Origin of the sequence: Sodalis sp. (in: enterobacteria), assembly GCF_051710625.1 — a bacterium.
Classification (GTDB): Bacteria; Pseudomonadota; Gammaproteobacteria; order Enterobacterales; family Enterobacteriaceae; genus JBPESN01.
Window position 1 is genome coordinate 1 of record NZ_JBPESN010000004.1, and the last position, 54,829, is coordinate 54,829.

Here is a 54,829-nt window from a genome sequence, read left to right on the forward strand (position 1 = left end):
GCAAAAACGCACGGGGTGGTTTTAAGCAAGGGGTATTCATGAAAGGTGGATGCAAGGTTATTTGGTCAGCATCATTATATTGAGGTCACCATGACAATTGAAATGAACATTATTGTTCAGCAAACCCCCATCGGCATTGATGTAAATATCAGTGCCAGCGGTACAGGCAGTGAAGTTGAAAAGAAAGAAGCCCAGTTTATTCACGATGCACTTGCCACCGTATTATCGTGCCGGGCTGATTTCGAGGCCATCAATAAAGGCTTTATTGCCAATAAATTTAACAGGAGAGCTCATCATGTCCACTAACTTACATGACAATACGGTGCCCGCCGGTTACTGGCAGGATGCCAAGGGTACATTGATACCTGACGCCATGGTAAAGCCCATTGATAAGAATCGCGACGCGCTGATCAAAGCTATTATGGCACGCGCTCGGCCGCTGCATGAGGCATTGAGAGATTTTAAACACCGCGTGTTTGCCGATATCCAGGCATTAATTGAGCTGTCGGTTGAGCAATACGGGGTGAAACGTGGCAGCAGAAAGGCAATGTGACGTTGTATTCCTTTGATAGCCGCTACAAGGTCATTCGCGCGCTGCAAGACCGCATTACCTTTGATGAGCGTATCCAGGCCGCCAAGGCGTTAATTGATGATTGCATGGCGGAATGGACACAGAATGCGCGACCGGCGCTGCTGGCCATTATTGACCAAGCGTTTTCCACCGATAAGAACGGTGATATTAATCCGGCCCGTATTCTGCAGTTACGTCGCCATGATATTACCGACCCGCGCTGGTTGCGGGCGATAGATGCGCTGGCGGAAGCGGTGCAGGTGGTCAGCAGCAAGAGCTATATCCGCCTTTATAAGCGCATCGACAAGACCGGGCAATATCGGCGCTGTCGCTGGATATCGTCGAGGTATGAATCATGAAGGCAGAACAGTTTAATCAATGCTATCCAGCCGGCGCGTACTTTATTTATCAACCTAACCGGATTTTAAAAGAGGGCACATTAATAAGAACACTGAACAGGGCAACGGATTTAATCACCTGCACGGAGGTTGAAATTAATGTAGCGCCTTATTTTGCGAAAATTCTGTGGCTGACGTCGAAATGCTGAATAAATGATGTATTAATACTCTATTTTAGAATGGCGTCAATCCGCCGGTGCTGGCTTGTGCCAAATAAACGTCATGTTTGTTTTTCTCAACCCGCCCGGGGGGACGTAAATATGTTATATCGCGTGATTAAATGTGAATATGGGGATAACGGCAATTGCTGTCTTTATTATTTTAATGACCGCAGTCTGGTGCAGGAGTCACGCCTCGTCCCGGTGCCCTTCAGCCTGCGTTTTTATGATGCCCGGCAACGCATGATTTATTCAGACGCTATTCGCCAGCAAATGAAATAGGCGGTAATGCGCTATAAAAAACAGCATTGAGTACAAGTAATGAACAGACCCATGAATAATGTGATGCTCGATATCGAAACGCTGGGTAAAAAAGCTGGTTGCCCTATATTGTCGGTGGCGGCGGTGATGTTTGAGCCAGCAATGGAGCGGGTTGGACCGACGTTTTATGCGCGTATCGATTATCAGGCCGCACTCAAATACGGTGAGCCAGAGGACAAGACTCTGCAATGGTGGCAAAAACAGAGTGATGAGGCACGTCACGAGGCTTTTGGCGGTAAAGCGCGCCCCGACGTTGTGGCGCGCGCCTTGCGGACTTTTATCGCCACCACTGCGCTAAACCTCGCGTGCCCTGGGGTAACGGCGCGGTATTCGATATTACCCTGCTGGAGAGCTGGTTCGACCGCGTTGACCCGCAAAAAGACGACCAGGGCAATGACCGTTACCCCTGGTCATTCTGGGATGTCGCCGACCTGCGCGCACTGGTGCGGCTGTCGGGGATAGATGTGCGCACCATTCCGTTTGATGGTGAAAAGCGTCAGGCACTGGCGGATGCCCTGCATCAGGTCAAGATAGCGCAGGCCGCGTGGCAACGATTATTTCCTGATGAGAGCCAGTCTTATGCGTCAGTAATCGAATACCCGCTTGCCGAGTGCGAGTACGCCTTGACCGCACTGGGGTTGTTACCCCCAGTGTCTTTCTTCGATGAGAGGGAGATGCCTTCGCCGGGACGACACTTTCATGCGGTGACCCTTCGGAGTAATGCTCATGAAAAATCTGATTAAAGTGGTGCATGCGGGTAAAAATAAACTCGACTGGGATGAGGAGACTTGCCGGGGCGTCCTGTTGCGCGAGGCCGGTGAAAATAGCGCCAGGGACTGCACTGCCGCCGAGCTGGCGCGCGTGCTGCGCTATATGCGCAGCCAGGGCTTTACCACGTTACCCAAACAGGGCCTCAAGCCCCGTGCGGCAGCGGGACGTCAGGGGATGCTCAGCAAGATTGGGGCATTGCTTGTCCTCGCCAGCACCGGGCGGCCCTGGGGGTACCTCAATGGCATGATTGCGCGTATGCTGGGCAAAAAAGCCCGTAGAATGGCTTGATGATGCGCAGGTGCGCCGGCTGATGCAGATGCTAATTATGGACGCCAAACAGCACGGGAGGCCGTGATGCAACCGTCGCTGCAGCCCGATTACGCCGAGGTGCAGGCGCTGTTGCCGGAGTCAGTGCAGCAGATTACCGGCCTGATAGGCTTTCCGGCCACCGAGGCGCTTATTCGCCATTTCGGCGGGGTGCCGTTTCGCATCTGCAAGGAATTGCGCGGCGCGGGGGCGGCGCATTACCCTGCTGCAGGAAGTCCTGACGCCCTCACAGGGGGCGCTGCTGCTGCGCCATTTTGGTGGCGAGGAGCTGTATATCCCCCGCTGTGACGAGGCGGGGCGTGCCTGGCGCAACCGCTGCTTTCTGGCCGAGCTGGATCAGCTGCTGGCTGAAGGGGAGTCCACCACCATGGCCCTGACGCTATTGTGCCCGCGCTATGGCATCGCCGCGATCCGTGTCCGCGAACTGGTGCGCCAGCGTCAGGCGGGGTCACCGCCCGAGCAACCCACCCTGTTCTGAGTATTATCCTCTACGCCCCCGTCATCGGCACCGCCGGTCACCTTGCGCCACAATAGCCTCATGTTCTGCATGAGGTTTTTTATGTCCCGCGCCATTCATCGCATCATTATTCACTGTGCCGCCACACCCAATGGGCGCGTCCTGGGCCGGGACGGCGAAAACGCCGCCCAGGTGATTGACTGCTGGCACCGGGCGCGCGGTTTTCACTGTGCCGCCCCGGCCAATGATAACGGCCTGACCAGCATTGGCTATCATGGGGTGATTGACGTTGCCGGTCAGTGGCTGACCGGGCGCGATGTGGAAGAAGTGGGTGCCCATGTGCGCGGCCATAACGCCCATTCGCTGGGTCTCTGCCTGGTGGGCGGTGGGCGCCGACCAGTTTACGTCGGCGCAGTGGGCCGTGCAGCGCACCCAGCTATTGACGCTGCGTGTGCGCTGGCCCGAGGCCACTCTGCACGGCCACAATGAATTTTCCAGCAAGCTGTGCCCAGGATTTTCAGTACCGGCCTGGGCATCGGGGAACTTCGCGCCGCTGCGCGACCATCTGTGTGAGCGTATCCCATGATGGCGTGTCTGGCCGGGCTGGTCACCAATCCCCGAGGGGCGGCTATCGACCTCGGATGTGATTATCGTCGGCGCGTTTCTGGTCAGCTTCCTGGTGGTGCTGGGCTGTGCCTGGAGCCGTCAGGAGACCGACCTAACGCTCGGGGTCGGCACCTGGGTCACCCATGGCGGCGTCGCCCGCTTTAGCGCCGGACGGCGCGCCCCTAAACAGGGAGACGCTGATGACACGGCTACTCGCACTGATTAAACAGGTCAGCCATCCGTGGCTGATGGCGCTGCTGGTTGTGGCGCTTGCCGGCGGTGCGGGCTACTGTGGCGCGGCACACAGCAGGGCAGGCTGGTCGCCCAGGCAACACTAGCCACCCGGCAGGCCGAGTGTGAAGCTCGACAACGCCAGCAGGCGCAGGCCACACAACGGGCGCTGAAAACCGTCCTGACCCGGCAGCAACAGCTGCAGGAGGCCAATGACCGGCTCAGTGCGCAGCTGGAAACCACACAGCACGCCCTGACGCTGAAAACCCAACAGTTACACAGGAGTATTGCCTATGCGGTGGCCCATGATGGCGCTGCTTATGTCGGTCTGGGACCTGATGGGCTGCAGCGCTACCGCGCCGCCCTCGGCTACCCCGCCGACGATAATACCGCCCTGTCCGCGCCCGCCGGCCAACCTGTTGATGTTGCCGCCCATGCCGCAGCCCCCCGTAAAGCGGCTTGGCCCGGAGGTATTGCTTGTACCACGCCAGCGACTACGGTGCCTGGTGTCTGACCATGCGGGCCCAGCTGCAGGCGATAAACGCTTTCTATAGCGCACAGGAGAGACTGCACGATGAGCCTTGATCTGACCTTCAATGTTGCCCTGAGCCTGCTATCGGCGTTCGGCGGCCTGTGGCTTAAAAGCGGCAGTGAAGAACTTCGCCGCCTGCAGTATGAACTGACCCAAGTACGGCAGGACTATCAGCGGCGTGAGGATGCATAGCGCGACCTGCAGCTGATGACCGGCATGATGCAGGACATCAAGGACAGTATTCAACGTGTTGATAACAAGCTCGACCGCAATGCCGACAAATAACGAGGAGCCTGATTCATGAAACCACAGGATGTGATGTCGCCGGTGCTGGCAGAGCTGCGCACCATTCATACCCAGCTCGACGGTATCGCCCGCCGCTTTGACCCCCTGCAGGTGAAGGGCGCACGGGCCGACGCTACCGGGCTGACCTGGTGATACTGGACGATATTGAGAACGACGAGCAGTTGCGCAATCCGGACCAGCGCGACAAACTGGAAAGCTGGCTGAGAAAAACCGTGCTGCCACGCTGGGCGGCGCGCCCGCAAAACTCAATGTGGTGTATATCGGCACCATCCTGCATTACGACTCGGTGTTATCACGCACCCTGAATAACCCATTGTGGCGGCAGGCACGGTTTAAGGCCCTGCGCCAGTGGCCGGTGAACCTGTCGCTGTGGGAGACCTGGGAGCAGGTATTGCGTAACCAGGGGGAGGCCGCGGTGCAGGATTTTTATACGTCACACCGTACCGAGATGGAGGAAGGCGCGGAAGTCTCCTGGTCCGCCCGCCCGCTGCTGACCCTGATGCATATCCGCGCCCGGGATGGTCACGCCATCTTTGACGCCGAGTACCAGAATGATTCGCTCAGCGGTAAGGATGCGCTGTTTGCCCACTGCCTGCATTTCTGGGGCAACCGGCTTAACGAGTGGGTCTTTTACGGGGCCTGCGACCCCAGCCTCGGCAAGGCCGGAGCCAGCCGTGACCCGTCAGGGCTGCTGGTCGGCGGTTTTAATCGCACCACAGGCTGGATGTGGTGGGAGCGCAGATACACAAGCAGCTGCCGGACACCATTATCAGCAACATCATCGCCCTACAAGAGGAATGCCACTGCCTGTGGTCTGGGGTATTGAGGCGGTGCAGTTCCAGGAGTTCCTGCGCGCGCACCGAGCTAATTAAACGCGCGGCACAGCTGGGTCACCCGGTGCCGGCGCGGGCCATTATCCCCCATGCCGACAAGCTGTTGCGTATCGAGACCCTGCAGCCCCATATGAAAAACGGGCTTATCCGGCTGCACGCCAGCCATACCACCCTGATACAACAGCTGCGCCACTTTCCCCGCGCCGACCATGACGACGGCCCGGATGCGCTGCACATGCTCTGGACGCTGGCTGTGACCCACGGCCCGAAAACCGAATACCGCTCATTGTCCGGTGACCGTCACCCCGGACGGCTGGGCTTTTCCTGTGGAGGCTGGTAATGGGCATGCTCACCGATATTTACGGCCGGTTGTTGCGCCGCCGCACCCTGACGCAGCCACAGACTGCCGATGACCGCCGCCTGCGTTATCAACAACTGGCCGAGCACCCCTCGCTGGGCATCGATATCCGCCGGGTGCATGACATCCTGAGCGAGGCCGAACAGGGCATCTGGTGCGCCAGGCTAACCTGTTTTTTGATATGGAGAAGCGCGACGGCCACCTGTTTGCCGAGATAAGCAAGCGCCGCCGTTCGGTGGTGCCGCTCACCTGGCGCATTATGCCGTCGCGTCATCCCAGCGCACAGGAAAAGGCCATGGTGCGCCGCCGCGACGGACTGGTTTTCAGACCTGCCGGAGTTTGAAACGCTGCTGTTCGACTTGTTGGACGCGATTGGTTATGGCTTTGCCGTCGTGGAAATCGGCTGGAAACAGGCGGAAAATATCTGGCTGCCCTGCGCCTTCTAGAAGCGCGCGCGCCGCTGGTTCCAGACCGCGACCCATAACCGTAAACGCCATCCGCCTGATTGACGGCAGCCTCGACGGCGCTGAGCTTAACCCCTTCGGCGGGGTGGCGGAAAGCGGCCTTATTTCAGGTGCTTGTATGGACCTACCTGTTCAAGAATATTGCCGCCGTGACCTGGCAGAGTTTCTGGAAATCTACGGCCTGCTGACGCGGGTGGGCACCTATTCCGACGGGGCCAGCGAGGAAGAGAAAAACATGCTGCTGTTGTGGGCGCTGCGCGACCTGGGGCATAACGCCGGCAGCATTATCCACGAACGCACCGCTATCCGCTTTGAGTCCGCTGCACAAGGGCAGGTCGACCCGTTCCAGTATATGATGCAGTGGTGCAAAAGCACCCAGTCCAAGGTCATTCTAGGCGGCACTTTGACCATCTAGGCGGACGGCAAGAGTAGCACCAATGCCCCTAAGCAACGTGCATAACGAGGTGCGCCATGAGCTGACCGCCAGTGATGCGGTGCAGCAGGCCGGTACGCTGCGCTGACCCGCGACCTGCTTTACCCGCTGCTCAAGCTTAATGGTTATAGCGATATCACCTCGCGCCGCATGTGCCGCTTTGAGTTTAATACCCGCCAGCCACGCGATATGAAGGAGACCGCCAAGATCCTGGATCTCTTGGTGCGCAGCGGCGTGCCGGTGTCGGTGGCCTGGGCGCTGGCGGAAAGCGGCATTCCCGCCGTCCGGGACGATGAGTTCCTGCAGCCGCCGCCGGGCAACCTGTTGACCTTTACCGGGGCCAGCCTTATGCCGAAGTGCTGGCCAGGCATGGCGGCGCTGAGCGTTGCGCATACGCCTACCGCCACCGAGCAGGCGCTGGAAGACGCTTCCCGGCGGACTGGCAACGCCGGTCAACCAGGCCATGCAGACGCTGCTGACCCACCTGGTTACCGCCCTGCTGGCGGAAGCCTGGCCCCAACTTGACGACCAGACCTTGCGGCAGCCGATAGCCCAGGCCATTTTTGTCGCGGACATCTGGGGGCGACTCAATGACTGTTGACCTGAGCTATGCCATGACTCTGACGCCGGAAAAGGCGCCGGCGTATTTTGAATCAAAGGGCTAGGCCTTCGGTTTTCGCTGCTGGCAGGACGTGGCCGACGAGGCACACGCCCGTGCCTTTACGGTGGCGGGTATTCTTAAGCTGGATGTGTTAACTGACATGAAAACCGCGCTGGCGGATAGCTTGCGCCACGGCAAGACGCTGACACAGTTCCAGGATGAGGTCTTACCGCTACTTCAGCGCAAGGGCTAGCTGGGCAAAGGGCTAAAAGCCTCAACAGACGGCGAGCTGGAGGGGAAAGCTGTTGCCTTACCGACTGGAGACCATTTTTTTCACCCATACCCAATCTGCCTATATTGGCCGGGCGCTATCAGCGGCTGCGCGAGAACGTCGACCAACGCCCCTACTGGCAGTATGTGGCGGTGATGGATAGCCACACCCGCCCCAGCCATGCAGCGCGGCATGGCTGGGGGTTCTGTTATGACGATGCGGGCTGGGACACCCTGTTTCCCCTTAACGGCTACAACTGCCGCTGCCGGGTACACGGGCGCTGACGGCCGACCAGCTTGCGCATCACCCTATCGGACTGGAGTCCACCGACGACTATCGCGTCACGGTTGCCCAGCCGCAGGGCGTGAACGGCAAGACGCGGCCGGTGACAGGATTGAAAGACCCCAAAACCGGCCACGTATTTACCCCGGATGCAGGCTTTCATCTGAACCCCGGCAAAGGCTACGTCAGCCATCTCAGCGAGCAGCTGCTCAACCGCGCCACCCGCGCCGATAACCGGCTGGCGGCGATGGCGGTAGAGGAAACGCTGGATTACCTGGCGTTGCTTCATGCCCTCAACCGCGATACCGGTAACTGGGTCAGTCAGGTGATGGCCCAGCAGCAGGCACGCGGCGACGTTCGCCCTGTCGGCGCATTGCGCGGCCTGCCGTGGTGGACGCGCTGTCCTGCAAAGGCGTAGTGCCGGACTCGGCAGTGATCACCCTGACGGACGCCAACCTGCGACCCGCTACTCGCGACAGTAAGCAGGGCGCGCTGCCGACTACCTTCTGGGCGACCCAGGTATCATTGCTGTGGCCAGCCGCGCGCGATCATCTACGACCGACAGCAGGGGACGCCGGCGTTACTGTATGTGTTCGATCGGGTTGAGGGGACGGGGAAGCTCGTGGTGTACATTGACGGCACGCTCAAGGTAGGTAATGAGCTGAATGGTAAGCGTGAAGAAGTTAACACGAACCTGATACGTACCGGCAAGATCCTGCGGCAATCAGGGCGGCTGGCCGCCTTTATTGACAGCGACGCTGATAACGACCAGGCCGTGGTGGGGACTAATGTGGTGTATGCGCGCATTTACCACCAGGGCGGGCACACCACCCGGCCCCATATCACTAGCCCCCGCTATAAAAAGGCGCTGCTTTTTAACGGGCGGGTGGCAAAACGCGCCAATTGCCTCGGCTCAACGATGCCGTCGCTGCCCTTTCTCAGTCTGACTGACTGAGACTATCAGGCCCTGGTGCACACCGTCAATGATTACCTTCAGCAGCGCGCGCTGGACGAGTAACACTCTGTAAAGGCCGTGGCGCGTTTTTTGATAGTCAGGCAGGCGGGGATGATGCGGGTGAAACCGTGTTAAGCGATTCTGGAACGATTTAAACGGGTTTTAAACGGAGTGTCGCCGCCCGCGTCAGCGGTGTAGTCTGATGGCAGTCCGTTTGTGTCCTTTTCCTTCCCCCATTCTTACCCCCTACCCCGTCACGACGAGATGCCCGACGCCCAGGTTAGGCTGTTTCCTATGAATACACTTTCTGGGACCGCCGTCGCGTGAAAAACATCGTCCGCCTTGCCGCACTGACCGTGGCGCTGGAGAGCACCGGTACCCGTGTCCAGCTGTTTCCGGCCGGCACCTTTTGCTCGCAGAGGATACACGCCCCACCGACGTGGCACCCTGGCGGCTGGAGGAACCGCAGGCCCGGAGGCTGATTGACGCTGCCCAGGTGCGCCAGACGCCGTACTGCTTTGACTATATAAGCACTAGGCGCTATCCATGCCCGGGAGAACGGCCAGCACACCTCCTGATCCGGCTGCCTATGCCCCGGTCAGCGTAGTCAATGAGCTGCGTGAGCAGCAGGTGGCAGCACTCGGTCGTCAACTGAGCGGCAACGAAGTCACTGCCCTGCTGACGGCGGCGCTCAGTGATGGCCGCGTGCTCAAAGGGGCGGGTGAGGAGACTTGGGCGCGGCGGCTGGGTGAAAAAGACGTGGCGCTGCTGCGTGAGCACCTGGCCACCCGTCAGCCGATATCCGCGCTGTCGGGGCTGCAGACCGGCGGCAACGCACCGCAGGGTATCGAGGCGCGGCCATCGCCCCTGGGCGCACTGGATGCGCCGGCGCTGGCCGCCTGTCACGCCTTTGGCTACAGCACCGAGACCATTGCCACCATTGATGAAAGATGAGGTGCAACCATGACCGCCACCACGCAAGATCGTAATACCCCGTACCGGGACGGCGAACTGACGCCCTATCTGGTGGCGGAGAAGGAAACTATTCCGGCCGGCGTTATTGTCTGCCTCAAGGGCGGCCATGCCGTCAACGGCCAGGGAGGTGAAGCCCTGGTGTATACCGGGCGGGCTGATGAGGCTATCGACAACAGCCAGGGCGGTAACGGCGACCAGTACATAGTGGTGCGCCGCCACAAGGCGTTTTTATGGGAGAACGACGGCGCGGTGAAGCAGGAGCATGTCGGCAAACCGGGCTATGTGGTGGATAACCAAATGGTCTCTGCCAGCGACGGCAGCACGCCCGCGCAGGAAGGCAAGCCGGGAAAACCCGCCAGCCGCTGTATGGCAGGTACCATCATCATGCTTGACGCGGAGGGCGTCTGGGTTGAATAAAAAGACACTGCATATGTTAGTGAATGCTGCAAATTTAAAGGTGATTTTCTGCAACATTAAACTCACCTTTAACCAGGCGTTTGACGCCGCGCTTACCCAGTGGGAGAAGGTGGCCACCCTGGTGCCGTCCACCGGCAAGGAGAACACCTACGCCTGGTTAAGCTGCTCCCACGGATGCGCAAATGGATAGGCGACAAGCGGGTCAAGGCGCTGGCGGCGTCAACCTACACCTCGGTCAATGATGACTATGAGGCCACGGTGGAAGTCGATCGCAACGACATCCAGGATGACCAGTTGGGCGGTTACCAGCCCCAGGCGCAGGATGCGGGCTTTGCCGCCAAACAGTGGCCGGATGAGATGGTGTTTGAGCTGCTGAATAAAGGCTTCAGTGAAAAAGACTATGACGGCCAGCCGTTTTTTAGCGATACGCACAGTATGGGCAAAACCACCTACTCTAATCTCGGCAAAAAACCGCTCTGCGGCCTCACTGGTCGAGGCGCAGGCGTCCTACGGTGAGGCGCGCAAGCAATTACGCCAGATGAAAGACGAAGAGGGGCGGCCGCTGAATATCATGCCCAACCTGCTGGTCGTGTCGCCGGCGCTGGACGATGTGGCGCGTACCTTTATCACCGCTGAACGTCTGGATGACGGCAAGGCTAATATCTACAAGGGCACCGCCGAGGTGCTGGTCGTGCCCTGGCTGACCTCGGACAGCGCCTGGTTCCTGATGGATACCAGCCGCCCGTTAAAGCCGCTGATTTTCCAGCAGCGCCAGGCCCCGCTGTTTGTCGCCATGAGCGATATCAACAGCCCGGACGTGTTTATGCGCAAGAAGTTCAAGTTTGGCGCAGAGGCACGCGGCCAGCCCGGGTTTGGCTTCTGGCAGATGGCTTACGGCTCGACGGGCAAATAAGCGTGTACGCGCCCTTGAGGACATGGTGTTGCGCTTCGGTGAGCAGGAGGGGCGCATTCTGACCGACCGCGACAACACCGGCGAGATTGGCGCCGCCGTGCTGGCCAGCAGGTTGCAGGCGGCTGCCGATGAGATTAACGGCTATATCGGCCGGCGGGCGCTTATACCCTGCCGCTGCCGGTAGCGCCTTTCAACCTGCGCGGCATTGCCTGTGATATCGCCCGCTACCGCCTCACCGGCACCGAACGGGTGTGCACCGATGAAATCCGTGGCCGCTACCGCGACGCCATCCGCTATCTGGAAAACGTCGCCAATGGGCGGGCACGCTGGCCACCACCCAAAGCGGTGGCACGCTGCAGGGCAACGCCGGGGCGACATTCTTTTCCGGTCGCCGCGTCTGGGGGCGCAACCAGACCGGCGAAGGGGGATTTTAATGATAAGCGAGATTGAAAACGCCATGATGGCGCGGCTTAAAGCGGGTCTGGGTCGCATGGTATCTGCCGTGGGCAGCTATGGCGGCAAGCTGGAGGATGTGGGGGCTATCACCCGTGTACTGCCCGCCTGCTGGGTGACCTTTCTTGGCGTGCAGCAGACTCACAACCGGTCAGTACTCATAAACACCGCTTTTACACCTCCGGGCGTTTCTCGGTACTGCTGGCGGCCTATTCGGTGCGCGAGGAAGCGGCTCAGCGCAAGGGCGGCCCGGCCCGCAATGAAGTGGGCTGCAATAGCCTGATTCGGGCCGTTCGGCGCTTAATGAGCCGTCAGGATATGGTGTTACCTGTCGAGCCCCTGCTGCCGGGCTGGGTGCGCTCACTGTTCAGCGCTCGACTGAACAGTGATGCCCTGGCGGCCTATTCTTGCGAATTCGACACGGTCTGAGTTGAAGAGGCGCTGGATAACGGCCGCTGACCCGCGCCAGAAGGCGACAATGACCCTGACCGGCTGTTTGCCGACTATCAGGGACGACTGGATAACGCCGTGGCCGATACATGAGCGCACCGGGCTGGCGTATCACCTTGATGATCCGCCAGCAGTTGTTGCGCAGGATATCGTGACCACAAGGGCAAAAGACCATGATTGATGTGATACCAAGGGGGACGCATGAGCATTGATGCCGTGATACCAACGCTAACCTATAAACCCGCCTATTATTCCAGGTTTAACACCACCCTGGCGTCGCGGGCGCTGGCCACCAACGACCAGACCGCTGGTAATACTGGCCCAGCGCACCACCACGCCGGACACGGAGACACTAACGCCGGTAAACGTGTTCAGCGATGAAGAGGCTGCCAGCCTGTTTGGTCATGGCTCCCAGGCGCATCGCATGGCGCTGGCCGCCATCCACGCCAATGACACCCTGCAGCTGGCGGTGGTGGGGATACCGGACAGCGAGGCTGGCGTGGCGGCCACCGGCACACTGGGACTCAAGGGCAGCGCCGGCGGCACCGGGCAGGTGCGCCTTGGCGTCTGCGGCGAAACCGTCGCCATTGCTGTCGCCAGTGGCGATATCGCCGGGGCGCTGATGGTGAGCCTGGTGGAGGTTATCAACACCCTGGACGCACTACCGGTGACGGCGGCGATGGCGGATATCCCGCCGCCGTCACCCGGCGGTAAAAGTCTCGGCAAGCAGCTGGTGTGCTGACGGCGCGCAACAAAGGGGCCTGTAGTAACCAGATTGGCGTGACCGTCACGGTCAGCGCACCAGGTGTCACCGCTGCGCTGACGTCGATGCGCGGCGGCGAAGGCGACCCCGCACTGGATGCGCTGCTGGGCGTCGTTGGCTGGAACGGTACGCTGTCAGGTGACACGGCGCTCACGACCGACATCAACGCGGCGCGTCTCACCCTGGGCTTGGTACCACGGCTCAATGCTGCCCAAGGGCGAGCTAGCGGCGATATATGCCGCCATCATCGCCAGCGAGTCCGACCCGGCACGCCTGCTCAATACCCTGGCGTTACCCGGTGCGGACATCACGCCACAGGACAAATGGCCAAGGCGCCGCGAGCAGGAAACCGCGCTGGCCAACGGCCTGACACCTTTTGAAGTGAACGGCAGTCAGGTGCAGATTGTGCGGGCGGTCAGCACTTATGTGAAAAACAGCATGGGCGTGACCGACCGTTCGCTGATGGATATCACTATCCTGCGCTCGCTGGATTATGTGCGCCTGGCCTGCCGTGCCCGTATCACCCAGCGCTTCCCTCGTGAAAAACTCAACGATATCCGCCTGCAGCGTATCCGCTCCGAGCTGCTCGATGTGCTCTACGCCCTGGAGCAGCTGGAAATCGTTGAAAACGTGGACGCGCATAAGGAGCACTTGACGGTAACGCGCAGTCGGCAGGACTACAGCCGCGCCGATGCGAGTATCCCGGCGATGGTGGTACGCGGCCTGCGTGTGTTTGCCACCACCATTTATCTTTTGTAAAGGGGGCCCGTATGGCACTGGAATACACCGGCGCGGTGGTGCTGGAGATTAACAGCACTGAGGTTGAGGTGACTGAGTTTAGTCCGCGCGCGAACACAGGCAAGCAGCTGGTCAAGACCATGAACTTCACCGGGCGCGCCAAGGGCTACACCCAGGGGATTGCCGCCTAAGAGCTGTCCATCACCGCCGTGATGCCGGTTAACAATACCCTGCACTGGGAAAAAATCTCGGGCGCGAAACTGACGCAATACCCCCTCAGCGGCGGCAAGCGCATCACCTATCAGGGTGTGTTTGTCACCGAGGTGGGCGAACAGTATACCATTGATAATGAGGCACGTATCATTATTAGCGTTTTTGCACTGAACAAGGTTGAGGAGTAACCCATGGCATTTACCCACAGCGCTACCTTACCGATAGGCGTGTTTTATAAAAATCAACGGCACCGTGATTTTACCGTGCGGATCAGCACCATCGGCGACGAGATCGCCCTGGTGGAGGAGGGTATCCCGGACTCGGGCACCATAGTGGGTGCCCTGGCACGTTGCATCACCGAGCTAAACAGTATCCCCGCAGAAGAGATTCACCTATAGGCTTCTCTGCGATACGCTGGTTTCTGAGGATTTCAAAGTACTACGGGATGCCCAGCTTGAGGCGAAAAAAAGCTCAGCGCGCTGAAGCCCGCCTGCGCGACTACTGTTTTGCCCTCGCCCGACTCGGACAGTACGGCATCAGCGCGGCCCGCGCCCGCCACCTTGACGCTGTAGCCCTAGGCGGGCTGCTCAACGCTATCGGGCGTTTGGAAAACCCCAGGGGCTGGCGGAAAAACAGGACCATCAAAAGCCTGCGCAGACGCCCTCCCTCAGCCAAACGGACGTAACCCATGGCCCGTGAATTTGATACCCAGCTACACTTTGGCGTCAAGGACAGCGCGACGCTGAGCATTCGCCGTCTGTCGGAGCAATTTCGCCGCCTGAGTCAGGCGCGGGAAACCCTGGGACTGCAGGGCGAGCGTCATCTGCAGCGGGAAATTCAGCGTACCCAGGCGGCCTATCAGCGCCTGGCGCGCAGCGGCACCCTGTCGGCCAGCGAGCAGGTGCGCGCCTATGACAGGATGCAGACCAGCATTGCCCGGCGGCGTCAGGAGATGGCCGGGCCGAGCGCCAGCAACGCAGCTGGCTCAAGAGGACGCTATCCCTTGGCTCCGGGCTTGGTCGCGGGGCCATGACCCTGCGCCAGCCCATCACCCGCTAGATGGACTACGATGCGCACCTGCGCAAGCTGGCCAAATTTGCCTACCGCAATGGATAACGCGAGTGTGCGCGAGGCGGGGGCCTGACAATCATTGACCAGCACATTCGCGCCGCCACGCACGCCGGCGGCGGCACCCCGGCCCGGCCATGGAAGCGCTGGAAATCATGCTGCGCTCCCTGCCGAAGGAAAAAGCTTTTTCCTAATCTGCCGAAGGTGATGAAAAACGCCACGGCCACCCGGGCTGAGCTCAAAGAAATGGTGCTGCTGCAAAATGCGGCGGTCAATTTTAACCTCAGTGAGCGCGACAGCTGCATCGCCCTAAATGGGGCCAACACAGCGGCGCAACACGCTCTGGTGGATGTGCCGCTGCTGGCCTTGGCTATGCCGCGCGCACTCGAGGCCGCCAAGTCGGCAGGCTTCCACGGGCGGCGGGCTATGCCCAGACCCTGGCGCTGTTTGAAGCCGCCGGCTCAGTTGCCGGTGAGCCGGATGAGGCTGCCACCAACGCCAACGATTTACTGGCAGAGCTGTCCTCTACCAACCTGAAGAACAACGCTAAAAATCTGCTTATCCGGGGCAAGGGTGTTGATATCCAGGCGCTGATGACCCAGTATGCGAAAGCCGGCCTGACGCCGCTCGATACGCTGGACCGGGTGATACACCTGACAAACAGACACGATGCGCAAACGAAAAAACTGCGCAACAAGCTGGCCAATACGCGCGATCCAGAAAAGCGGGTTAACCTGGAAGCGGCGGTTGAAGAGCGCCACGGTGCCCATGTCTCGACCCTGCCGACCAATCAGCAATCGCGCAATGCGTTTTATGGCTATGGCCGCAGCCGGACGATGTTCCGACAGCTGAGCGATGAGGTGGTCAAGCAATTTGAGACGCCGGATGGGGCGAGTTCGGCCGATTTGAATTTTAGCCTGGTCAGAAAAGGCAGCCAGTTTCGCGTTCAGCAGGCAGAGAATGAAAAACTCTTTGCCACCAACGAGGCCGTGGCCCCGGTCTCTCAAGTGCTGGGCGACGTGGCCGAAAGCGGGGCCAGACTGGCACAGGAATTCCCGGGTCTCACCACAGCGGCAACCCAGGCGGCGCTGGTCATTACCGCGCTAGGTGCGGCGGCAGCCGTCAAGACCGGCGCGGACCTGCTGCTGGGCAAAGGCGGTGGCTCGCTGACCAGGGCCGCGGCGGCCTGCTGAAAGGCGCAGCCATAAAAGCCGGGGGGCTGCTAAAGGGCATTCCCCTGCTGGGAACCGGCCTGATGGCCTGGCAAGGGGGCAGGACTTTCCGCTCATACAGCTGCAGCGCGGCAAGGATAAGGCGGCTGAGGCACAGGCGCGCGGGGCTATACCGCCCAGCCCGGTGCCGGTGCCGATGCCGTCTGTCGGCGCGTTGGATATGCTGGACGAGATAAGTCGCTGGCTGGCGGGAAGTCGCGCTTCGCCGCGTGAGGCGACATCAGCGACGGCGACCCCGGCCACCACACCGCAGCCCCCCGCCGTGAATGTCAGCGTCACGCTGAACGGGCGCGAGATTGCCACCGCCGTGGAGACGCGGCTGGCGCGTGACGGGAGACGACACTGATGGCTGACACTATTTATCCACCGGCCGGGCAGCTAGATGTCGATATGCTGCTGCCGGCGTCGTTCCGGGGTATCGCCTTCGATTGCTTCTACACCCGCGAGGTGCTGGCCCGCGACACGGTGGTGTATGAATACCCCTGGCGCGACGGGGCGGAGGTGGGAGACCACGGGCTGAAAGCACTGAACCTGCGCCTGCCGGTGCTGTTCTGGGGCAACGGCTACCAGGCGCGCCTCAGGGCGTTTCTGGCGGCGCTAAACCCCCGGCCCGGTGAGCTACTTCACCCGGTGTATGACTCGCTACGGCGCGTGCAGCTGCTGGAAGCGGGCGTTGAGCACGAGGTAGCGCCGCTTAACGCGGTGACCGTGGAGCTGGTGTTTGTCGAGGCCAGCACCGAACAGGCACTGTTTGCGCCGGTCAGTACCACCCCACGCACCGGCGGCCTGCCGGACCATGTCACCGCCGGGCTGTCGGACGCACTGGCGACCATCCGGCGCGGCAATGGAAGGTATCGCCCGCATCAGTAATCTGGTGGCCTCGGCGGAGTATGTGGTGCAGGCGCTAGCCGACGAGGTGTAGACCTCGCTGGGCAGCGTGATGAACTACCTTGATATGCCCACGGCGTTTGTCTTTGACCTGAAAAAGCTGCTATCCACTTTCAGTGACCGGTTGAATTTTAGCGAGGTGCCGCGGCTGTCAGACTGTCTGGCGGTGCGCAGTCAGGGCGAACGGCTGGCCGGGTTTGCCGAACGGCGGGTGACTGCCAGCGCTGCCGGCGGTCAGGGTGGCGTTTTTGCCTCCACCCTGAACCGCGGCCAGCATTATGCCGCAGGCCGACCGTGAGCTGATTAACCAGACCGTGCGCCTGGCGACGATAGCGGAGTGAGTTGACATGACGGCGGATATCTTTCAGGCGGAAGAGGAGCCACCGACGCTCTCCGGCAGTGATATTGAACGCCTGTCTAAAGGAGGTGCGCGCGTTAATCATGACCGCCATCGTGACACGGCGCACCGTGATGGACACCCGGCAGTGTACAGCGCACCAGGCCCGTGACGTTACACCCGACGCCCGTAACGACAGGCGGCTTATCGCTGCGTTGCAGCAGCTGGCCTACCAGCTGCAGAGCCAGGCCCGCACCCCGATAGTGTGCCGTCCGTCGCGCGTTTTGCGGTAGGTCGCCCGAGCGTGCAATCTGCATCTGCTGCCCTTTGAATGGTACGGCGAGGCCGCGTGTGCCAGCAAACTGGCTCGATTAGATCCCAACGCGCTACAACCCGGAGACCGTCTGTATGCCTTCGCCCGTTAACACTACTGAGCGCATCGCCCTGCAGATTGGCGGAGTAGCCCATGATGACTGGCTGGATATTGAAGTGGACGCTGACTTGCTGACTCCAGCGGCGGGCTGGGCGTTCACCGTCGGGCTAAGCCAGGCCCGTCTACCGCCGGAAGTCAGGGTGGGCGCACGGGCCGAACTGCATGCCGGTGACGCGCTTATCATGACCGGCCAGGTGGATGAACTGCGCCACGAGGTGGCGCGCGGGCAGCATACGCTGAGCGTTTATGGGCGCGATGCGGCCGCCGTCCTGGTTGACTGTTCGGCCCCGATATTCAGCGCCCGGGACATGAGCCTGCAGGAGGGGGTCCACCCAGATAGTGCGGCCGCTGGGCGTCACCCGCATTCTTCTGCAGGCCACCTCGCCGCCTGGCCGCCAAAAAAGTCAGCATTGACCCCGACGATATCGCCTGGGGCGCGCTGCAAGGCAGCGGAAGCCAGCGGGCTTGTGGCCCTGAATGAGCGCTGATGGCCCACTGGTGCTGGGCGGACCGGATCACAGCCCTCTGCCGGTGGATACGCTGATGTTGCGGCGCGACGGTTAGGGCAATAACCTGCTGCGCCTGGCGGTGAGCGAAAATATCAGCAGCCGTTACTCCGAGATGACGGTACTGGGTCCAGGGGGACGGCAGCGCACAGGGCGACGGCCGCCATGACCACCGCAGCCAGGTGAAAGATAAGACCGTTCCGCTCTACCGACCCCTGGTGACGGTGGTGGGTGGTGCCGACGGCGATGAAGGAGGTGCATTTTCGCGCCCGGAAGCAAACGGGTGAGCAAGGTCAAGGGCCAAAAAGATGCAAAAACGTTATGGCAAAGCTGGGAGCAGATAGATGGCTGACCTGATAGCACACATCGACCAGCGTATTCGCCGTGCCCTGGGCGGCCGTCCCCGCCATAGTGTCGTGATTGCCACAGAACACAGCACCTACCGGCTGCAAGGGCTGGCAAACGGCGAGGTGGCGCGCTTTGTGGGGGATATTGAGCATCAGAGCGGCATTACGCAGCGCCGAGGTGGAAGTCAACGGCATCCGACAAAATGGACACAGGCACCCGACACCTTCCGGGCTGTCTGACGGACCGGTTAACGGCTAAGGTAGCGTCGCGGCTCGCGACGCACACCACCATACTAGTTATAGTTACCCTCTACGCCCGCGTCGCTCCTCCAGCCCTGTTCCCTACCTTACCCTGAGGCCATGGACGCACTGATTGACAGTCAGACCGGTGATTACACCGACACTCGCACCACTGACCTGCATAACGCGTTCTACCTACGCCTGATGACGCCGCGCGGCAATATTTGGCTGACCCACAGCTGGGGTCACGTTTGCACGAACTAGCGCGGGCCAAAGACTCGGCCATCACCCGGCGACTGGCCCAGCAATATGCTGAACGGGCACTGCAACCACTTTGCTGGCCGATAACCACGCCCGCCGCATTGACGTCCGGGTCAGCCGTCCGGCACAAGGTGACCTGCGGCTGCATATCGACGTCGTGGCCGCCAACGGCAATTTGCAAACCTTTACTCACCCGGTAAAGGTCATTTAAACGGAATATCACCATGGCGCACAGCCCCCCCCATACCGAGATTGCCGACACGCTCTTGCGCAATATCCGCAACCAGTTGCCGGACGCCGATACCGGTTCCGACAGTGACTACGCGGTGCGCGCGAACGCCATTGCCAGTGCGCTGCAGGGGCTATACCAGCACCAGCTGTAGATAGTGCGGCAAATGTTCCCGGACACCGCCGACCATGACTATCTGGTAATGCACTCCCGCACGCGCAACCTGACGCCGAAAGCAGCTACCCCGGCCGGCGGCGAAGTACGCCTGACCGGCAACTCCGGCGCAAACATTACCGGCCTACTGCAATTGCGCCCCACCGGTAGCCGTCAGTGCTACCAGACCACCGCGTCGGGCACGATAGACGCAGCGGGCAGCCTGACCTTGCCCGCCCGCGCGCTGCAAAGCGGTACCCATGGCAGTCTGGCGGACAATGCGCCAGAAACGTTGCTGATGGCCCCAGCCGGTGTTGACAGCAACGTCACTATCACCAGCATGGTCGGCGGCAGCGAGGCCGAATCCGACGCCGCCTTGCTGGCACGTCTGCTGGAGGTGATGCGCCGTCCGCCGGCGGGCGGCAATCAATACGATTACCATCGCTGGGCGGTGTCCCTGCCCGGCGTCACCGGAGCCCATGTCTACCCGCTGCGCCGGGGCTACGGTACGGTGGATGTGGTGATAGTTACCCATAACGAACTGCCGTCGCCGGAGACGCTTAAGGCGGTGCAGCGCTACCTTGACGAGATGCGCCCGGTCACCGCGAAAAACTGTCTGGTAGTGGCCAGGATTAACGCCACTGGTGGCCTGAGCCGGCAATGCTTTATCAGCTTGGCCAAATCGCTGGGTTACCGCGTCACCATCGACGAGCCGAAGCCGTTCCGCGCCGGCATTGACCGGGCCGGCGAGCGTATCTGGGTGCCGGAGATTATCTGGCTGTGGATAGTCAATATCGGTGACGCACAAGTGCCGGTCTACCGCTTCCGCGTCGGTAGCTCGGTGGCCGGGGAAAAGCTGCTGACCTTTGGGCAAAACCTGATTGAAGGGCTGTTTAAGGACCTGAAACCCGCCCACACCCAGGTCGCGTTTAACTACAGGGAGAAAACGCGCCCATGAAGGATATTATCACGCCGATTGACAGCGAGGACGGGCTGTTTCATGATGGCGACCCGGCCGGTGACGCCAGGGGGAGCGCGGTCTGCGCCCAGTGGCTGAACGCCATGCAAGAGGCGGTCATCGATACCCAGACCGAGCAGAAAAATATTCTGGCAGCCGCCGGGATGCAGCCCAACCCGGCGCAACATAACGAGCTGTCCAAGGCCATCAAAGGGCTGATTGCGCAAGCCCGGCAGGAGAATAAAAAACGCAGCCTGCTCAGGAAAAACAACGGCGAGGATATCCCGGATAAGGCGCCGTTCGTAGCCAATCTGGGGTTAAAAAATACCGTTGAACAGGCACAAAACGCACTAGGCAAACGTACCGGTGGCACGGTTAACGGCAGTCTGCAGATCACTCATTCGGTCAATGTCGGCGACAGCGATTCAGGGCTGATTGGCAATGGCAATGGCAATGGCAAAGGCAGCGTGGCGCTATACGCCAATAACGTCAAAACCGGCGAATGGAATACCCAGCGCCTGCATTGGGTACAAGACCTTGAAGTGGGTGGAAAACTGAGCGCCAGTGGCGGAGCGATCTTTGGCAAAGCCGTCTCGCTATCCGGTGGTGGCCATCTCACGGATATTCTCCATTTTTATAACCGGGGGCAAAGCGGCAATGAGACACGTTCAAGTGAATGCCGCTATTACCCTTATCCAGGCAATCCCATGAGCACGGAATTTTACGGTGCCGATGTAGTGGGCAGTCATTATGAACATCGCCTTATCCTTATTATTAATCGCGGTGGCGGTAACATTAAGTCGTTTGTTTTTAAGAATGATAGTAGCGCTTATGCCATGCAGGGGCACTGGCAAAATAACTCGGACCGGCAGATAAAAAGCGATATTGCGAAAATAGAAAATGGCCTTGCAAAAATCGAAACGCCGACGGGCTATACGTATGTCCTTGCCGAACATCGTCAGGCGAGGTGTGATGGCCGATAAGCTGGAAAAGGTCCTGCCTGAGGCAGTAGGTAATTTGGGGGATTACCACAAGAGTGATGGTACCGTTGTCAAGAATGTAAAAGCCGTCGCCTATGGCAGCATGTCAGCCTTGCTGATTGAAGCAATAAAAAACCTGTCCGCGAAAGTGAAAGCGCAGCAGGCAGAGATTGAGGCACTGAAAACCGTAATGCGTTCAGCGCTGAACGTGGCCGAATCACTAGCACAGACTCAGAACATGGATAATGACGGGGGGACACCCTAAATGAAAGAGATTATTTCGCCGGTTGAGACCGCCGATGGCCTGTTCCACGATGGTGACCCCTCTACCGGTGCCGAGGGGACGGTGGTGCACGCCAAATGGCTGAATACCATGCAGGGCGCGATGATTGACACCCAGACAGAGCATAAGAATATTCTGGCTGAGGTGGGCATGAAGCCCGATGGCAGCCAGTCGGCACAGCTACTGACGGCAATTAAAGCCATTGCAACAAGTATTGCGCCAGAGATTAGTGCCAGTATTCTACTTGTCGGTGCCCCTATCGCCCGGCCGTCGAATAACATTCCTGCAGGTTATGCCCTGATGCAGGGACAGACGTTTGATAAAAGTAAATATCCGAAATTGGCAATGGCTTACCCATCAGAGATCATTCCTGATATGCGTGGCTGGATGATCAAAGGCAAGCCTGAAAACGGGCGCTCAATCCTGAGTCAAGAGCAGGATGGCGTCAGATCTCACAGTCACGGAACTGTGGTATCGGATACGGATTTAGGCATAAAAAATACCAGTATTTTTGATCATGGCAATAAAGAAACCAGCGTTTTTGATTATGGCACAAAGACCACCAGCCATAATGGCGATCATACGCATAACTATACCGCTAAAGCGCAAGCAAGTGGCGACAGTACCTAGATTCATTGCGTGGATGCTTAGGTTTCTTATGGTGATTACAATAAGACCACACATAGCGCCGGTGGGCATACTCACTCTGTTGGAATAGGCGCACACAATCATATTGTTGGCATAGGTGCTCATTTACATACTGTCGCTATTGGCTCACACGGGCATGTCGTTTCAATCACGCCAACGGGGAATAGTAAAAACACGGTTAAAAATATTGCTTTTAATTATACCGTGAGGCTAGCTTAATCATGGATTTTAATCCGTCAGACATCGCAAAAACCATTACTGTATTTAATTATCTTGTTGATAAAAAAGAATTTATTGGCAAAGACAACGCATGGCTCCCCCTGGTATAGGATTACCAGCTTACTGTAGAAACATTGAGCCACCAGAAAAAAAGATGATTTTTGCTTGGTTTTTAGTGAGAAAGAAAATAAGTGGCATCAGGTGGAAAACCACCGAGGACAAGTGGTATATTGTACAAAAACAAGACAAGCTATAAAAATAGACGCTCTTGAAGCAGTTCCTGATAACACGACGCCGTTAGCCCCAGAGGGTGATTTTTTCAAATGGGATGGTCTCGCTTGGATCAACGACCCCGAAGCGCAAAAAACGGCGGAGATCAATGACGCTCAGCTGAAGAAAAACCAGCTAGATAAGGATGCTCAAAAAATTATCCAGCTACTAGAATATGCAATTGAGACTGATATGTAGACCGAGGAAGAAAGTGCACAACTTCATGCCTGGAAAAAATATCGTGTTTTACTTAATCGCATTGATATCAATCAGGTATCTGATATTCTGTGGCCGGAAATGCCACAGCAAGGGGCGTAAAGTGCCTTCTCCGATTATTTCTTGGGTTGGAGGCAAGCGGCGACTTATCAAACATATATTGCCGCTTTCCCCGGGACACACGTGCTATGTAGAACCTTTTTGTGGCGGAGCTGTTCTGTTTTTCAGTAAAACCCCTTCAAAAGTTGAAAAGCTTAACGATATTAACGGAAAGTCAATCAATCTGTATCGTGTGGTAAAGCACCATATAGAGGAGTTTGTCCAACAATTTAAATGGGCATTAACCAGTAGACAACTCTTTGAATAGCAACACAAAACCCCATTGGATACGTTGACAGATATTCAAGGCGCCGCGCGATTTTATTATCTGCAGCATCTTGCATTTAATGATAAAGTTGCTGGACAGACGTTTGGTACTTCAGCGGCACGATCACAAGCGCTTAATCTGCTCAGGCTTGAAGAGCAGCTTTCCTTGGCGCATTTGCATTTATCGGTAGCAACAATTGAACATTTAGGTTGGCAAGTTTGCGTAGAGAAGTATGACCGCCCACACACGCTCTTTTATCTTGGTCCACCCTACTGGAAAACGCAGGGCTATGGCGTTACCTTTGCATTTGACGAACATAAGAAATTGGCACAATTAGCTCATAGCATCCAAGGAGAAATTATAATTTTTATCAATGAAATTTCAGAAATGCGTGAAGTTTTCTCCGGATTATCCCCAAAAAGCGTTTCACTGTCCTATACTTTGGGTGACAAAGCAAAAAAATCAAAAGAACTTATTGTAATGAATTAGTTGCTGCAATTTAAAATTTAGGATGGGCATGCTGTTTTAACCATTATCGACCTACAGTTAGCAAAATGATCAAATTAAAATAGTTATTATTTATATATTGTACGTACTAATTTTTAGTATTGCACCATAGAAGCTTATAGTCACGGGTCGGTGCACCGAATTAAGTAATACATTTCTTTCCAGCATGGTCGCAATAAGTACTTGCTGATGCCAAGTTAACCCACGTGAGGACAGAGCCAACCGACAGGTTGTTTGATTTTGGATCAAGGCCTGTATACACAAATTCAAATGATACCCAATCAGGAAAATCCTATTTAAAAATAAAGAGGAATGCACAAGGTTCACTATTAAAGATTAGGACATTACCTCATACCTTACCCCTTATTTTTCCTATAAATTCTCCTAAAATATCTTTATCTATAGGGGATGCCCCTACCGTAATTTTGTTAGATGACAACAAATAGCTATCAAAGCATCTGTTGATAATTCATCAATGTTTTTTACCTCACCGCCATCAGAAAGAAATTTTTTTAATTTCCTTTTTTGTGTATTTCTGAAATTAAAAGACATTTCTGTTGTATCAGGATTTTTTGCAATACAAACCGTACGGTGCGCATTAATAAAATATTGAAAATTAAAAGAATTTTCTCTATGCGTTGCGGATGAATTTTTTACCTTAGATGACAACGAAAACGTTGTATCATGTGACATTGGAAGGATTACCTTATCTCGGATAATTGGTAGACGTTCATGTCTATCCTTTGGTAGATTATTTGCGATTGATTTATCATCCCACGAACATAATGCACACCAATGGTGTTCCCACTGAGTCAGTTTTAACCTAGTACTGCTCATTGTAGAGCATTATTGAGTGAAAATAATCCAATACATCAGGGTGAACCGAAAAACTCTCACCGTACTCATTAAAGCACTGTCGATACTCTTTGCTAGTTGCTTCTTCCCACCCTGCTAAAATTCATTTAAAACGTGATATTTATTATTGATATCTTAGCATGAAAATGTGCATGAACTTGTTAAACATAGGTAACCTATCAGCGCGAATTAAAAGTCTTTCAAGTTAAGGCGTAGAACTGCCTAAGATATCGATTTTAAGCCACTGCTGCAGTCCTTGACGGCATTCACTAAACATCAAGTAAGGGCTGGGATGTTACACGAAAACGTACATTGATTTCCAGCTTGAGAGGAAAGTCATCATTAATATAGTAATATAATTATCATAGCAATAGTTTAGTGCCTACTTTGAGTAACGGCTATAGCTCGTTTAGCTATACATAGCATTCATGCATCTTTTGAAGTTCTTACAGGTAAGTTAGGCAACACTCAAGTGACAATGCGTCAATTTGCAAACGATTCTGGACAGTCCAAAATACCTAAATTTTGAGCTTATCGAGAGTCCAGAATTGAGTGCAAATTAGTCAAGAATCGTTTGCATCGCTACATTACCGGATCAAACAAAGCATGAGCCGGCGTGGTAACTGTTGGTATAACAGCCCGATGGAGCGGTTCTTCAGAAGTCTGAAAAACGAGTGGATATGTAGTGGTCAACTAAAACTGGCCACCGCGTTAGCGTTTTTCCAGTATCTATTTTCTGATTCGTTTGGTGGCAACCCACCGTTATATTCATGCGGCCTGAGTGCGCTGTAATATCCCACGATATAGTCGCTAATTTTATGAGCTGCTTCGCTGAAGCTGTTGTAACCCTTTGTCGGCACCCATTCTGTCTTCAGGCTGCGGAAGAAGCGCTCCATCGGGCTGTTATACCAACAGTTACCACGCCGGCTCATGCTTTGTTTGATCCGGTAACGCCACAGCAACTGTCGGAACTGCCTGCTTGTATAGTGGCTACCCTGATCGCTGTGGAACATCACTCCGGCTGGTTTACCACGCGTTTCCCATGCCATTTCCAGTGCTTTGATGGTCAGTCTGCTGTTCGGGGAAAACGACATAGCCCAGCCCACCGGTTTCCTCGCGAACAGATGCAAGAACAACCGCAAGGTATGCCCAGCGTTTCCCGGTCCAGATATACGTCACATCGCCGCACCATACCTGGTTTGGCTCCGTTACAGCGAACTGGCGCTCAAGATAATTCGGGATCGCAACATGCTCCTGACCGCCACGCTTATACCTGTGCGTCGGCTGCTGACAACTGACCAGCCCCAGCTCTTTCATGAGCCTGCCTGCGAGCCAGCGCCCCATCCGGAAGCCTCTCTGGGTTGCCATGGTGGCGATACTTCTCGCGCCAGCTGCACCATGGCTGATACTGTGCAGTTCATGAACCTGACTGCGCAATACCGTTCGCCTGCCGTCTGACCTGTCAGGACGACTTTTCCAGTATTTATAACTGCTGCGATGAACCCTGAGCACGTGGCAGAGTGTGGCCACAGGATAATGCGCTCTGAGTTTCCCGATTAACGAGAACTGTTCAGGGGGTCTGAGATCAAGAGCGCTGTAGCCTTTTTTAATATTTTGTTTTCCGTTTCAATGCGGTGTACCTTCTTCTTGAGCTCACGTATTTCGATTTGTTTCGGGGTTATGGGAGAGGCTTTTGGCGTTTTTCCCTGTCGCTCATCACGCAGTTGTTTTACCCATTTCGTCATCGTAGAAAGGCCGACGTCCATGGCTTTTGCTGCTGGCGCGGCGGTGTAATTTTGGTCGACAACCAGTTGAGCGGATTCGCGTTTGAATTCAGGACTAAAATTTTTTCTTTTCATTGGTGCACCCGTGTTGTTCTGAGGTGAGCATATCACCTCTGTTCAGGTGGCCAAATTCAGTGTGCCACTACACTTACATATTCCGTCATCAAAGTTTAACTCTGTGATAACAGACACACTTCAAGTTACTTAACCTTTGCGCTTGAGAAATTCTTTTCTATCTGCCCGCCGTTACGGTGTCGTGTTGTCAACACAAAGCTGCTGTGCGCGCTCGACAAAAGGCGCAATGCTCATTTTCTGTCCCGGGTGGTCGGGATCATCAAGTAAAATGACCTCAATGGGTTGAGCGTGAACGTGGCCTTCCTTGCGCTGTTGCTCAGCCTTCTCGTTCAGCGGGTATTGCATCAAAGTGCTTATACTCAGGGCATATAACGCATGATCCGGTCGGCACATAAGTTGTACCTCCTCTTTGGTGAACGCCCAGCGCTTACCGTATTGGAATTTGCTCAGAGTGATGATTTTCATGGCGCTGGCGTACTGTGCCGCCAACATTGCCAGGACAACAACAACCCATTTTTTTTTCATAATAGACCTGCTATGAACATGTCGGCCGCAACCGAAAACTTATTGGGGTTCGAGCATGGCAAATACGCTGACCAGCAACAGCGCCAGCACGCCAAGAGCGATTTCCGTTAATGTTAACCGGGTCAATCGTTTAATGGCGAGGGCTTCATCCAGGCGCATCGTGGGGACGATGCGGTAACGATTGGTCAACGCCAGTAGTACCATCGCCGCCACGGCGAGGATCTTAATAAGCAACATACGCGAATACGGCTGCGCCAGCGCCACCGGCCCAGCACCAAGAAAGCTATTTGCCGATTCCGGTCAATATTACCAGCGCTACCCCCACAGATAGCCGCAGCGTGAATACGCCATCAATGCCTTCAGGGCCTCTCCGCGCAGACGTGGACGTGTCAATCCGCGTAGCGACAGCAGCAAAGGCCATAACCCGCCGAGCCATCCCGCCACCGCCAGAAGATGCAGCATTTGGTTACCGCGCTGCGCTGCGCCGCGTAATCCGTCATACATCGCGGCGCGGCCTACCAACGCCAGATTGAGCAGCGCCGCCATCGTCAATAGCCACAACAGCCTGTAACGCCTGTAAGACGCGGGGGTACCCAGAGAGGCGCAGCAGATAGCCAGCAGTAACAGTAGATGCCAGTACCACACTTGATCAAAGGCGGTATGCAGCACTGCGCGCCAGACATCAGGACGAACAGTATCAGGCCATCCCCGCCCCATCAGACCGGCCTGTAGCGCCAGCAGCGTGCCGCCCGATGCCAGAGCGCCCAGAGCCAATCCCGTCAAAATGCCCCTGAACGCGCCTGCCTCAGTTGACGCCGCCGCGCCGGCGGCGCCAGACATTCGCTGACCAGCCTAATGCCGCTCAGTTGAATCAACGCGGCAAAATGGATAAAGCGGCAGGCCGCGAACTAGGCCGGCAACGTGGCCATCTATTTGATGCTGAAGGTATAGCTGCCCTGGGTTTTATGACCATCAACCGAAACGACATGCCATGCCACCTGGTAGTCGCCCGCGGTGAGCGGCTGCATAAAAGGCACGATGATCTGAGAGGCATTCGCCAGATCAGTTTTGATGGGTCCGGTCGGCACTTGCTGGTTATCATTACGGGTCAAGGTTAATCCGCTAAACGCGGGTTCAACCGCTTCGGTAAACGTTCAGGGTAAGCGCCTGCGGCGCGTCCGTCATCGTGGCATTGGCGGCGGAATATTGCGTTTTAAGATGGGCATGGACCTCCGCCCGCGGCGCGCACAACACCGGCCCAGCAAATAGCGCCAGCGCGTACACCGGCGCGTCAATACGTTGCATTAACATTGGTGTTTTTCCTTAAGTAGAGAAATGTCTGAATAAACGCCACGGCGGCGGGAAATAAGACGGCAGGATCCACTGCATAGCCATTACCGCCGCAGGCGACAAAGACGCCCAGTCAGAACTGGCTGGCCCGCTTACATGAACGCGGGCAAATGATAGTGGCTGCGGCGGGTGAAGTCGAGGACAACGCGCCCGTCCTTCCGGCTGCGACGCGCGGGAAGGGGAACGCTTACATGATAGTGTTTACGCTATTATCATTATCGCCCTTCATTTTCTTCAGATCCTGATCGATAAAGAACAGGCCACTGGCGTCGGTATTGACCAGCGTCAGCTTGTCTAGGATGGATTTGAACATCTTCTCTTCCTCATGTTGTTCGGCGACATACCATTGCAGGAAGTGGAACGTGGAATAGTCCTGCAGCGTCATCGCCACGTGAGCCAGCTCGTTAATCTTCAGCGTGATCATCTGCTCATGCTCGTAGGCAAGCTTGATAAGCTCGGCCAGAGAGGGAAAACCGACGGGCGGTGCTTCAATAGCGCCTAACACCGGCATGGTGCCGGTATCGTTCAGATAATCGAACAGGCGGCGCATATGATCCATCTCTTCGCTGGACTGCGTCTTGAAAAACTGCCTGGCGCCCTCCAACCCTCTGTCATTACACCAGGCGCTCATTTGTAAATAGAAGTTGGCGGAAAAAAGTTCGAGATTTAATTGCTTATTAAGCTTATTGGCCATTTCTGTTTTTAACATTGACTGGCGTCCTTATGGGATATGCAGGTGATTTATTTTGCTATTATGCCTACATCAAACAGAAAAACAAACCGACTTATTCCGAAAGAAAATAGGTTGTTTAAAGATCTTTTTATTCAATAAGATAGATGATGTTATCATTAACCAAATCAGGAAGTGATAACAATTCCATAATTGAAATTAATAGGGATTCTTATTTGTATTCTTAATAAGCGATCATGTCTCGGGGTGATTGTCTTGCGCCACCGCCCATGGCGGCTACGAAATAGAAACGATTATTATTTGTTTTTTATTACCGCGGCAGCTTGCAAACCGCCGTCGGCTGTATTATTTTGAACGCCGTGCAGGCATAACGGGAAAAAATAACGATGGAATATAATTTAGCGGCGCTGGGCGAGGCGAAGCGCGATGAAATCAACGTTGACTTGGCGGCCTCTGCCGTTGCGTTTAAAGAGCGTTATAACATGCCGGTCGTGGCGGAACAGGTGGAGCGCGACCAGCCCGCCTCGTTACGTGAGTATTTTCGCGCGCGGGTGGCCTTTTACCGGCAAGCATCACTTAATTTCTCTCGCCTGCCCTACGAGCCGCATAAATAATCCGCCAGCGCGCGAACCCCCTTCTGCCACAGCTGGCACAGCGGCAAGAGGGCGCGGCCCGTGCGGCACTGCTCCCCTTGTTGGCGAGCTCTGCCCCTCGGGGGGTAGTAGCGCTCACCACGAGAAAATCCTCCCGCGTTGACGGCAATCTTATAGGGATGTCGCGGCAGGCGACTTGACCTTCGCCTGTCAGTCCCGGCGCGGAGGAGGCCACGTGTACACGGGTGTAACGTCCTTGCTTTTCCCCCTTGGCCCGGGCTGTGCTGTGTTGCGACACTCCCCCAGCGACGTGGAAATAGCACGATTTATGTTGCCAACGCCGCACGATCGGCAGTTAATGATCTCAGCATTTCCTGTCTGCCACTGAGAGGTCACTATGAGTAAGGGAATGGATCGTAAAAAAGATAGTAAGAAAAAACCGTTAAAAACGCCGGAAAAAAAGCGTACCGAAAAGCGTAACAAAAAGGCGCCTGCCGATATTGTTTAGTGCCTTGCCGCTTCATTTCCTATCAACTCGCCCTCGCAGCGGGTTTTTTATTGCCCCGTAACCGGTCATAATAGGGCAACTATGCCAGCACAGGACACAGTATGACCTTTCGCGTGATCGATACCGAGACCTGCGGCCTTGACGCCGGGGTCGTGGAAATCGCGTCGCTGGATCTCAGCGATGCGGGCATCAGCAATGTGATGAGCGACCTGGTCAATCCGGGACGTCCCATCGGGCTGGATGCGATGGCGATTCATCATATCACCGAGGAGATGGTGGCGGATAAACCCCGCATCGCGCGCGTTATCGGCCGCTACCAGGGTAGCGCCTATTATGTGGCGCACAGTGCCGCCTTCGACAGGCGCATGCTGCCGGAGATGAACGGCAAGTGGATTTGCACCTTGAAACTGGCGCGCAAACTTTATCCCGGCATTAAATACGGTAACCAATATTTGCGCTATGCCCTTAACTTGCAGGTCACACCGCCGGAGGGGCTTTACCCCCACCGGGCGCTGTATGATTGTTATGTCACCGCCGCCCTGCTGATGAAGATGCGGCAGGATTCCGGCTGGAGTGCCGAGGAGATGGTGGCGATAAGCAATGAGGCGACGCTGTTATCCAGCCTGAAATTCGGTAAATACCGCGGCCAGCCTCTGGCGCAGATAGCGCTTCAGGATCCCGATTATCTACACTGGCTGCTGGCCAATTTGCGCGATTTATCCGCCGACCTGCGCTATAGCCTCAACTTTTATCTTAACGGCGCACAGGATGTTGAACAAAGGCGCGCTGAAAGCCCCGCGGGGGAATGAATGCCGGGGTTGAACTCTCCCCGGCCGCGGCTAGGCCGTCGCCGGCCGTGGAATCCCAAGCGGTTTCGCCAACGACAGGATAAAGGTATATTCCATCGATACCCCTTCATAGCCGTTGAAACGGCCGGATTTGCCTCCGTGGCCGGAGTCCATATCGGTGCACAGCAACAACAAATGATCGTCGGTTTTCAACTCGCGCAACTTGGCGACCCACTTGGCCGGTTCCCAATATTGCACTTGTGAATCGTGCAGGCCGGTGGTCACCAGCAAATGGGGATAGGCCTGCGCGCGCACCTGATCATAGGGGCTGTATTGCAGCATGTAACGATAGAAGGTTTCATTCTGCGGATTGCCCCACTCTTCATACTCGCCGGTGGTCAGTGGAATGGATTCATCCAGCATGGTCGTCACGACATCCACGAAAGGAACTTGTGCTACAACCCCTTTGAACAAGTCTGGCGCCAGATTAATGACCGCGCCCATTAGCAGCCCGCCTGCGCTGCCGCCCATGGCGAAGGCCTGCGTGGCATCGCCATATCCCTGACGCAACAGCTCGCTGCTAATATCGATGAAGTCGTTAAACGAATTCATCTTGTTAAATAATTTGCCGTCCTCGTACCACTCCTGTCCCAGCTCGCCGCCGCCGCGAATATGCGTCAGGGCATAGACAAAACCGCGATCGAGCAAGCTGAGCCGGCTGACGCTGAAGTCCGGATCCATACTACTCCCGTAGGAGCCATAGCCGTAAACCAGCAGCGGATTGTCGCCAGGTTTGAACAAGTCCTTGCGATAAACCAGCGATACCGGCACCTCTATCCCATCGCGGGCGGTGATCCAAAGACGCTCACTGCGGTAGTTTTCCGCCTGAAAGTTTTTCACCTGCGCCTGCTTGAGCAGCTTACGCTCGCCGGTATCCAGGTTCATTTCGAATAATGTCGTCGGCGTGCTCATGGAGGAATAACCGTAGCGCATGCGCACGTTTTCCGGATCGGGGTTATAGGCCAGCCAGGTCACGTAGGTAGGATCATCGAAGGCGATACCCTTTTCTTCGCCGGTCGACCAGCTTATTTGCCGCAGGCTGGTCAACCCCATATGGCGTTCCTCCAGCACCAGGCAGTCGCGGAACAGCGTGAAACTTTCCAGCACCACGTCCTTGCGCGCCGGGATCACCGTTTGCCAAAGTTTTTCATCACCCGTCTCACCGCGATAGAGCGCAAAATTCTTACCGTCGCGATTGGAGCGGATGTAGAAGTGGCCGTGATAATGGTCCAGGGAATATTCGTGGTCATGACGCCGTGGCAAAAAGGGTTGCGGCGTCGCCTGCGGATCGTCGGCATCCAGCAGCAGGATTTCCCCGGAGGTCGTGCTGCCGAGAGCGATGAGGATATAGCGCTCGGAGGTGGTCTTCTGCACACTGACATAAAAGGTGTTGTCCTGCTCTTCATGAATAAGCTCGTCCTGCGTGGTCGGCGTGCCCACCACATGGCGCCACACCTGATAGGGCAGCAAGGTCTTTTTATGTTTGTGAACGTAATACAGCACCTGGGAATCATTGGCCCATTCAAAGCTGGACGATGCGTGTTCAATCACTTCTGGAAACCAGGAATCGCGCGCCAGATCCTTAAAGCGCAGCCCGTAGAGGCGCCGGGATGAGAAATCTTCCGCCACAACCATGATGCGATTATCGGGGCTGATTTCCAGCGCCCCCATGGTATAAAATTCGCTCTGGGCGGCGCGCTGGTTGCCGTCGAGCAGCACTTCCCAGGGGTCTTGCGGGCTCGCCGCCTCCGGCTGACGGGTGTAGACGGCATACTCGTTACCCTTTTCGTAGCGGCTTTGATAGCGATACCCCCGTCGCACGTAAGGCACCGACCAATCCCGCTGAGGAATGCGCTCCACCATTTCCGTGAACAATTGATGCCGCAAGGCTTCGTGCCCGGCCATCATCATTTCGCCGTAGGTATTTTCCCGCTTGAGATAATCCAGCACCGCCGGATCCTCACGCTTATCATCGCGCAGCCAGTAATAGTCATCCACACGACTATCGCCGTGTAGCGTTAATGTATAGGATCGCTTTTCTGCTTTGGGTGGCGATGTCATACGGCAATTCCTTATTCTTTCTAAGAAATAGAGGGGCACGAATATTCTGCTATGCCAAGCGCAGCGGGAGCATGAGGCGCAGCGCCGCCTGCCGCTGCGCTTGTCGCGGCCGAGCCTGCGCCCTGCGGGCCTGTGCAAAAGGTCAATGCAGGAGAGACAACGAAAGGTAAAGAAAGACTGATCTGTGCAAACGCGGCAGTGCCAGCAACGGCGCCCGCAGGGGGGCGCCGGTGAAGATTAGCGATTTAATCGGTAGGTGATTTCGCCTTTGGTGCAATCCAGCGTCACGGCAAAATTTAAGTCCTGCGCATTATCGCGCACTTTCAGCGGCGCCTGCCAGACATCGCCAACACCTGTCACCTCTTCCGGATTAACCCAAACGTTGATATTGTTGCCGCCGGCCGCCGGCCGCCGGCCGCCTGCTGGTCTTGTTCGGATCGCTGAAAGCGGTTTTGGGTATAGTCCTGAACCACGAACTCCGCGACCTGCGTGGCGTTAAGATCGGGACAGTGAGACACTTTGGCGATTCCCGGCGTAGTGGCGCTCGCGCCAGATTTGGCATTCTTTGCTTTAGCGGCTTTATCCGCCGCCGCTTTATCGGCCGGAGTTTTTTTCGCCGCCGCCTTTCCCCCGCCCTTAGCGGCCCCGTTGGCGCCGTTCTTAGCCGCAGCGTTATTCTCTACCTGACGCCCGGCGCCGGTGTTTGCGCGGGGGTTACCCTCAGGGGCAGCGCCGCGGGCGTTGCCTTGTGCGGGAGCGGCCCCGGCGGCATCGGCATTGCCATTCGGCGCCTTCGCCATGCCCGTTGCATTAGCGTTACCCAACGCAGGGGGGCCGTCTTGGACGCGTCGGCACTGCCCGTTTAGCGTGGCCGTAGTCCCCGTCGCGTTAGCGTTGCCCTGCGCGGAGGCGCTCCTCCCCCCTGCCGCGTTAGCATTGCCGGCAGGTGCAGGGGTGGTCTTGCCGGAGGCCTGTGTGGTGGACTGCCCGGCGTTTTCCTGCGCAGGGACGGGTGTCGCGTCATCTGCCCTCGCCGACATTGACGACATTAATAGTCCCGCCACCCTGTTTCCCGTTTTATTCATAGTTCCTCCATGTGAGCAATTCATCATTTTTACCTTATTAGATGATAATAACCGGTTAAAAAATTTTGTGCGAAACTGTTTTTTTTCAAAAGCTCTAGATAAGCGCATTCCGCGGTTTCAGACAAGACGTTTCGCGTTCACAGGCCGAGCGGCAAAAAGAAAAGCGCCAACGGCGCTAACTTAAAGGACAGCAGTCCTCTCCGCTTTCTGGCGCAGCCCCGCGTGTTTTCCCTCTGAACTCGGGATGGGGGGGAGGCCCCTGCGGACGCCGCCCGTGACCCGGCGGATGTAGAAACAAACGTTTTCGTTTATACTGCGCGTAAATTTTATTACCGCGGATTGCCGAGATGATCACCATCGGAACAGCACTTCGTCCGGGAGCAACGCGCGTGATGTTGCTCAGCGCAGTGCTTCGCGCCGTGATAGAGCCATGAGCGCCCGCACTTTTATCGTGCCGGAAATCGAGGCCATTGCCACTGATATGCTGGTCACCCTCGAACAAGAAGGGCACCACGTGGTGCCCTGCGCTAACGCGACCCGGTTGACGATGAATCGGGAAGGTATTCGGCGGCGGGCGGCGGAAACGCTCTCTCTTCCCACCTCCAGCTACCGCTTTGCCGCCGATCGGACGCCGCTTGATAACGCGGTCGAGGCCATCGTTATCCCTTCATTATCAAACCGGTCATGAGCTCTTCTAGCAAAGGGCAAAGCCTGGTGCGTGGCTCGGCACAGTTGGATGCCGCCTGGCAATATGCCCAACTCGGCGGCCGGGCCGGCGGTGGGGTAAGGTTACCGTCAAAGGGCTGGTGGCGTTTGATTTTGAAATCACCCTCTTGACCATCAGAGCTGTGGACGGCATCTATTTCTGCGCGTCCATCGGTCATCGGCAAGAGAACGGCGACTACCGCAAGTCCTGGCAGAGCAGTAACACATGAGCGCGCTGGCGCGCCAGGCTGCGCAGACCATTGCCGCTGAAGTCGTCACTGCTTTCGGCGGAAAGGGGTTATTCGGCGTCGAACTGTTTATCTGCGGCGACGATGTTATCTTCAGCGAAGTATCTCCTTGCCCTCATGACACCGGCATGGTGACCCTGATTTCGCAGGACTTGTCGGAATTTGCCCTGCATGTCCGCGCTTTTCTCGGACTGCCGATCAGCACCATTCGCCAATATGCTCCGGCGGCCTCGGCGGTGATTTTGCCGGAGCTGCAGAGCGATAACGTCAGCTTTAGCGGCCTGGAGAACGCGCTGGCGGGGCCGGGCAACAGATTCGTCTGTTCGGTAAACCTGAACTTAGCGGCAAACGCCGTCTCGGCGTGGCGCTTGCCGTGGCGCCGACGGTGGAAGCAGCGGTGGAAGCGGCGTTGACGGTGGCGAAAAAAGCGGCTGCCGCGGCACGGGTCACAGGTTAAGCCGTTCGCTTTCCCCGGTCTTTGGCCGGGGAAAGCATCAGCGGGCGGCTGATTTGCCTGTCGGCCCCGCACAGAAACCCCAGCAAACCCATCACACCGGCGCACAGACTACACAGCAGTAGCGGCCAATACCAACTCCCGGCAAGGTCATGCAGATCGCCCATCAGCATCGGGCCAAACGCCGCCAGCAGAGATAACCCGCACATTGCGGCATACCCGACAGTGCCGCCGCCTGGTGTGATTCCGCAGCGCGCAGACTGATGAATGCCAGCCCCAAAATCATTGCCGCCTCGGTGCCGCCGCTCAACAACAGGGTCCAGACCACGAGACCCCGGCGGGTCCCACAGAGCCAGCCCCGCGAGCGACACCAGCGTAACCAGCCCGGTGGCGCAGGCAAGCCAAGCGCTGGTCTTTCATCCGTGTTATCACCGGCGCCAGCAGGATACACGGCACGTCAGTAGCGAGTTGCATCAGACCGTGTAACGATCCCGCATAAGCGGCATTATACTCCGCTGCGGTTATCATGGCCGGAAGCCAGCCAACGGCGATATAGTAAATAAACGAGTTCAGGCTGAGAAACAGCGTGACCTGCCAGGGCAGCGGCGAACGCCAGAGGCTGCCCCGGCGCAGGCCGCCGCCCATATCCGGCCCGCCAGAATGCGTGTGTTTTGCCACCTGCGGCAACCAGCACAGCATCGCCAGCAGCGGCAACGTCGACATTACCCCCAGCGAGAAACGCCAATGCCCCTGCAACCCTTGCGTCAGCGGCACAATAAACGTCGAGCCCAGCGCGGCAACGACGCCCATTATGACGACATAGGCCGCGGTCATACCGGCAATACGCTTCGGAAAATCACGCTTCAATAAACTCGGTAGCAATACATTGCCCACCGCTATGCCGGCACCGAGCACTAAGGTACTCAAATACACACAGGCTAACTGGTCCACGGCGCGCAGCAGCGCACCGGCAATCATCACCGCCAGCGCGCCAAATAACGCCCGCTCGATACCCTGCCAGCGCGCAAGCCGGGCCGCGAAGGGCGACACCAGCGCGAAGGCAAGCAGCGGTAACGTGGTCAGCGCACCCGCCGCCGCCGTGCTAAGGGCAAAACTCTCCCGAATGTTGGTCACAATGGGCGCCACGCTGGTTATGGGCGTGCGCAGGCAGGCCGCTATCAACAAAATACCGACGACCAGTAAAAAACGCCCGGGCGACCAGGCCTGAAAATCGGGAGATGTATTAACCAAAAGCGTGATTCCTGCTGTCATGAATGCCCGGCTACTTTACCGGCGCGCGCGGTGAAAAAATTGAGATAAAATGACGGAAAATTGTGATAAACGGCCAATTTGCCATGCTGCCGGCACCTTTAACCCATTATGAACCCGATCGGAACGATCGGAACCGCAATCTGGCGACGGCGATGCGTCTGGATGCCGTTCAGAGCGCGATGGAAACCCCTTTTCATCAGCATCGCAAAGGGCAATTAATCATGGTACTCCATGGCGGTATCACCTGCGAACTCAACGATGCGCTCTTGATGGTACCGCCCCATTGCACGGAGTGGATCCCGGGGGATTATGCGCCCGATTCACCGACCGGACGCCTTGTCGTGGTGATGCTGGAACAATTGGCCAACATGCCGGAGGAGAACCTTTCATTGCCCTTTTCTTCCTATCCGCGCATTCGACGTGTCACCGATACACTAAACCAGTCACCCGCCGAGCGCCACACTCTTTCCGCATGGGCCAAACTGTTTATCAAAGAAACCGGCATGACCTTTAGCCGCTGGCGACAGCGATTGCAGCTGATTATCGCCATCCGGGAACCGGCGTCGGGTACCCGCGTGCAGCGGGTGGCGGAAAATCTGGGCTATGACTCTCCCTCGGCCTTTATCACCACGTTCAAAAAAGCGTTGGGGAAACCGCCCGGGTAATATTTTGCCGGCGATCGGCAGCAGGACGCGGCGCTTCCCGGCGACGACGGTTAAACGCTACACGTTTGAAAGGCCCGTTTATCGACGTAGGGCGCAGTTAAGTCGCTGCCGGAGTGGTCCTCTGTTGCTGGCTAACCACCCTGGCCGCCGTAGTGGCGGCGCATAGCTGCCCCTGACCCTGTGGGCAAAAAAACCGCGCCAGGAACGGCGCGGATTTAACCGTCGTGCAGCTTGCCGGACAGGCGCCGCCGGCGTGATGAACAGGCGTGGTTATGCTTTAGCGCCGGTAACGGCATCTTTGGCCAATTGGGTGATGCGGGCATAATCGCCCTGTTCCAGCGCCTCATTCGACATCAGCCAGGAACCACCGATGCACAGCACGCTCTTCTCAGCGCCAGATAATCACGGTAGTTGGCCGGTGAGATGCCGCCGGTCGGGCAAAAACGCACCTTGGAGAACGGACCGGCGATCGCCTGGAGGGCTTTCACACCCCCGTTGGCTTCTGCCGGGAAAAATTTGAACTCGCGCAGACCACAATCCATACCCAACATCAATTCCGATACGGTGCTAATGCCGGGAATTAACGGAATCGAGCCAGCTGTGGCGGCTTTTAATAACGGCTCAGTCAGGCCGGGTCTGATGGCAAACTGCGCCCCGGCGGCCGTCACCTCGGCGAGCTGTGCCGCGTTTGTTACCGTGTGCCGGCGCCGATAATGGCCTCAGGTACTTCTTTGGCGATAGCGCGGATAGCGTCCATGGCGCACGGCGTGCGCAACGGCACTTCGAGGACTTTCACGCCGCCGGCCACCAGGGCTTTCGCCAGCGGAACCGCATGCTCAAGTTTCTGAATGACGATGACGAGCACGACCGGCCCCGAGGTCAGGATAGTTTCCGCGCTGGTTTTCCAGTTATTCATGTCTTGCTGACGCCTGTTTGCCTTCTATAAAATCACCCTGCCGCGCGCGTGGGCGCACGGCTGAAAAATCGGAGCTCGGAACCTGTCCTGACGACGGTTTGATACCGTCGGTTACTCGAACTCGTTCCACGAGCGTCCGTCGCGGGTAATCATCGCGACGGAGGCAACCGGCCACCAGGTACCGGCCTAATAAGGTTTGGGCGCGTCATTATTCGCCTCCCAGGCTTCCATGATCGAATCAACCTATTTCCAGGCCTCTTCCACTTCGTCACGGCGGACAAACAGCGCCTGAATACCGCGCATGGTTTCCAGCAGCAGCCGTTCGTAAGCGTCGGCCAAATGTTCCTGATTAAAGGTTTCAGTGAACCTCAGATCCAGTTTGGTGGTCTGCAGGCGATGTTTATGATCCAATCCCGGCACCTTATTCAGGATCTGGATATCCATCCCCTCGTCCGGCTGCAAACGAATGGTCAATTTGTTCTGGGGCAATTGCTGATAGGAATCCCGGAACAGATTAAGCGCCGGATTTTTAAAATAGACCACGACTTCAAAACATTTGGTCGGCAACTGTTTGCCGGTACGCAGATAAAACGGCACACCCGCCCAGCGCCAGTTGTCGATATCGACGCGGATGGAAACGAAGGTTTCAGTGTGGCTATTCTTACTTGGCACACTCTTCTTCCAAATAACCGAGCACCTTTTCCCCCTGCACGAAACCGACGGTGTATTGACCGCGCACCGTGGTATCACGCACATTGCTGTGATCAATAGGGCGCAGCAAGCGCAACACTTTGACTTTCTCATCGCGGATACGATCGGTGGTCAAATCCGAAGGCGGCGACATGGCTATCATGGTCAGGATCTGCAACAGGTGGCTTTGAATCATGTCGCGCATCTGACCGGCTTTGTCAAAATAGCCCCAGCGACCTTCGATGCCGACTTCCTCGGCCACCGTAATCTGTACATGATCGATGGTGCGGTTATCCCAATTGGAGGCGAACAATGAATTGGCAAAACGTAGCGCCAGCAGGTTCAATACCGTCTCTTTGCCGAGATAATGGTCGATATGGTAGACCTGGCTTTTATTGAAATACTCCGCAACCTGATCATTTATCACCTGCGAAGACGCCAAGTCGGTACCCAGCGGTTTTTCCATAACGACGCGGCTCGGCTCACTATTTAATTTCGCTTCACCCAGGTTCTTGCAGATAGCGCCGAAGGTGTTGGGTGGCATAGCGAAGTAGTTCACCGTTACCCAGGCCTGCTGATCCAGTTTTTCACCCAGCCGTCTGAAATGCTTGGTCTCATCCAGATCCAAATTACAGAAATCCAGCCGTGCGCTCAGCGTTTTCCATAATTTGTCGTCGATGAGTTCCTTCATAAAGGTTTCCAGCGCTTCACGCACGACTTTGGTATACGCCTTGACGTCCCAGTCCGCGCGCCCGACGCTAATAATGCGGGTTTCCGGATGAAGCGAACCTGCCTTTTCCAGCTGATAGAACGAGGGCAACAACTTACGCCGCGCCAGATCGCCTTTCGCGCCAAAAATGACCAGATCACAGGCCTGGGCTATAGAGGTTACCGCCATGTTCTTCTCCTCGTGCAGGATTTGTAATTTTATTACATTATTAGGGTATTTTTTCGACATCGACCGATAAAATGTCAAAAATAATGCATTCGGCCCCTGTTTTTTGGCAATTACACCCGTCTTTGTTTTTAAAAGTGTAACTAATTAACAACATTGTGGTTGCCTTACCGCTTTGAAAGTTAGACACAGGTCATACTCTGGCAAAAAACACGCAGGGCCTCCCAGTTTCGCTGCCTTTGCCTACCGGCTCGTAGTATATTTGATTAAATCAATAATGATTTCTCCTTTGTGTAGTGGCACACTGAATTTGGCCACCTGAACAGAGGTGATATGCTCACCTCAGAACAACACGGGTGCACCAATGAAAAGAAAAAATTTTAGTCCTGCATTCAAACGCGAATCCGCTCAACTGGTTGTCGACCAAAATTACACCGCCGCGCCAGCAGCAAAAGCCATGGACGTCGGCCTTTCTACGATGACGAAATGGGTAAAACAACTGCGTGATAAGCGACAGGGGAAAACGCCAAAAGCCTCTCCCATAACCCCGGAACAAATCGAAATACGTGAGATCAAGAAGAAGGTACAACGCATTGAAATGAAAAACGAAATATTAAAAAAGGGTACAGCGCTCTTGATCTCAGACCCCCTGAACAGTTCTCGTTAATCGGGAAACTCAGAGCGCGTTATCCTGTGGCCACACTCTGCCACGTGTTCAGGGTTTATCGCAGCAGTTACAAATATTGGAAAAGTCGTCCTGATAGGCCAGAAGACAGGCGAGCGGTATTGCGCAGTCAGGTTCATGAACTGCGCAGTATCAGCCATGGTGCAGCTGGCGCGAGAAGTATCGCCACCATGGCAACCCAGAGAGGCTTCCGGATGGGACGCTGGCTCGCAGGCAGGTTCATGAAAGAGCTGGAACTGGTCAGTTGTCAGCAGCCGACACACAGGTATAAGCGTGGCGGTCAGGAGCATGTTGCGATCTCAAATTATCTTGAGCGCCAGTTCACTGTAACGGAGCCAAACCAGGTATGGTGCGGCGATGTGACGTATATCTGGACCGGGAAACTCTGGGCATACCTTGCGGTTGTTCTTGATCTGTTCGCGAGGAAACCGGTGGGCTGGGCTATGTCGTTCTCCCCCGGACAGCAGACTGACCATCAAAGCACTGGAAATGGCATGGGAAACGCGTGGTAAACTAGCCGGAGTGATGTTCCACAGCGATCAGGGTAGTCACTATACGAGCAGGCAGTTCCGACAGTTGCTGTGGCGTTACTGGATCAAACAAAGTATGAGTCGGCGTGGTAACTGTTGGGATAACAGTCCGATGGAGTGGTTCTTCCGCAGCCTGAAGACAGAATAGGTGCCGACAAAGGGTTACAACAGCTTCAGCGAAGCAGCTCATGAAATTACCGACTATATCGTGGGATATTATAGCGCACTCAGGCCGCATGAATATAACGGTGGGTTGCCACCAAACGAATCAGAAAGTAGATACTGGAAAAACGCTAACGCGGTGGCCAGTTTTAGTTGACCGCTACAAAGCGGGTCAAGGACGCCCTGAAAGAATCGCGCTTTGATAAAACGGAATTAGGACTTTAACGAAGGCATCCAGGGAAACCTTCGTGCCCTCTGCGGCGGCCGGGCTGCCGCAGAAAGCTTTTACCAGCAGGGATTACCCGGCGCGGGGACCGGTCATACGTCTGGCGCTCCGCCGGAGCAGCCTTTTTGTTGCAACAACACCATTGCCCAAGTCAACGGAGTTATCCATGTCCAGACGGCTAAGAAGAACTAAAATTGTCACCACCCTCGGCCCCGCCACCGATCGCGATAATAATCTCGAAAAAGTGATCGCCGCCGGAGCCAACGTCGTGCGCCTCAACTTTTCACACGGCAGCGCAGATGATCATCTTTTGCGAGCGCAGAAAGTGCGCGAAATCTCGGCCCGACTCGGCCGGCACGTGGCGATACTCGGCGATTTACAGGGGCCTAAAATCCGCGTTTCGACGTTCCGTGAAGGGAAAATTTTCCTGAACGTCGGCGACAAATTCCTGTTGGATGCCTCACTTGGCCGCGGCGAGGGCGACCGCGAACGTGTGGGCATTGATTATAAAGGCTTGCCCGACGATGTGGTGCCCGGCGATATTCTGCTGCTCGATGATGGCCGAGTGCAGCTCAAAGTGCTCGAAATCCAGGGTATTCGGGTTTACACCGAGGTGACGGTAGGCGGTCCGCTGTCCAATAACAAGGGCATCAACAAGCTTGGCGGCGGTTTGTCCGCCGAAGCGCTGACCGAAAAAGACAAAGCCGACATCATCACCGCCGCGCGAATTGGCGTTGATTACCTGGCGGTGTCCTTTCCCCGCACCGGCGAGGATTTGAACTATGCCCGCAGTCTGGCTCGTGACGCGGGCAGCTATGCCAAAATTGTCTCGAAGGTGGAGCGCGCCGAAGCCGTGGCGACCGAGGAAGCGATGGACGATATCATCCTCGCCTCGGATGTGGTGATGGTCGCCCGCGGCGATTTAGGGGTTGAAATCGGCTATCCGGAACTGGTGGGTATTCAGAAGAAATTGATCCGCCGCGCCCGCACGCTTAATCGCGCCGTCATCACCGCCACGCAGATGATGGAGTCGATGATAACCAATCCGATGCCGACGCGCGCGGAAGTCATGGACGTCGCCAACGCGGTGCTCGACGGCACCGATGCGGTCATGCTCTCGGCCGAGACCGCCGCAGGGCAGTATCCCGCCGAAACGGTGGCCGCCATGGCCAGCGTCTGCCTCGGCGCGGAAAAGATCCCCAGCATCAATGTGTCCAAACATCGGCTGGACGTGCAATTCGATAACATCGAAGAGGCCATCGCCATGTCGGCGATGTACGCCGCCAACCACCTGAAAGGCATCACCGTCATCATCTCAATGACGGAATCGGGCCGCACCGCGCTTATGATGTCGCGTATCAGCTCGGGTCTGCCGATTTTTGCCCTCTCGCGCCACAAACATACCCTGAATCTGACCGCGCTTTATCGCGGCGTGACGCCGGTCTATTTTGACGGCGACGGTGAAGGCGTGGCGGCGGCGACCCGGGCCACCAATTTGCTGCACGATAAAGGCTTTCTGGTGTCGGGAGACCTGGTCATTATCACCCAGGGCGATGTCATAAACATGGTCGGGACCACCAACACCAGCCGCATCCTGCGCGTGGAGTAATCGCCGGCAAACGCATCACGGCCGCATCGGGCGGCCGTGATGTCCACCGCGGGGGGGGGTCGTGCGCGCATCGCGCGCAGGGCTGACAGACGCCGCAAATAGTCATTATCGCGCCGTCCGCGTTTCATCGCCTGTTTTGCCATTGCCTGATAATGGATTTCCAGCACTGCTTCTAACTCCTCAGTGGCAAAGGAGGGCGCGCGGGTTAAGCGCTGAGGTTGTGCAATGACCATTTGGTCGGCATCAATAAAGTATATTCGCCCAACGCTGTCCACCAGTATGTTGCCTATTACGTCGGCGTCATGCATAAATAATCCGCGCGCATCGAGCTGCATCAATACTTTGGTGCGTAGCCGATTCCCCTCCTCGTCGTCAAACAGATCTTCTAACGTACTGTCCACGATATATTTCGTGACAAGCACATCCACCGGATCGCCGTGTTTGTTGGTCATCACACCAGCGCGGGCAAAATCAGGCTCATCATTAGCCCTGTTGAGGTAATATTGGGTGCGTACGGGATGGGCATTTGGCAGCGCCGCAAAATCGATCCAGACCTTATCTTTGTTACGAGGAATTTTCATCACAAACGCGCCAATTTTAAAGGCTGACCCATAGGATTCCCGCCCAATCTCCTTCCCTTTGGCGATGACGTGTTGATTAATGGATTTGCCCCAGAAAGCGGTCAATAGCGGCGATGTGATTGCGGTGGCCCGCTGCCAGAGCACGCGCCGACTGCGCTGGAAAAGCACAGGACGCCCCCGGGACGTTATCGGTTGCCCGAACCACCAGGGCGGTGGCTGGCACCGCTTTGGCCCGCTGTTATTTATAGTCCTCATAATGGCGTAAAAACGATCTCGCATAGTGTTCGTGATGAGGTTTACTCCCGCTCCAGGCAGCGCGCAAGATAATTTCGCCGTTATTTTTGTTGAAGAGCTTTTCTTTCAAAAAATCGATTTCCTGCTGATTAAGTATCGTCAGAGTAATAGGTTTCCCGGCATAGATAAGTGTTACGGTGTAAACATTATAGCCGTTATTTTTCCACGCGATACGGTAATGCTGTCTCTCCTCCGCCCTACTGTGTGATCCATCATTTTCATAAGACCAAAAAGCGGGCGCCAGTGACTTTCTATGGTCTTATCCCATTAAAATTTAAGATTATCATAACAAAGTAATTGATAAATGTGTTTATAATCTTCTACTTTTCTTTTTCCAGAAAAGATACGCCTGCGAAATTCGTCGATTTTCGCCCGGGCGCTGAAAATACAGTGACCATCGTCAGCCATAATTAAATTATCAATACGTTCACGCGATACCCTGGCCGTATTTTCACGGTTAGCCAGCGTGATATGCTATCCTCCCATAACACCCTCCCCAGTTGCGCAACTGGGCGCGTCATCGCCAATAACACGGCGGCGTGAAACGCTGAAAGCTTCAGCCGGCGTCCCCGCCTGACGGGCGGCGCCCTATCCTATGTCAGCGGAAACAGGCCTCAATCTGGCGGCTTACACCCACCGATGAATAAACGTGCTGGTACAGTCTACGATATTGATCTTAAGGTACAGCGATAATAACGGTAAAAAAGTAAATAAATTAACTCGATAATAATCATTACTGACACCATTGACTTTTATCTGCCAAGACATAAATGAATCAACAACAAAATTAAGGTTGCTTTTTACATCCAGCGTTATTTCCCTTCAACATTGTTTTCGTTTTTCGTTTTTCGTTTTTCGTTTTAAGGAAATTATTATGCGTCAATACCTGATTATTCCCCTATGCCTGCTATTATCGGCATGCTCCCCTAAAAAATATCCGGTGGCCATAGATGCGATTAGCGCCACCAAAGCAATGTGCAAACACATGCACAGGAAAGCCGCGGGGAATTAATTGAGCTGGTATCACAATCTTTCCTCGGCACGCCCTATCAGGCCAATACCTTAATTGGTTCAGCCACCGAGCCTGAAAAGCTGGTGGTGGATTTCAACGGCGTTGACTGCTTTACCCTGCTGGATTACGTACACGCGCTGAGCCAATCGTCCAACAAGGCGGATTTTCTCGATCAATTGGTAAAAACCCGCTACAAAAACGGTAAGGTATCTTTTGTAAACCGCAAGCATTTCTTCACGGATTGGTTTGCAAGCCAGCCGCGAAATGCGCGGGACGTCACCGCCGAAATCAGTCTTAACGCCAAGGTAATCCATAAGCAACTGAACCTGAAAGCGGACGGTGGTCGGTTCATTCCCGGCATCGGCGTAGTTGAGCGCGATATCACCTACATTCCCGCACAAGCGTTGGACCAGAAGGCGCTTGATGCTATCCGCACAGGCGACTATATCGGCATTTATTCCAAACTTGACGTGCTTGATGTTTCCCATGTGGGCATTGCCATCCGCAAAGGGGATCAGCTCTATTACCGCAATACCCCCTCTTTGCAGCGCAACCGCAAAGTGGCAGATACCCCGTTTATGGATTACATGCATAATAAACCCGGGATCGTGGTATTGCGCGCCTTATAAAATCTGACGCGCCGCTTCTCCCGCGATGGGAACAGGGCGCGGGGCCGGCGCTGCCCACCGAGGCTTAAGCCGGCGGCTCCCCGTGCTCTTTGCGCCCTATTCTACAGCGGATTCCACCTCCCTTGCGCGTCTCTGGCCGTGCCTTTGCATCTGACAGAAACTTCAACTTTCTTTAAACTGCCCCGGATAATTCCGCCGCCTTCCCCGCACACCCCTTATTATTGCTGTTAAATAGGGGATTATTGCCTACGTTTACCGACGTAGCAGCGGGGGTATCGCGGGCCAGGTAGCATCCTGCCCGCGACTGTATTACGCCTACGCCCCTGCAGTGGCGTCATACTCGGCACGCAAGGCGCAGGTCTGCACCTGCCCAAAGTAAACCGGAACTCAACGATCCCATAATTAATAATAAATATTATTACCATTCATAATAAAATCATCGTTCGCAACCGCATGGCAATTTGGAATAAAAAATGGAAATAATCAGAAAAAATAGTCTCGAAGAAATCAACAGTACCGTTCCCGTCACGACGGGGAAAGGCGGGGTTTTTAAGAAACTGTTTGCTTTTTCAGGGCCCGGCGTATTGGTCGCGGTAGGCTATATAGATCCCGGTAACTGAATCACCCCTATTCAGGGGGCGCGCTCTATAGCTACCTTCTGCTGTCGGTGATTTTGATTTCCAGTCTTATTACCCTGCTGTTGCAGGTGATGTGCGCCAAACTGGGCATTGTGACGGGGATGGATTTAGCGCAAACCACGAAAGCGCTGGTTGGCAAACGCACCGACCGTCGTGCTGTGGATCACCACCAAATTAGCAATCATCGCGACAGGAATCGCCAAGGTTATCGGTAGCGCCATCGCTCTGAATTTATTGTTCAAGATCCCGCTGCTGCTCGGGGTGATTATTACCGTGCTGGATGTCTTTCTGTTGTTGGCCTTGATGAAATTCGGCATCAGGAAGATCAAGGCGATGGTCTTTACCTTGATCGCCACTATTTTTGTTATTTTTGCCTATGAGGTGGCATTGGCCAATCCCGATCTCGGCCAAATCGTGCGCGCGTTCATCCCGCAAAGCGATATCCTCACGGCAAAGGTGGCGGGCGGCGATTCCGCTTTCTTTATTGCGCCGAGTATCGTCGGCGCCACCGTGATGCCGCATAATTTGTACCAGCACTCTTCCATTGTGCAATCGCGCCAATACGACCGCAGCGATGAACGGGCGCTGAAAGAAGCGATCCGCTATGCGACGATTGATTTTAATGTGCAGCTTGGCTTCTGATTCATTATCAATTGTCTGCTTTTTATCCTCGGTGCTGCGCTGTTTTTCGGCAAAAATCCGAATGATATTGGCCGCTTCGCCCAGCTGTACGACGCCCTGCAGGGTCACGCTATGGTCGGCGCCATTGCCAGCTTCTACCCTGGCCACATTGTTCGCGGTCGCGCTGCGGGCCTCCGGTCAGAATGCCACTATCACGGGGACCTTGACCAGGCAAATCGTTATGAAAGGGTTCATCAATTTCCGACTGTCGCTGTGGCAGCGGCGCATGATTACCCGCCTGATCGCCATTATGGCGGTGGTAGCGTGTATTTATTGGTGGGGAGATAAAGGGGATGTGGTTGAGAAGCTGCTGGTCTACACCCAGGTCTTTTTGAGCATCGCCCTGCCGATTTCAATGGTGCCGCTGCTGTATTGGTCGTATTGAATATTCAACTCATCATCGAAACAGTGCAAATGCTGTTCAATTGAGCAGCAGCGCCCGCCCGCAGCCGGCGAAGAGTCTATCAGCGCGACGGCCGGTTATAGGGGTTGGGATCGCCGGGCTTGCGGGTTTTAAGGAGTTTCAGCACCCACGTATACTGTTCCGGATTTGGGCGGACCAGTGTTTCCACCGCTTCATTCATGCGCCGCGCCACGGTGGCCTCATCGGCGTCCGTGAGATCCTCCATCGGCGGCAGAAGATGGATATGCAGCAGGCTGGTGTTGCCGTCATAAACCGGAAACAACGGAACGACGGTAGCGCGGCAGACTTTCATCAGGCGGCCGATAGCCGGCAGCGTCGCTTTGTAGGTGGCAAAAAAATCGACAAATTCACTGTGCTCAGCGCCGTGATCCTGATCGGGCAGATAATAGCCCCAATACCCCTGACGCACCGAGCTAATAAAAGGTTTAATGCCATCATTGCGGGCGTGCATACGGCCGCCGAAACGCCGCCGCACGCGGTTCCACATGTAATCCACCAGCTCATTGCGCTGATTGTGAAACATGGCCGCTATTTTCTGGCCGCGCTCCGCCATCAGCATCGCCGGCACGTCCACTGCCCAGCCGTGAGGAACCAAAAAGATGACATTGCGCCCCTCTTCCTGCAGTCGCTGGATCAATTCGTCGCCATGCCAGCGCACCCGCGCCAGGACCCGCCGGGGATCGCGGCAGGCCAGTTCGGCCATCAGAATGGTGGACTGCGTGACGCAGGAGAACATGTCGTCGATGATGGTTTCCCGCTGCGGCGTGCCGATTTCCGGCAGGCAGTAGGCCAGGTTGACCTGGGCGCGAAAACGCGCTTTGTGCGCAATGCGGCCGCCCGCCCGGCCCAGCGCGCCCAAAACGGGATCGCGCAGCCGCGGCGGGATCCAGGCTGCTGCGGCAATAGCGCCAATCCCCAGCCAAACGCCCCAGTAACGTGGCGCATAGAATGCGCTTTTGAAGGTTGGGATGAACTCTGTCTGTCCCTTTTTTGTCTTTTTCATGCCTTTCTCACTGCTGTTAAACGCGCCCATAGTGTAGTTGACCGCATTATAAAGAAAAAAAGCAGCCGATCCTGCATCGGCTGCTGAGGGCGTCATATCAATTTAACTGCAGCTGGGGCAGCATTTGTTTGACCTGGGCAAGATACTCGGCGCGATCGCGGACGGTCAGACCTTCGGTGCGCGGCAGTTTAGCGGTCAGCGGATTGACCGCCTGCTGGTTGATCCACACCTCATAATGCAGATGAGGGCCGGTGGAGCGTCCGGTATTCCCGGACAGGGCGATACGGTCGCCGCGCTTCACTTTCTGTCCCGGTTTCACCAGCAGTTTTTTCAGGTGCATATAGCGGGTCATATACTGACGACCGTGACGGATAGCCACATAATTCCCGGCGGCACCGTCGCGTTTGCTGACCATCACCTCGCCGTCGCCTACCGCCAATACCGGCGTACCGACCGGGACGGCGAAATCAACGCCGCGGTGGGGCGCAATGCGCCCGGTAACGGGGTTAAGCCGCCGTGGGTTGAAATTGGAGGAGACGCGGAATTGTTTCACGGTGGGAAAGCGCATAAACCCCCGGGCCAGCCCGGCGGCATCGCGATTATAGAATTTACCGTCATCCGCACGGAAGGCGTAGTAATCCTTACCGCCGCTACGCAAGCGCACGCCGAGCAATTGGCTTTGGGCGCTCTTGCCGTCCAGCATTTCCCTTGAAGTTAGAACCGAGAACTGATCGCCTTTACGCAGCTTGCGAAAATCCAGCTGCCACTGCAGGGCCTTGATCACCGCATTGATATCACCGCCGGTCAGGCCAGCGGCGCGGGCGCTGGTGATAAAACTGCCGTCGAGCTGGCCGGTCAAGGTCGTATTGCGCCATTCGCCGGTCATATTGGCGATACTTTCCTTGAAGCCGCCGTCAATGCAGTCATAAGTGCGCGTCTCGCGGCGGGAAACATCCCAGGTCAGGCGCTGTAAATCACCGCCGGTGGTCAGCCTCCATGAGAGAGACTGGCCCATCTTCAGATTGCGCAACGCGGGATTTTGCCGGGCCAGCACGGTGACGTCGGCAATATCGATGCCGTACTGAGTGAGGACGCTGCTTAGAGTATCGCCGGTGGAGATGACGTATTCATGCACGCCTGCCTCCCCTTCCACGCGTTCGTCCAGTTCATCCTTGGGGATATCTTCGTCGCTGTCTGGGGTTGTTTGATCGAGCGGTTCGCTCGCCTCAGGCGCCAGCTCGCGCAATTGGTGGTTTTCCAGTGGAATGATACGGCTGTTGGGCTGTTCCACTACCGGGGAATAAATATAAGGTCGCCAAACGGCGACAACCAGTGTGACGATGGTTAACGACCCCAGCATGACGCGGTGGGGTCGCGGCAGATGATTAAACGCCAGGGCGAAAAAGCGGGCTATCTGCTGCACTAATGACTATCCTCATGTGTTCTTTTCCAGGCAGCTCACGTACTGGTTCGACAGTTGCAACAGGAAGCGCGCGTAGCTTTCCTTGTCCAAAGCAATACCTATTCCTAGCGGGTCCAGGGTGCCTATATGCACGTTTGTCCCGCGGGCGACGGCGTTGATAACGGCTGGTCTGAATTGTGGCTCAGCAAAAATACAGGTCGCTTTTTGCTCAACCAACTGTGTTCTGATTTTGTGTAAAGCCTGCGCGCCAGGCTGTATTTCGGGATTGATAGCGAAATATCCTGACGGCGTCAGGCCATAGTATGTTTCAAAATACCCATACGCATCGTGGAATACGTAATACCCTTTAGCGCGAACAGGTGCCAGCATTGTAGCGATATTTTTGTCATTTTTTGTCAAGACGCCTTTGAAAATGCGCAGATTATCGTCCAAAAGTTGTTTCTTTTCGGGTATTAACTCCACAAGACGGTCATGTATCGCCGCGGCCGCGCGCTCAGCAATGGTCGGCGAAAGCCACAGATGCATATTAAATTCGCCGTAATAATGACCGTGCTCGCCGCCCTCATCAGCGGCATGCTCATGATTTTTATGCAATTCTTCGCTGCTTTTTTGCAGTAGCGGCATGACGGTGGGTAGACCGGCGAGGGTAATACGGCGGTTAGCAGGCAGCGACGAGGCGGGTCTTGATAAAAATGCTTCTAGCTCCGGCCCTACCCAGACTAGCACATCCGCTTTTTTCAAGCGCAGCGCATCCGTCGGCCGCAGCGCGTAATCATGAGGGGAAGCGCCATCGGGCAAGACAACCTCCACCGGCATCACGCCATCGGCAACGGCGACGGCGATAAATCCCAGCGGACGCACAGAGGTGACGACCGCGGCCTGAGCATGCACACCGGCCGTCACCCCGAATGCGGCACCCCATAAGGCGAAACGACAGGTGCGGTAAACAGGGCGCAACACGGCGTTGGAAAGGAAGGCGGGCATGGCATTATTCTCATCGGTAACGAAGCGGGTTGTTATGTTATAATAACGCGGCAATTTAACAACCGTAATCATCATGACCGACTTGGTAGCCCTTGAGCACATTGCCGTCGCCTTCGGGCGAAAAGCGGTACTGCACGATATCTCATTTACCCTGCGCCACGGACACATTCTCACCCTGCTCGGCCCGAACGGCGCCGGTAAATCGACGCTGGTGCGGGTAGTGCTCGGCCTTATTGCGCCAGGTGCCGGCATCATAAGGCGCCAGCCTAAACTGCGCGTGGGTTATGTGCCGCAGAAAATTCATCTTGATCCCACGCTGCCGCTGACGGTCGAACGCTTCGTGCGTCTGCGTCCGGGGGTGAAGAAAGGCGATATTGGACCGGCGCTCGCGCGGGTGCAGGCGCAGCATTTGCATCAGGCCCCGATGCAGAAGCTATCCGGCGGTGAAATGCAACGGGTGATGCTGGCGCGCGCCGTGCTCAATTCACCACAACTCCTGGTGCTGGACGAGCCTACTCAGGGCGTGGACGTCAACGGTCAGGTGGCGCTGTATGATTTAATCGACAACCTTCGCCGTACGCTCGGTTGCGGCGTATTAATGGTGTCACACGATTTACATCTGGTGATGGCGAAAACCGATGAAGTGCTGTGCCTTAATCGCCATATCTGCTGTTCCGGTACGCCGGAAGTGGTCTCGGCTCATCCGAATTTTATTGCCATGTTCGGCTATCGTGAATCATCGCAGCTCGCCATTTACCGCCATCATCACAATCATCGCCACGATTTGCAGGGTGAGGTCATGCCGGCCGCGCAGCCGCACGGAGAGTGCCGCCATGATTGAATTATTGCTGCCCGGCTGGGTTGCTGGCCTGCTGCTTTCGCTGGCGGCAGGTCCGCTCGGTGCCTTCGTGGTCTGGCGCAAGATGTCGTATTTTGGCGATACCCTGGCGCACGCCTCTCTTCTTGGCGTCGCTTTTGGTCTGTTGCTGAACATTAATCCGTTTTATGCGGTGATCGCGGTCACCCTGGCGCTGGCGCTGGGACTGGTGTGGCTGGAACGCTTTCCTCAATTAGCTATCGACACTCTGCTGGGCATTCTGGCGCACGGGTCGCTGTCCCTGGGCCTGGTGGTGGTCAGCCTGATGCAAGGGGTGCGGGTAGACCTGATGGCGTACCTGTTTGGCGATTTGCTGGCGGTCACGCCGCAGGATATTGCGCTGGTGGCCGTCGCGGTCGCGGTGATATTGACGCTTATCCTGTGGCAATGGTGTGCGTTACTGTCCGTGACCATCAGTCCTGAATTGGCCCACGTCGACGGGATCTGCCTGCCCCGCATCAAGCTGCTATTAATGCTGGTCACGGCGCTGACCATCGGGCTGGCGATGAAATTTGTCGGCGCATTGATCATTACGTCGTTGCTTATTATCCCCGCCGCCGCCGCCCGCCGTTGCGCGCGCAACCCGGAACGAATGGCGGTGTGCGCCACGTTGGCCGGCGTGCTGGCGGTTACCGGCGGCCTGGCGTTTTCCGCGCTCTACGATACGCCGGCCGGTCCGTCCGTGGTGCTGTGCGCCTCGGTACTGTTTCTGCTCAGTCTGACGATGAAAATCCGGTCGTGACCCCCGCTCGCACGGGGCAGGTCACACCGCCGCCACGCGGGCCAAAACCTCCTTTGCGTACAGATCAAAGCGTCGCCGCGCGGGTCAACGGCGTGATAGATCGCAGGCCGGGGCTGGTGCCGCGCCCCCCGCTGATATTCAGCGCCAGACAGGCGGCGCTGCGGCTGACGATGTGCTGCAAATCCCCCGTCTGATAAAACCCCAGCCGCGCCACAATGCCAAAGCGATCGCGCACGGCGGCGTCAGCGAGCCGGCGCGGGTGGTGGCTCCCACCAGCGTAAACGGAGGCAGCTCGATTTTGATTGAGCGGGCGGCCGGCCCCTCGCCTATCATAATATCCAGCTGGTAGTCTTCCATGGCCGGGTACAGCACTTCTTTCCACCACCGGTGACAGTCTGTGGATTTCATCAATGAATAAAACGTCATGGGGTTCGAGATTGGTTAGCATGCCCGCCAGATCGCCGGCTTTTTCCAGCACCGGACCCGAGGTGGTGCGCAAATTGACGCCCATCTCATTGGCGACAATGTTCGCCAGCGTGGTTTTACCCAGACCCGGCGGCACCGAGATCAACAGATGATCGAGCGCGTCACCGTGCATTTTCGCCGCCTGAATGAAAATCTCCATTTGCTCGCGCACGTGCAGCTGGCCGATATAGTTTTCCAGTTTTTTTGGTCGGATAGCGCGGTCGATAACCTCTTCTCCGGTCACCGCGTCGGCGCTCATCAGTCGATCGGCTTCTATCATCTTCTACCTCACAGCGCGGCGCGCAGCGCATCACGAATTAGCATTTCACAATCAGCGCCAGCTCTCGCTACTTTACTGACCATCCGGCTTGCCTCCTGCGGTTTATAACCCAGCGCCACCAGGGCGGCCACTGCTTCACTCTCGGGATAGGCAGGCATGGCAGGCGCATCAAATGGCGGCAGGGATCTCGCCCGCGCCCTGTGGCGCAAACAGATCGCCAGACAGGCCTTTGAACCTGTCCTTCATTTCCACCACCAGCCGTTCCGCAGTCTTCTTGCCGACACCGGGCAATTTCACCAGGGCGTTGGTTTCCTGGCGTTCCACGGCGCTGACAAACTGTTGCGCCGACATGCAGGACCAAATCGCTAGCGCCAGATTTAGCCCGATCCCGTTGACTTTAATTAGCTCGCGAAACAGCACCCGCTCCTGTTTATGGATAAAGCCAAACAGCAGCTGGGCGTCCTCACGTACCACGAAATGGGTGAAGATGACCGTCTCCTGTCCGCTCTCCGGCAGGGCATAGAAACAGGTCATCGGCATAAAGACCTCATACCTACCCCATGGGTTTCCAATAGCACCTGCGGCGGCTGCTTTTCCAGAATGATGCCTTCTGACGACGTCCGATCACCTCGACCTTCCTTAATGCGTCAGGTAGTTACTTATGATGGTTATGCTAGGCTGGATGGATATCCAGCCTGAAGGTTAACACGCCACCGCCGACCGCTAACGCAGCCGGCCGCGCGCCAGATTCAACCCGCCGCTGCCCATGCGCAAGGATTTTGGCTGACGTGGCAATGGGTGATGGCGATAGCCAACGCATCGGCAGCATCCGCCTGCGGGTTGGCCGGTAGCGTCAAAAGGGTACGCACCATATGCTGCACCTGAGATTTTTCTGCTGCACCACAGCCTACCACCGTTTGTTTCACCTGCCGCGCCGCATATTCAAATACCGGCAAATCCAGATTCATCGCCGCCACGATAGCGACCCCGCGCGCCTGACCCAGCTTTAACGCCGAGTCCGCGTTCTTGGTCATAAAAACCTGCTCTATCGCCAGGCAGTCGGGCTGAAACTGTGTAATGATTTCGCTGGCGCCGGCATAAATCAGCTTCAGACAGCTTCAGACGCGCTGGCAGATCGTCGACTTTGGTCTGGATACAGCCGCTCCCCAGGTAGGTCAGTTTACGTTCTTCCTGCCGTACGATGCCATAGCCGGTAATGCGCGAACAGGGGTCGATGCCCAGAATCACCGTCATGCCGCTGCCGCCCGGCGTATGAGATAAGGCGGGAACGCGGTCATCACAGGGTTGCCGCCGCCTCGTCGGAAATCTTCCCGTTGTGGTAGACTTCCTGCACGTCATCGGAGTCTTCCAGCATGTCGATAAGGCGCAGCAATTTCGGCGCAGTCTTGGCGTCCAGGTCGGCGC

Annotated in this window: 68 protein-coding genes and 19 pseudogenes (1 of these 87 cut by a window edge); 66 read left to right on the plus strand and 21 right to left on the minus strand. The window is 56.3% G+C overall.

The features are described from left to right. Positions 1-90 precede the first annotated feature (90 nt). The 54 genes and pseudogenes from ACTBDU_RS02235 (at position 91) to ACTBDU_RS02500 (ending at position 23,921) form a co-directional block, all read left to right on the plus strand. Positions 91-306, plus strand: a complete 216-nt coding sequence (locus ACTBDU_RS02235; protein ID WP_438805401.1) for a hypothetical protein — start codon at positions 91-93, stop codon at positions 304-306. Continuing rightward, a pseudogene (locus ACTBDU_RS02240) lies at positions 296-923 on the plus strand (DUF3164 family protein). Before ACTBDU_RS02235 ends, ACTBDU_RS02240 begins: the two are co-directional and overlap by 11 nt. A gap of 318 nt (positions 924-1,241) precedes the next feature. Beyond that, positions 1,242-1,409, plus strand: coding sequence for a hypothetical protein (locus tag ACTBDU_RS02245; protein ID WP_438805402.1), 168 nt, complete (start codon positions 1,242-1,244; stop codon positions 1,407-1,409). Positions 1,410-1,472: 63 nt separating this feature from the next. After that, positions 1,473-2,191, plus strand: a pseudogene (locus ACTBDU_RS02250) (3'-5' exonuclease). Continuing rightward, complete coding sequence (locus ACTBDU_RS02255) at positions 2,175-2,507, plus strand: phage protein GemA/Gp16 family protein (RefSeq protein WP_438805403.1); 333 nt, start codon at positions 2,175-2,177, stop codon at positions 2,505-2,507. Before ACTBDU_RS02250 ends, ACTBDU_RS02255 begins: the two are co-directional and overlap by 17 nt. A 66-nt stretch (positions 2,508-2,573) precedes the next feature. Continuing rightward, positions 2,574-2,834 carry a hypothetical protein gene (locus ACTBDU_RS02260; protein ID WP_438805404.1) on the plus strand — a complete coding sequence of 87 codons (261 nt, stop codon included), beginning with the start codon at positions 2,574-2,576 and terminating at the stop codon, positions 2,832-2,834. A gap of 271 nt (positions 2,835-3,105) precedes the next feature. Next, complete coding sequence (locus tag ACTBDU_RS02265; RefSeq protein ID WP_438805405.1) at positions 3,106-3,492, plus strand: N-acetylmuramoyl-L-alanine amidase; 387 nt, start codon at positions 3,106-3,108, stop codon at positions 3,490-3,492. Positions 3,493-3,646: 154 nt separating this feature from the next. Beyond that, positions 3,647-3,835 carry a hypothetical protein gene (locus ACTBDU_RS02270; RefSeq protein ID WP_438805406.1) on the plus strand — a complete coding sequence of 63 codons (189 nt, stop codon included), beginning with the start codon at positions 3,647-3,649 and terminating at the stop codon, positions 3,833-3,835. 15 nt (positions 3,836-3,850) lie between these two features. Continuing rightward, positions 3,851-4,354 carry a hypothetical protein gene (locus ACTBDU_RS02275; RefSeq protein ID WP_438805407.1) on the plus strand — a complete coding sequence of 168 codons (504 nt, stop codon included), beginning with the start codon at positions 3,851-3,853 and terminating at the stop codon, positions 4,352-4,354. A gap of 60 nt (positions 4,355-4,414) precedes the next feature. After that, positions 4,415-4,564 carry a hypothetical protein gene (locus ACTBDU_RS02280; protein ID WP_438805408.1) on the plus strand — a complete coding sequence of 50 codons (150 nt, stop codon included), beginning with the start codon at positions 4,415-4,417 and terminating at the stop codon, positions 4,562-4,564. Between the two features lie 108 nt (positions 4,565-4,672). Continuing rightward, positions 4,673-4,810, plus strand: a complete 138-nt coding sequence (locus tag ACTBDU_RS02285; protein WP_438805409.1) for a hypothetical protein — start codon at positions 4,673-4,675, stop codon at positions 4,808-4,810. 118 nt (positions 4,811-4,928) lie between these two features. After that, the gene (locus tag ACTBDU_RS02290; RefSeq protein ID WP_438805410.1) at positions 4,929-5,504 is read left to right on the plus strand and encodes a hypothetical protein; all 576 of its coding nucleotides are present in this window, start codon (positions 4,929-4,931) and stop codon (positions 5,502-5,504) included. Beyond that, positions 5,408-5,851 (plus strand): phage terminase large subunit, encoded by a 444-nt coding sequence (terL, locus tag ACTBDU_RS02295; protein WP_438805411.1) that lies wholly within the window; start codon positions 5,408-5,410, stop codon positions 5,849-5,851. The genes ACTBDU_RS02290 and terL overlap by 97 nt, the downstream gene beginning before the upstream one ends. Further along, positions 5,851-6,087, plus strand: coding sequence for a hypothetical protein (locus ACTBDU_RS02300; protein ID WP_438805412.1), 237 nt, complete (start codon positions 5,851-5,853; stop codon positions 6,085-6,087). The genes terL and ACTBDU_RS02300 overlap by 1 nt, the downstream gene beginning before the upstream one ends. Beyond that, entirely contained in the window at positions 6,051-6,212 is a 162-nt protein-coding gene (locus ACTBDU_RS02305) for a phage portal protein family protein (protein WP_438805413.1), read from the plus strand. Before ACTBDU_RS02300 ends, ACTBDU_RS02305 begins: the two co-directional genes overlap by 37 nt. Positions 6,213-6,231: 19 nt before the next feature. Next, positions 6,232-6,315, plus strand: a complete 84-nt coding sequence (locus ACTBDU_RS02310) for a hypothetical protein (protein WP_438805485.1) — start codon at positions 6,232-6,234, stop codon at positions 6,313-6,315. A 103-nt stretch (positions 6,316-6,418) separates the two neighbouring features. Then, positions 6,419-7,291: pseudogene (locus ACTBDU_RS02315) on the plus strand (phage portal protein family protein). 167 nt (positions 7,292-7,458) lie between these two features. After that, a complete protein-coding gene (locus ACTBDU_RS02320; protein ID WP_438805414.1) occupies positions 7,459-7,620 on the plus strand; it encodes a hypothetical protein in 162 nt (53 codons plus the stop codon). Between the two features lie 104 nt (positions 7,621-7,724). Beyond that, a complete protein-coding gene (locus ACTBDU_RS02325; protein WP_438805415.1) occupies positions 7,725-7,922 on the plus strand; it encodes a phage head morphogenesis protein in 198 nt (65 codons plus the stop codon). A gap of 80 nt (positions 7,923-8,002) precedes the next feature. After that, a complete protein-coding gene (locus ACTBDU_RS02330; RefSeq protein ID WP_438805416.1) occupies positions 8,003-8,338 on the plus strand; it encodes a hypothetical protein in 336 nt (111 codons plus the stop codon). Between the two features lie 204 nt (positions 8,339-8,542). Then, positions 8,543-8,875 (plus strand): phage virion morphogenesis protein, encoded by a 333-nt coding sequence (locus ACTBDU_RS02335; protein WP_438805417.1) that lies wholly within the window; start codon positions 8,543-8,545, stop codon positions 8,873-8,875. A gap of 546 nt (positions 8,876-9,421) precedes the next feature. Then, complete coding sequence (locus tag ACTBDU_RS02340; RefSeq protein ID WP_438805418.1) at positions 9,422-9,829, plus strand: phage protease; 408 nt, start codon at positions 9,422-9,424, stop codon at positions 9,827-9,829. A 9-nt stretch (positions 9,830-9,838) separates the two neighbouring features. Next, positions 9,839-10,267: a hypothetical protein gene (locus tag ACTBDU_RS02345; protein WP_438805419.1), complete on the plus strand. Its 429-nt coding sequence runs from the start codon at positions 9,839-9,841 to the stop codon at positions 10,265-10,267. Between the two features lie 13 nt (positions 10,268-10,280). Next, a pseudogene (locus ACTBDU_RS02350) lies at positions 10,281-10,783 on the plus strand (Mu-like prophage major head subunit gpT family protein). 22 nt (positions 10,784-10,805) lie between these two features. Beyond that, positions 10,806-11,180 (plus strand): Mu-like prophage major head subunit gpT family protein, encoded by a 375-nt coding sequence (locus tag ACTBDU_RS02355; protein WP_438805420.1) that lies wholly within the window; start codon positions 10,806-10,808, stop codon positions 11,178-11,180. Positions 11,181-11,202: 22 nt separating this feature from the next. Then, positions 11,203-11,364, plus strand: a complete 162-nt coding sequence (locus ACTBDU_RS02360) for a phage protein Gp36 family protein (RefSeq protein WP_438805421.1) — start codon at positions 11,203-11,205, stop codon at positions 11,362-11,364. A gap of 32 nt (positions 11,365-11,396) precedes the next feature. Further along, on the plus strand, positions 11,397-11,630 hold the full coding sequence (locus ACTBDU_RS02365; RefSeq protein WP_438805486.1) for a phage protein Gp36 family protein: 234 nt from the start codon (positions 11,397-11,399) through the stop codon (positions 11,628-11,630). After that, positions 11,614-11,916 carry a phage protein Gp37 gene (locus ACTBDU_RS02370; RefSeq protein WP_438805422.1) on the plus strand — a complete coding sequence of 101 codons (303 nt, stop codon included), beginning with the start codon at positions 11,614-11,616 and terminating at the stop codon, positions 11,914-11,916. Before ACTBDU_RS02365 ends, ACTBDU_RS02370 begins: the two co-directional genes overlap by 17 nt. Beyond that, positions 11,832-12,062 (plus strand): phage protein Gp37, encoded by a 231-nt coding sequence (locus ACTBDU_RS02375; RefSeq protein ID WP_438805487.1) that lies wholly within the window; start codon positions 11,832-11,834, stop codon positions 12,060-12,062. Before ACTBDU_RS02370 ends, ACTBDU_RS02375 begins: the two co-directional genes overlap by 85 nt. Before the next feature lie 49 nt (positions 12,063-12,111). Beyond that, complete coding sequence (locus ACTBDU_RS02380; protein ID WP_438805423.1) at positions 12,112-12,264, plus strand: hypothetical protein; 153 nt, start codon at positions 12,112-12,114, stop codon at positions 12,262-12,264. 186 nt (positions 12,265-12,450) lie between these two features. Continuing rightward, entirely contained in the window at positions 12,451-12,825 is a 375-nt protein-coding gene (locus ACTBDU_RS02385) for a hypothetical protein (RefSeq protein WP_438805424.1), read from the plus strand. 117 nt (positions 12,826-12,942) lie between these two features. Next, positions 12,943-13,605 (plus strand): phage tail sheath C-terminal domain-containing protein, encoded by a 663-nt coding sequence (locus ACTBDU_RS02390; RefSeq protein WP_438805425.1) that lies wholly within the window; start codon positions 12,943-12,945, stop codon positions 13,603-13,605. A gap of 11 nt (positions 13,606-13,616) precedes the next feature. Beyond that, positions 13,617-13,775, plus strand: coding sequence for a hypothetical protein (locus tag ACTBDU_RS02395; RefSeq protein WP_438805426.1), 159 nt, complete (start codon positions 13,617-13,619; stop codon positions 13,773-13,775). Positions 13,776-13,793: 18 nt separating this feature from the next. Beyond that, on the plus strand, positions 13,794-13,985 hold the full coding sequence (locus ACTBDU_RS02400) for a hypothetical protein (protein WP_438805427.1): 192 nt from the start codon (positions 13,794-13,796) through the stop codon (positions 13,983-13,985). A gap of 3 nt (positions 13,986-13,988) precedes the next feature. Then, complete coding sequence (locus ACTBDU_RS02405) at positions 13,989-14,195, plus strand: hypothetical protein (protein ID WP_438805428.1); 207 nt, start codon at positions 13,989-13,991, stop codon at positions 14,193-14,195. Between the two features lie 290 nt (positions 14,196-14,485). After that, positions 14,486-14,830, plus strand: a complete 345-nt coding sequence (locus ACTBDU_RS02410; protein WP_438805429.1) for a hypothetical protein — start codon at positions 14,486-14,488, stop codon at positions 14,828-14,830. Between the two features lie 242 nt (positions 14,831-15,072). Next, positions 15,073-15,402: a hypothetical protein gene (locus tag ACTBDU_RS02415; protein ID WP_438805430.1), complete on the plus strand. Its 330-nt coding sequence runs from the start codon at positions 15,073-15,075 to the stop codon at positions 15,400-15,402. Positions 15,403-15,458: 56 nt separating this feature from the next. Next, on the plus strand, positions 15,459-16,058 hold the full coding sequence (locus ACTBDU_RS02420; RefSeq protein WP_438805431.1) for a hypothetical protein: 600 nt from the start codon (positions 15,459-15,461) through the stop codon (positions 16,056-16,058). Between the two features lie 169 nt (positions 16,059-16,227). Then, positions 16,228-16,443, plus strand: a complete 216-nt coding sequence (locus ACTBDU_RS02425; protein WP_438805432.1) for a hypothetical protein — start codon at positions 16,228-16,230, stop codon at positions 16,441-16,443. Further along, positions 16,443-16,967 carry a DNA circularization N-terminal domain-containing protein gene (locus tag ACTBDU_RS02430; protein WP_438805433.1) on the plus strand — a complete coding sequence of 175 codons (525 nt, stop codon included), beginning with the start codon at positions 16,443-16,445 and terminating at the stop codon, positions 16,965-16,967. The genes ACTBDU_RS02425 and ACTBDU_RS02430 overlap by 1 nt, the downstream gene beginning before the upstream one ends. 70 nt (positions 16,968-17,037) lie before the next feature. Then, positions 17,038-17,283, plus strand: a complete 246-nt coding sequence (locus ACTBDU_RS02435; RefSeq protein WP_438805434.1) for a hypothetical protein — start codon at positions 17,038-17,040, stop codon at positions 17,281-17,283. A 107-nt stretch (positions 17,284-17,390) separates the two neighbouring features. Next, entirely contained in the window at positions 17,391-17,615 is a 225-nt protein-coding gene (locus ACTBDU_RS02440) for a hypothetical protein (RefSeq protein WP_438805435.1), read from the plus strand. 115 nt (positions 17,616-17,730) lie between these two features. Next, complete coding sequence (locus ACTBDU_RS02445; protein ID WP_438805436.1) at positions 17,731-18,243, plus strand: phage baseplate assembly protein; 513 nt, start codon at positions 17,731-17,733, stop codon at positions 18,241-18,243. Between the two features lie 200 nt (positions 18,244-18,443). Beyond that, positions 18,444-18,548 (plus strand): hypothetical protein, encoded by a 105-nt coding sequence (locus ACTBDU_RS02450; RefSeq protein WP_438805437.1) that lies wholly within the window; start codon positions 18,444-18,446, stop codon positions 18,546-18,548. A 57-nt stretch (positions 18,549-18,605) separates the two neighbouring features. Beyond that, positions 18,606-18,848: a hypothetical protein gene (locus ACTBDU_RS02455; protein ID WP_438805438.1), complete on the plus strand. Its 243-nt coding sequence runs from the start codon at positions 18,606-18,608 to the stop codon at positions 18,846-18,848. A 120-nt stretch (positions 18,849-18,968) separates the two neighbouring features. Next, on the plus strand, positions 18,969-19,112 hold the full coding sequence (locus ACTBDU_RS02460) for a hypothetical protein (RefSeq protein WP_438805439.1): 144 nt from the start codon (positions 18,969-18,971) through the stop codon (positions 19,110-19,112). Further along, positions 19,100-19,309 carry a hypothetical protein gene (locus ACTBDU_RS02465; RefSeq protein ID WP_438805440.1) on the plus strand — a complete coding sequence of 70 codons (210 nt, stop codon included), beginning with the start codon at positions 19,100-19,102 and terminating at the stop codon, positions 19,307-19,309. Before ACTBDU_RS02460 ends, ACTBDU_RS02465 begins: the two co-directional genes overlap by 13 nt. Positions 19,310-19,333: 24 nt before the next feature. After that, on the plus strand, positions 19,334-19,492 hold the full coding sequence (locus tag ACTBDU_RS02470) for a hypothetical protein (protein ID WP_438805441.1): 159 nt from the start codon (positions 19,334-19,336) through the stop codon (positions 19,490-19,492). 12 nt (positions 19,493-19,504) lie between these two features. Continuing rightward, a complete protein-coding gene (locus tag ACTBDU_RS02475; protein WP_438805442.1) occupies positions 19,505-20,449 on the plus strand; it encodes a baseplate J/gp47 family protein in 945 nt (314 codons plus the stop codon). Further along, positions 20,446-21,432, plus strand: a complete 987-nt coding sequence (locus tag ACTBDU_RS02480) for a hypothetical protein (RefSeq protein WP_438805443.1) — start codon at positions 20,446-20,448, stop codon at positions 21,430-21,432. Before ACTBDU_RS02475 ends, ACTBDU_RS02480 begins: the two co-directional genes overlap by 4 nt. Beyond that, complete coding sequence (locus ACTBDU_RS02485) at positions 21,422-21,694, plus strand: hypothetical protein (RefSeq protein WP_438805444.1); 273 nt, start codon at positions 21,422-21,424, stop codon at positions 21,692-21,694. Before ACTBDU_RS02480 ends, ACTBDU_RS02485 begins: the two co-directional genes overlap by 11 nt. Positions 21,695-21,958: 264 nt before the next feature. Continuing rightward, a pseudogene (locus tag ACTBDU_RS02490) lies at positions 21,959-22,579 on the plus strand (phage tail protein); the annotation flags it as partial. A gap of 222 nt (positions 22,580-22,801) precedes the next feature. Continuing rightward, positions 22,802-23,167, plus strand: a pseudogene (locus ACTBDU_RS02495) (tail fiber assembly protein). Position 23,168: 1 nt separating this feature from the next. Further along, positions 23,169-23,921 (plus strand): annotated as a pseudogene (locus ACTBDU_RS02500) (DNA adenine methylase). A gap of 160 nt (positions 23,922-24,081) precedes the next feature. Here the strand turns inward: ACTBDU_RS02500 and ACTBDU_RS02505 are convergent. The 8 genes and pseudogenes from ACTBDU_RS02505 to ftnA all read right to left on the minus strand — a co-directional run. Beyond that, positions 24,082-24,213: pseudogene (locus ACTBDU_RS02505) on the minus strand (GNAT family N-acetyltransferase); the annotation flags it as partial. A gap of 140 nt (positions 24,214-24,353) precedes the next feature. Further along, positions 24,354-24,776: a hypothetical protein gene (locus tag ACTBDU_RS02510; RefSeq protein WP_438805445.1), complete on the minus strand. Its 423-nt coding sequence runs from the start codon at positions 24,774-24,776 to the stop codon at positions 24,354-24,356. A 707-nt stretch (positions 24,777-25,483) separates the two neighbouring features. Next, positions 25,484-26,653: pseudogene (locus ACTBDU_RS02515) on the minus strand (IS3 family transposase). 171 nt (positions 26,654-26,824) lie between these two features. Continuing rightward, complete coding sequence (locus tag ACTBDU_RS02520; protein ID WP_438805446.1) at positions 26,825-27,178, minus strand: YebY family protein; 354 nt, start codon at positions 27,176-27,178, stop codon at positions 26,825-26,827. A gap of 39 nt (positions 27,179-27,217) precedes the next feature. Next, positions 27,218-27,448: pseudogene (locus ACTBDU_RS02525) on the minus strand (CopD family protein); the annotation flags it as partial. 45 nt (positions 27,449-27,493) lie between these two features. After that, complete coding sequence (locus ACTBDU_RS02530) at positions 27,494-27,952, minus strand: hypothetical protein (protein WP_438805447.1); 459 nt, start codon at positions 27,950-27,952, stop codon at positions 27,494-27,496. A gap of 155 nt (positions 27,953-28,107) precedes the next feature. After that, positions 28,108-28,489 (minus strand): annotated as a pseudogene (yobA, locus tag ACTBDU_RS02535) (CopC domain-containing protein YobA). Positions 28,490-28,715: 226 nt separating this feature from the next. Beyond that, the gene (gene ftnA / locus ACTBDU_RS02540) at positions 28,716-29,237 is read right to left on the minus strand and encodes a non-heme ferritin (RefSeq protein ID WP_438805448.1); all 522 of its coding nucleotides are present in this window, start codon (positions 29,235-29,237) and stop codon (positions 28,716-28,718) included. A gap of 368 nt (positions 29,238-29,605) precedes the next feature. Between ftnA and ACTBDU_RS02545 the strand changes: the two genes are divergently transcribed. Next, positions 29,606-29,833: a DNA polymerase III subunit theta gene (locus ACTBDU_RS02545; RefSeq protein ID WP_438805449.1), complete on the plus strand. Its 228-nt coding sequence runs from the start codon at positions 29,606-29,608 to the stop codon at positions 29,831-29,833. Between the two features lie 588 nt (positions 29,834-30,421). Continuing rightward, entirely contained in the window at positions 30,422-31,129 is a 708-nt protein-coding gene (exoX, locus tag ACTBDU_RS02550) for an exodeoxyribonuclease X (RefSeq protein ID WP_438805450.1), read from the plus strand. 30 nt (positions 31,130-31,159) lie between these two features. Here exoX and ACTBDU_RS02555 read toward each other — a convergent pair whose 3' ends face one another. From ACTBDU_RS02555 to ACTBDU_RS02565, 3 genes are all read right to left on the minus strand, one after another. Then, positions 31,160-33,229, minus strand: a complete 2,070-nt coding sequence (locus ACTBDU_RS02555) for a S9 family peptidase (RefSeq protein ID WP_438805451.1) — start codon at positions 33,227-33,229, stop codon at positions 31,160-31,162. A 237-nt stretch (positions 33,230-33,466) separates the two neighbouring features. Then, complete coding sequence (locus ACTBDU_RS02560) at positions 33,467-33,589, minus strand: YebF family protein (RefSeq protein ID WP_438805452.1); 123 nt, start codon at positions 33,587-33,589, stop codon at positions 33,467-33,469. Next, entirely contained in the window at positions 33,586-34,314 is a 729-nt protein-coding gene (locus ACTBDU_RS02565) for a YebF family protein (RefSeq protein WP_438805453.1), read from the minus strand. The genes ACTBDU_RS02560 and ACTBDU_RS02565 overlap by 4 nt, the downstream gene beginning before the upstream one ends. A 347-nt stretch (positions 34,315-34,661) precedes the next feature. Between ACTBDU_RS02565 and purT the strand changes: the two are divergent. After that, positions 34,662-35,724 (plus strand): annotated as a pseudogene (gene purT, locus ACTBDU_RS02570) (formate-dependent phosphoribosylglycinamide formyltransferase). Here purT and ACTBDU_RS02575 read toward each other — a convergent pair. After that, positions 35,721-36,993 (minus strand): annotated as a pseudogene (locus ACTBDU_RS02575) (MFS transporter). The pseudogenes purT and ACTBDU_RS02575 sit on opposite strands and share 4 nt — an antisense overlap. Before the next feature lie 83 nt (positions 36,994-37,076). Between ACTBDU_RS02575 and ACTBDU_RS02580 the strand changes: the two are divergent. After that, positions 37,077-37,658: a helix-turn-helix domain-containing protein gene (locus ACTBDU_RS02580; protein WP_438805454.1), complete on the plus strand. Its 582-nt coding sequence runs from the start codon at positions 37,077-37,079 to the stop codon at positions 37,656-37,658. Positions 37,659-37,928: 270 nt separating this feature from the next. On the opposite strand, the pseudogene ACTBDU_RS02585 reads toward ACTBDU_RS02580, so the two are convergent. Next, a pseudogene (locus tag ACTBDU_RS02585) lies at positions 37,929-38,574 on the minus strand (bifunctional 4-hydroxy-2-oxoglutarate aldolase/2-dehydro-3-deoxy-phosphogluconate aldolase). A 111-nt stretch (positions 38,575-38,685) separates the two neighbouring features. After that, a pseudogene (gene zwf / locus ACTBDU_RS02590) lies at positions 38,686-40,162 on the minus strand (glucose-6-phosphate dehydrogenase). 361 nt (positions 40,163-40,523) lie between these two features. Here zwf and ACTBDU_RS02595 point away from each other — a divergent pair. The 6 genes and pseudogenes from ACTBDU_RS02595 to ACTBDU_RS02620 all read left to right on the plus strand — a co-directional run bounded on the left by ACTBDU_RS02595 (position 40,524) and on the right by ACTBDU_RS02620 (position 47,591). Further along, positions 40,524-41,693, plus strand: a pseudogene (locus ACTBDU_RS02595) (IS3 family transposase). A 235-nt stretch (positions 41,694-41,928) separates the two neighbouring features. Further along, positions 41,929-43,371, plus strand: coding sequence for a pyruvate kinase (pyk, locus tag ACTBDU_RS02600; protein WP_438805455.1), 1,443 nt, complete (start codon positions 41,929-41,931; stop codon positions 43,369-43,371). 1,850 nt (positions 43,372-45,221) lie between these two features. Further along, positions 45,222-45,887: a DUF1460 domain-containing protein gene (locus tag ACTBDU_RS02605; protein WP_438805456.1), complete on the plus strand. Its 666-nt coding sequence runs from the start codon at positions 45,222-45,224 to the stop codon at positions 45,885-45,887. 667 nt (positions 45,888-46,554) lie between these two features. Then, the gene (locus ACTBDU_RS02610; RefSeq protein WP_438805457.1) at positions 46,555-46,740 is read left to right on the plus strand and encodes a divalent metal cation transporter; all 186 of its coding nucleotides are present in this window, start codon (positions 46,555-46,557) and stop codon (positions 46,738-46,740) included. Further along, positions 46,658-47,167, plus strand: coding sequence for an Nramp family divalent metal transporter (locus tag ACTBDU_RS02615; protein ID WP_438805458.1), 510 nt, complete (start codon positions 46,658-46,660; stop codon positions 47,165-47,167). The genes ACTBDU_RS02610 and ACTBDU_RS02615 overlap by 83 nt, the downstream gene beginning before the upstream one ends. Positions 47,168-47,315: 148 nt before the next feature. Further along, positions 47,316-47,591: a divalent metal cation transporter gene (locus tag ACTBDU_RS02620; RefSeq protein WP_438805459.1), complete on the plus strand. Its 276-nt coding sequence runs from the start codon at positions 47,316-47,318 to the stop codon at positions 47,589-47,591. Between the two features lie 79 nt (positions 47,592-47,670). On the opposite strand, the gene lpxM is transcribed toward ACTBDU_RS02620, so the two are convergent. The 3 genes from lpxM to znuA all read right to left on the minus strand — a co-directional run bounded on the left by lpxM (position 47,671) and on the right by znuA (position 51,040). Continuing rightward, positions 47,671-48,633: a lauroyl-Kdo(2)-lipid IV(A) myristoyltransferase gene (gene lpxM, locus ACTBDU_RS02625; RefSeq protein WP_438805460.1), complete on the minus strand. Its 963-nt coding sequence runs from the start codon at positions 48,631-48,633 to the stop codon at positions 47,671-47,673. 97 nt (positions 48,634-48,730) lie between these two features. Continuing rightward, positions 48,731-50,056 (minus strand): murein DD-endopeptidase MepM, encoded by a 1,326-nt coding sequence (gene mepM / locus ACTBDU_RS02630; protein ID WP_438805461.1) that lies wholly within the window; start codon positions 50,054-50,056, stop codon positions 48,731-48,733. 12 nt (positions 50,057-50,068) lie between these two features. Continuing rightward, complete coding sequence (gene znuA, locus ACTBDU_RS02635; protein WP_438805488.1) at positions 50,069-51,040, minus strand: zinc ABC transporter substrate-binding protein ZnuA; 972 nt, start codon at positions 51,038-51,040, stop codon at positions 50,069-50,071. A gap of 73 nt (positions 51,041-51,113) precedes the next feature. On the opposite strand from znuA, the gene znuC reads away from it, so the two are divergent. After that, positions 51,114-51,881, plus strand: coding sequence for a zinc ABC transporter ATP-binding protein ZnuC (gene znuC / locus ACTBDU_RS02640; protein ID WP_438805462.1), 768 nt, complete (start codon positions 51,114-51,116; stop codon positions 51,879-51,881). Beyond that, positions 51,874-52,659 (plus strand): zinc ABC transporter permease subunit ZnuB, encoded by a 786-nt coding sequence (znuB, locus tag ACTBDU_RS02645; RefSeq protein WP_438805463.1) that lies wholly within the window; start codon positions 51,874-51,876, stop codon positions 52,657-52,659. Before znuC ends, znuB begins: the two co-directional genes overlap by 8 nt. A gap of 130 nt (positions 52,660-52,789) precedes the next feature. Here the strand turns inward: znuB and ruvB are convergent. From ruvB to ACTBDU_RS02665, 4 genes and pseudogenes are all read right to left on the minus strand, one after another. Continuing rightward, positions 52,790-53,404 (minus strand): annotated as a pseudogene (ruvB, locus tag ACTBDU_RS02650) (Holliday junction branch migration DNA helicase RuvB); the annotation flags it as partial. A gap of 8 nt (positions 53,405-53,412) precedes the next feature. After that, positions 53,413-54,048, minus strand: a pseudogene (gene ruvA, locus ACTBDU_RS02655) (Holliday junction branch migration protein RuvA). A gap of 79 nt (positions 54,049-54,127) precedes the next feature. Next, positions 54,128-54,658, minus strand: a pseudogene (gene ruvC, locus ACTBDU_RS02660) (crossover junction endodeoxyribonuclease RuvC). A 43-nt stretch (positions 54,659-54,701) separates the two neighbouring features. Then, positions 54,702-54,829, minus strand: the final stretch of a protein-coding gene (locus tag ACTBDU_RS02665) for a YebC/PmpR family DNA-binding transcriptional regulator (protein ID WP_438805464.1). It continues 616 nt past the right edge of the window; the window shows 128 of its 744 coding nt (coding positions 617-744); the start codon falls outside the window, past its right edge — the gene reads right to left on this strand; the stop codon is at positions 54,702-54,704.

Bases quoted from the DNA above. Each gene is read 5' to 3' on its own strand.
- ACTBDU_RS02235 (WP_438805401.1), top strand. From the start codon at position 91: ATGACAATTGAAATGAACATTATTGTTCAGCAAACCCCCATCGGCATT.
- ACTBDU_RS02255 (WP_438805403.1), top strand. From the start codon at position 2,175: ATGAAAAATCTGATTAAAGTGGTGCATGCGGGTAAAAATAAACTCGAC.
- ACTBDU_RS02260 (WP_438805404.1), top strand. From the start codon at position 2,574: ATGCAACCGTCGCTGCAGCCCGATTACGCCGAGGTGCAGGCGCTGTTG.
- ACTBDU_RS02265 (WP_438805405.1), top strand. From the start codon at position 3,106: ATGTCCCGCGCCATTCATCGCATCATTATTCACTGTGCCGCCACACCC.
- ACTBDU_RS02280 (WP_438805408.1), top strand. From the start codon at position 4,415: ATGAGCCTTGATCTGACCTTCAATGTTGCCCTGAGCCTGCTATCGGCG.
- ACTBDU_RS02285 (WP_438805409.1), top strand. From the start codon at position 4,673: ATGAAACCACAGGATGTGATGTCGCCGGTGCTGGCAGAGCTGCGCACC.
- ACTBDU_RS02300 (WP_438805412.1), top strand. From the start codon at position 5,851: ATGGGCATGCTCACCGATATTTACGGCCGGTTGTTGCGCCGCCGCACC.
- ACTBDU_RS02305 (WP_438805413.1), top strand. From the start codon at position 6,051: ATGGAGAAGCGCGACGGCCACCTGTTTGCCGAGATAAGCAAGCGCCGC.
- ACTBDU_RS02340 (WP_438805418.1), top strand. From the start codon at position 9,422: ATGCCCGGGAGAACGGCCAGCACACCTCCTGATCCGGCTGCCTATGCC.
- ACTBDU_RS02345 (WP_438805419.1), top strand. From the start codon at position 9,839: ATGACCGCCACCACGCAAGATCGTAATACCCCGTACCGGGACGGCGAA.
- ACTBDU_RS02355 (WP_438805420.1), top strand. From the start codon at position 10,806: ATGAAAGACGAAGAGGGGCGGCCGCTGAATATCATGCCCAACCTGCTG.
- ACTBDU_RS02360 (WP_438805421.1), top strand. From the start codon at position 11,203: ATGGTGTTGCGCTTCGGTGAGCAGGAGGGGCGCATTCTGACCGACCGC.
- ACTBDU_RS02370 (WP_438805422.1), top strand. From the start codon at position 11,614: ATGATAAGCGAGATTGAAAACGCCATGATGGCGCGGCTTAAAGCGGGT.
- ACTBDU_RS02380 (WP_438805423.1), top strand. From the start codon at position 12,112: ATGACCCTGACCGGCTGTTTGCCGACTATCAGGGACGACTGGATAACG.
- ACTBDU_RS02390 (WP_438805425.1), top strand. From the start codon at position 12,943: ATGCGCTGCTGGGCGTCGTTGGCTGGAACGGTACGCTGTCAGGTGACA.
- ACTBDU_RS02395 (WP_438805426.1), top strand. From the start codon at position 13,617: ATGGCACTGGAATACACCGGCGCGGTGGTGCTGGAGATTAACAGCACT.
- ACTBDU_RS02405 (WP_438805428.1), top strand. From the start codon at position 13,989: ATGGCATTTACCCACAGCGCTACCTTACCGATAGGCGTGTTTTATAAA.
- ACTBDU_RS02410 (WP_438805429.1), top strand. From the start codon at position 14,486: ATGGCCCGTGAATTTGATACCCAGCTACACTTTGGCGTCAAGGACAGC.
- ACTBDU_RS02415 (WP_438805430.1), top strand. From the start codon at position 15,073: ATGAAAAACGCCACGGCCACCCGGGCTGAGCTCAAAGAAATGGTGCTG.
- ACTBDU_RS02420 (WP_438805431.1), top strand. From the start codon at position 15,459: ATGACCCAGTATGCGAAAGCCGGCCTGACGCCGCTCGATACGCTGGAC.
- ACTBDU_RS02430 (WP_438805433.1), top strand. From the start codon at position 16,443: ATGGCTGACACTATTTATCCACCGGCCGGGCAGCTAGATGTCGATATG.
- ACTBDU_RS02435 (WP_438805434.1), top strand. From the start codon at position 17,038: ATGAACTACCTTGATATGCCCACGGCGTTTGTCTTTGACCTGAAAAAG.
- ACTBDU_RS02445 (WP_438805436.1), top strand. From the start codon at position 17,731: ATGCCTTCGCCCGTTAACACTACTGAGCGCATCGCCCTGCAGATTGGC.
- ACTBDU_RS02455 (WP_438805438.1), top strand. From the start codon at position 18,606: ATGGCTGACCTGATAGCACACATCGACCAGCGTATTCGCCGTGCCCTG.
- ACTBDU_RS02460 (WP_438805439.1), top strand. From the start codon at position 18,969: ATGGACGCACTGATTGACAGTCAGACCGGTGATTACACCGACACTCGC.
- ACTBDU_RS02470 (WP_438805441.1), top strand. From the start codon at position 19,334: ATGGCGCACAGCCCCCCCCATACCGAGATTGCCGACACGCTCTTGCGC.
- ACTBDU_RS02475 (WP_438805442.1), top strand. From the start codon at position 19,505: ATGTTCCCGGACACCGCCGACCATGACTATCTGGTAATGCACTCCCGC.
- ACTBDU_RS02480 (WP_438805443.1), top strand. From the start codon at position 20,446: ATGAAGGATATTATCACGCCGATTGACAGCGAGGACGGGCTGTTTCAT.
- ACTBDU_RS02485 (WP_438805444.1), top strand. From the start codon at position 21,422: ATGGCCGATAAGCTGGAAAAGGTCCTGCCTGAGGCAGTAGGTAATTTG.
- ACTBDU_RS02510 (WP_438805445.1), bottom strand. From the start codon at position 24,776: ATGAGCAGTACTAGGTTAAAACTGACTCAGTGGGAACACCATTGGTGT.
- ACTBDU_RS02520 (WP_438805446.1), bottom strand. From the start codon at position 27,178: ATGAAAAAAAAATGGGTTGTTGTTGTCCTGGCAATGTTGGCGGCACAG.
- ftnA (WP_438805448.1), bottom strand. From the start codon at position 29,237: ATGTTAAAAACAGAAATGGCCAATAAGCTTAATAAGCAATTAAATCTC.
- ACTBDU_RS02545 (WP_438805449.1), top strand. From the start codon at position 29,606: ATGGAATATAATTTAGCGGCGCTGGGCGAGGCGAAGCGCGATGAAATC.
- exoX (WP_438805450.1), top strand. From the start codon at position 30,422: ATGACCTTTCGCGTGATCGATACCGAGACCTGCGGCCTTGACGCCGGG.
- ACTBDU_RS02555 (WP_438805451.1), bottom strand. From the start codon at position 33,229: ATGACATCGCCACCCAAAGCAGAAAAGCGATCCTATACATTAACGCTA.
- ACTBDU_RS02565 (WP_438805453.1), bottom strand. From the start codon at position 34,314: ATGAATAAAACGGGAAACAGGGTGGCGGGACTATTAATGTCGTCAATG.
- ACTBDU_RS02580 (WP_438805454.1), top strand. From the start codon at position 37,077: ATGCTGCCGGCACCTTTAACCCATTATGAACCCGATCGGAACGATCGG.
- pyk (WP_438805455.1), top strand. From the start codon at position 41,929: ATGTCCAGACGGCTAAGAAGAACTAAAATTGTCACCACCCTCGGCCCC.
- lpxM (WP_438805460.1), bottom strand. From the start codon at position 48,633: ATGAAAAAGACAAAAAAGGGACAGACAGAGTTCATCCCAACCTTCAAA.
- znuA (WP_438805488.1), bottom strand. From the start codon at position 51,040: ATGCCCGCCTTCCTTTCCAACGCCGTGTTGCGCCCTGTTTACCGCACC.
- znuC (WP_438805462.1), top strand. From the start codon at position 51,114: ATGACCGACTTGGTAGCCCTTGAGCACATTGCCGTCGCCTTCGGGCGA.
- znuB (WP_438805463.1), top strand. From the start codon at position 51,874: ATGATTGAATTATTGCTGCCCGGCTGGGTTGCTGGCCTGCTGCTTTCG.